Source organism: Alsobacter sp. R-9 (assembly GCF_054612375.1).
The window spans coordinates 1-57,671 of the sequence record NZ_JBTSWJ010000013.1; the positions used below are offsets into that span (position 1 = coordinate 1).

Here is a 57,671-nt window from a genome sequence, read left to right on the forward strand (position 1 = left end):
AGTGCGGCGAAGGCGCCTGACGCGCGGCTCGCGTGCGCGGCGGATGCGGACGTGGGATCCGGCATGCGGACCTCCATGGCGGGGCCGCGCGCCGGTGAGGTCGCCGGCGCGGGCACAAGGGTGGACAGGGATCCCCAGCCTGCGGGCACGCCAGCAGCGCTCCCGACAGCGTCAGGGGGATGAGGCTTCCAAAAAGGCCCCGGGGATCTCCAGCCCCAGACCCACCGTCCAACGCTCTGCGGGGATCCAACCTCCTGACGACCTCCTTGCAGAGGCGGTCTCCGGTCCCTCCCCGGAACGTGCGTGGTGTCCGCGCATCCCGAACCCGGGTCTCCGACCGCGTGGGGAAAGCCACCCCGCGGCCCAGGCCCGGCCAGCGCCCGCCGCTCATCGCGGTTACCACCTGCCAGCAGCCACGGTTGGAAGTGGACCGCCTCCGGGTGTCGACGTCAACCCCCTAAATCGCTGAAAATACGAGGGATATTTCCCACTTCTGCTTCTCCGACATGGCATGGGGCCGCTCCGGCCCCATGACGGTGAGGACGGGCATGGTCGTGGACAAGCAGACACGGCTTCGGGGCACCGTGTCATCCTCCAGACGACGGCGCGGTGCATGTGGGGCGTCGGGCCGCGAATGATTCGCAATCGGCCGGAGACGCCGGACGCCCCCTCCCACACAATCCGTCTCAACGAACGATCTGTCGGCAGCTAACCAACGCCAAGAGGCGTGTTGCCCAGAGGCTCAAGCCCGAAGGAGCGGCCGGCGGATAGAAGAATGGTCTCCAGATCCGACTCCGCGAAGTCGAGCCCGAACAGGCGCCGCGCGAGGGCAGGATCCGCGACGAGCGTCGCCGGATCTCCTGCCCGGCGAGGCCGGCAGGAGACAGGGATGTCCACGCCGAACAGGGCCTGCGTCGCGTCAACGATCTGGCGGATCGACGAACCCTGGCCCGTGCCCAGGTTGACGGCAAGGCTGCTCCCTCCCTGCAGCAGGTAGCGAAGGGCCGCCACGTGGCCGGCAGCGAGGTCGCGGACATGGACATAGTCGCGGATGCAGGTCCCGTCGGGCGTCTCGTAGTCGTGGCCGAAGATCTCGAGAACCGGGATGCGGCCGGCTGCGGCCAGCATCACCCGGGGGATGAGATGGGTCTCCGGATCGTGGCGCTCCTTCAATTCGTTCTGAATGTCGCTCCCGCTCGCGTTAAAGTAGCGCAGGGACACCGACGCCAGCCCGTGCGCTACCCCGAAGTCCCGGAGCATCCACTCGCCGACGAGCTTGCTCCTGCCGTAGGGGTTGATGGGGGCTTGGAGCGTGTCCTCCGTGATAGGGATCGTTGCCGGGCTTCCGTAAGTGGCGCAGCTGCTCGAGAACACGACGCGGAGCACCCCATGGTCCTTCGCCGCCGAGAGCAGCGTCTGCATGCCCGCGACGTTGGCGTCGTAGTACTTGCCGGGGTTCTCGACGGACTCGCCGACATAGGCGGACGCCGCGAAGTGGATGACGGCAGCCGGGCGGTACGCCGCGAAGACGTCCCGCACGCGCCCGGGGTCACGGATGTCGCCCACCTCGAGCGGTCCCCAGCGAACATTGTCCGCATGACCGGTGACGAGGCTGTCATAGGTGATGGGACGGTAGCCGGCGGACGCGAGCGCCGCGCAGGTCGAACTCCCGATGAAACCCGCACCGCCCGTCACGAGGATGTTCAAGAATAGGCTCCGCTCATTCCGTCGACCATCGCACATCCGTCTTCGAACCCGGCCGCATCGCGCGCTAGGGTTCGAACAACGTCACGCGGGGAACAAAGACCCACGGTTTCAAGACAACCGGCGGGTGTCTGCCCTAGGACAACGATATCGGGCCGCTCCGTCGGCGACCACCCTCCCGAACGCTCGCTTCCGCCCGGGGCCGAACCTCACCTCGATCATGGCGGCCTGATCAGCGGCGGCGTCCTGTGGTCGAGGTAGTGGACGCGCACGCGCCCCGAACCGGCCGCGCCGAGGAGATCCTCGAAGTAGGGCTGCCGGGGGATGACGGGATCGGTAGGCGCCTCCGTCCAGCGCCGCACGCGCGGCGGGGGCGTCTCGTGTTCGCTGTAGACGATGTCGCGGACCTCGGCGGGCCGCCGCCGCCCGGGACGAGTCAACGATGACGGCCCCTCCCCGCTCTCACCCGGCGCCGCACCGCATCGGCCCGAGAGGCGCAACATCTGCAGTATACAAAAAGTTGGGACGGCCGGGGACCACGGAGGCTCCCTCCCAAGCCGCCAACCCCCAACCGGCGCGGCGCGTGCCGAACGATTCCGTCGCCGCGGAGGTCGACGTCGCCGGCGACACGACGGCAACCGCCACCATGACGACGTCACCCTCTTCGACGGCGCCCTGCGCTGCGCCCGCGATCGCGCCGCGCTCGACGAGATCGTGCAGGAGTTCACGCCGAGGCTCTCAACCGCGAGCCGGGAGATCCCCGCGGCGGCCGCGCGGATGCTCAAGCGGAATCGCCAGCGGTTCGTTGAACTAGACCAGCCGGATGCGGATGGGTCGCGTCGACGTGTGGGCGATGGCGGCGAGACAGGCACGAATGGAGGCGCGGCGTGACTGACAACTCGCGCCGGAGCTCCCTCTCCACACGAGAACGACTCGACCTCTTCGTAGCCGCCCACGGCCGGTGCCAGAGCTGTGGGTGGCCCCTCACGCCCGGCATCCGCTGGTACGTCGATCACGTCATCCCGCTCACTCTCGGCGGACGGGACACGCCAGACAGCGGGGCAAGACGCGGCGGCGGGACGTGCCGGCGATCGCCAAGGCGGTTCGCGTCAGGGCTCGACACATCGGGCCCCTCACGGGCGCGGCGGCCAATACCGGGAGGCAGGGGATCGAGGTGGAAGAGGACGGTGGATGGGCGGGTGGTGACACGTGAGCAGAAAGTTGATTTAGCGGCAACCGGCCATTACTGACCAACGTGGCCAAACCGCCCGTTCTGCGGAATGACCATCGCTGATAAGGGGCAACGGCGGCGGTGGCTTTTGCGGGCGCCTTGCCAACAGGTTGAGTCTATGATTTAAAATTAAAGGATTCTCGTTGACAGGAGGCGTGTATGCGCCAGCGCTTCTCTACTGTCCTTTTCGTCGCTGCGGCTTCGTTCATAATGTTGACGGGTTCGGCGTCCGCTCAGTTGCTGGCGCCCGGCCCTGGCAACGTCACGAACAACGCGTTTGACGACAACTTAGGCTGCTTCTGGAGTTCTTCGCAGGGTGGCGCGTGCTTGACCGAAACGGATACTGTCTCGAATTCAAGCACTTCGAGCAGCATGTCGCTTCGGACCAATGAAACGACTTTTGCGCAAGTGACACAGCTTGTTGTCGGCGTGACGTACACGTTGACGTACTATGTAAAGTTGGCGGGGGCCGCGAACGCAGGACAGCTTGCAGTTGCGATCTTCGATGGCGTGAAAGACATGTCGTTCTTCCAGCCTCTGTTGAACGCTAACCCACCGACCCCTTATGCGGGGGCGCTGAACGAAGCGCTAGCTAATCGGCCTTCTACCACCGGCAATACCGCGAATGGTAACTGGACGGAGTACAAGACGTCTTTCCAGGCTAGCAGCAATACTGCGACGATCTTCTTTAACGGAAGCAGCTGTACCGGCCAATCGACGACCTGCTTCAGGATCGATGAGATTCGTGTTCCTGCTCCGCTTCCCGGCGCCGGTGTTGTCTCGCTGCTCGCTTTATGTGCCGCTGCAGGCGCATCGTGGCTGAGGAAGAGGTCGGCGGCGTGAAGCTCGTCGCGGCCTGAAGAAAGGCGAGGCGGTAGAGCTGTCACAATCTTCGGCTCCTATCTTCTCGTTTTGGGCATGTAATCAATCGAAAATTACTGCCGTAAAGTTGGTCAGCATTGACTTTGAGCGGTCGTTCATAGAGGCCCAACTGTGACATACTCGGTCGGCACGATGTGTGCACTCTAGGTTGGGCTTGCTGTAATCGTTACTCCACGGCACTGTGTTCTTGGTTTATTGGGTGGCGGCTAGAGCGGAACCCGTCCTGATGGAATCGAGAGGGATTCCCAAATCGGCGTGAAGCTGATGCAGACTGGCTGCCGGACGGAGGCCGGCAGGCATGTCAAAAGCCCTGTCGGTCGATCTTCGGGTTCGGGTTTTGAGGGCAGTGGCGACCGGCGCGACGCATCGCGAGGCTGCGGATCGGTTCGGTGTAAGCGCGGCGAGCGTTAGACGCTGGCGCAAGCTGGAACTCGAACAGGGCGATCCACGCCCCAAGGCGTTGGGCGGCGACCGGCGCTCGAACAGGATCGAAGCCCATCATGAGGCTGTCATGACAACGCTCGGCGTCGAGAAAGTCCTCATCCCAGAACTGCGGCCCGGCGACGTCGTCGTCATGGATAACGTGTCGAGCCAAAAGGGGCCGCGCGTGCGCCAGATGAATCGAGCCGGCCGGCGCACAGCTGCGCTACCTGCCGCCGTATAGCCCCGACTTCAACCCGATCGAAAACGTCTTCGCCAAGCTCAAGACGCTCCTGCGCAAAGCCGCCGAGCGCTCCGTCAGCGGCCTTTGGACCGCCATCGGCCGGATCATCGACCTCTTCCCATCAGCCGAATGCGCCAACTACTTCACGGCCGCAGGCTAAGATGCAATCTGATCGAATACCGCTCTAGCAACCATCATCCGTTTCTTTGCCTTCAACATGATCTGTTTCAGGTGGCGTGGACTGGAGCAAGGGCAGTCCGCAGCCCGGATAATCTGCCCGTTCGTTGCCAGCTTTCACTTTTCTCAATGAGGGACCGTACTAAGGTGCGGAATCTACAATCGCCTTAAAGGCATACGATCAGAACCAGTCGGCGTTGTAATCTCGCCCTCTCGTGTCAGATTCATAGACGTTCTCTCGGATACGCGTCAGCGCAATCACCAAAGCGTTCTCTGAGATGATGAATGTCATCCACAGCAGCAGCGTAATGATGAGGCTCGCGATGGTGAGGATCAGAACGTTAATCCCGCTGAGCGAAAGCAACGCACCGATGGCGAAAAACGCCGTAGAGTTAATTCCCTGCAAGACAATCACGAGTGCGGCCGTCGCGAATACCTCGGTGCGGAACGAGAATAGCGACGCCGCGACGGGAGCTTTGTCGTCCAGTGAAGCGGCGGGTCCTACGTAGCACAACGAGATCGTGACCACCCACGCCGCGAGATTCGAACCCAATTCAATGAGCCGGAGCGGCAGGCCCCCGACAATGCCGTCTGCCAGGAAGGGGACGAGCCGGATCGCGACGATGAGGGCGAGTGCGGTTAGCACGAAGCCGATCATCCTCGCCTCGCGGCGTCCCAGCAGGATCCGGTTGCCCCGCTCTCGCTTCACGAGGCCCCGGTGGATCCGGATGGCGACGAGGGCCATGCCTGCCGCGCACACGAACTGCCACAGTAGCGCGATCAAGAAACGGAGGGGAGTGCTTGTCGTCGAAAGGCTGGCGACGATGCCGCCGAACGGCGTGGCAAACGTGGGTAGCATCAGGAACAGGGCCACGGCCCATTGCTGCCGAATGAACACGGTCGCCTGGCGGACGGAGACCGACACGATGTTAAACGGCCGTATTGGAGAGAACCAGGCGCGCAAGAGAATCCCTGCCGTTGCCAGCAGCACGATCAAGCTCAGGGCAAGCCTCATTCCAACTCCCTCGGCGGTCGAGGCCGGCTGACCCCGTCTAGCGGAGAGGGGCCTGCACGCGTAGGATTTGTTTTAGGTTTCGTTCTTTAATGCGTCTAGCGAAGATGAGCCTCGTCGTTAAATCGCCAGCCGACCAAACGTGGGCGTTGCCTGCGCGAGAACTTGTCTTCTGGATCTTCGCCTTCATCCTGTGGGGTGTCCTGCGCCAGAAGTTCGCGTCGATGCCCGCGGACGACATTGGGCTCGGCATCTTCCAGCATGTGACGGCCCTGGAGCTTCTCGAGGTCTACTTCATCGCTCGCCTCGCGCTCGCGCTGCGCCCCTCTGATATCGTCGGGCCGGGGGTGGCGCTGGCGACCCTGGGGGTCGTCGCGGCGCTCGTCCTGCTCCTGCGCTACCGGCCTACCTATGCCAGCGGCGGCCTTGAGCTCTGGCTGCTGGCGCTGTCCGTCTTCGTCTCGTCGATCCGGGTCGTCGCCTGGGCGATCACGCTCTTCGTGTTTCAGTTCATCGTTCAGTCGGGCCCGTTCCTGTGGCTGCACGAGTTGATTGGGCGGGTGGACGCGGAGGTTTTGCGCGGGCTCCTGGCAGAAGCCGGCCACCAGACGACCGGGGTGGGACCCCTCGTCTATGTCGTGGGCAACGACTTCGCCATCGATGTGATGGGCGCGTGCTCGTCCTCGCACGTCATCGCCACCGTCATCGCGGGCTACTTGATCATCGTGCTCGGTCGGCGCGGGCGACTCGTCCCCGGGGACGTCAGCTGGATCACCGGACTGCTCGTGGTAGGCATCATGATCAACTGGATGCGCCTCCTGCCGACGGCCTTGTCCCGGGAGGGGCATGCCTACTGGCATGACGGGGACGGCGCCGGCCTCGTCTCGCTCGCCTATGGGGCCATGACCATCGGCGCGGCATTCGCCGCCACGCGCGGGGCAAGCCGGGCGACATGATCCGCGGCCTGTTCCACGCCGGTTGTGCCGCCGTGCTCGCCACCTCGATCCTCTTCGTCGCGCGAGGCGACGTCGCGCCCGTTGTCCCTGATCCCCGCGAGCAGTTGCAGCGCTTCATGTCTTCGAAGGGCTATGCCCGGACCTCCGAGCGGGAAATTCTCGGCGGCGAGACGCTCTATACCTTCGCGCGCGAGGGCTGCGCCGATGCGGTGCGGGTGGTTTACCTTCCCGAGATCCACCGGATCTCCGACGTCTCGCGGCAGGTGTTCCGTCAAGAACCCACGGTGTACGTGCATGACGGGGGCATCGTCGAAGACCTCGGGGCGGTAACGCTCATCCCGCGGTGGCTTTGGCGGCGCGCCCTCGTCAACCTCCAAGCCGCTCCGGAAAATCCCTGGATCTCGATCGCGCTGGCCGTCCAGGATCCGGCTCACTGTCTGCAGCAGGTGCCGGTGGACTGGGCCCGACTGCCGGCGTCCTAGTGGGAGGAGCGGGACGGCTCAGTCGCGCCCGCCGCCGCCCCTTGAAGGACCGCGCTCCACCGCTCTAGGGCGACCGACCGGGCGTAATGCGTTTCCGAGGCGGCCCTGCCATTCGCCCCCAGCCGGGAGACCCGCGCGGGATCGTCGGCAAGCGCGCCGATCTCGTTTGCCAGGGCTTCGCCGTCCCCCGGCGCAATACAGACCCCACAATCGTGCCGGGCGACCATGCGCCCCAGTTCACCCTGAGGATCGGCCACGGCAATCACCGGGCGTCCCGCCGCGATGATGCCGTAGACCTTGCTGGGCACGATGAGCCCCTCCAGTTCGGGGCGCAGCGACACCCAGTGCGCGTCAGCAACCCCGAGAGATTGCCGCAGCATCGCCTGGTCCTGATAGGGCCGGAACTGGAACAGATGCGCGAGCCCGCGGGCCGCCACCTCGGCGCGCAGCCGCTCGATGCCGTGGCCTCCACCGATGAAGAGAAAGAGCAGACGGGACTGCGACCGCAGTAACTCGGCGGCGGCCAGCAGGGTGTCGAACTCGTGCGCCCGGCCAAGGTTGCCCGAGTAGGCCACGACAAAGCGATCGTCGAGGTCCCACGCCTGCCGCAGGGGATTGTCCTGCCGCGGAAGGGGGCTGATGACGGTCTCCTCGACCCAGTTCGGCACGACGGAGATTGCGTCCTCGGGGATGCCTTCGTTCAGAAGATGGCCCGCCATCCGTTCTCCAAGCACGACGCAGGTGCGGGCTTTGCGGAAGGTGGCGTTGCGGATCCGCCGCAGGCTTCGCGCACTCCATCCGTCCTTCGGCAGAAAGCCGAGTGCCTCCGCCGTCTCGGGATAAAGATCCTGGCACCAATGGACGACCGTGGCGCCGCGCCAGCGCGCAATCCACGCCGCAGGAATGCCGATGAGCGGCGGATCGGTCTTGGCGACGATGACGTCACCCAGACTGGCGGTACGAAACAGCGCCCAGAGTGCGCTGACGTAAAAGGTCGCGTAGTCCACCGCGCGGAGCGCGAGCCGGGCCCGCCCGAGCCGCGAGGTCCAGACCCGGACGATGCGAACGCCCCGGTCGTCTTCCGAAGCCGCCAGCCGGACCGACGGGTCATCATAGCGGAGGCGGCTCGTCACCACCGACACGCTTAGCCCATCTTTCGCCAGGGAAACGGCCAGATCCGTCAGCAACTGGCTGGTCGCGCTGAAGTCGGGAAAATAGAACCTGTTGATGAAGATGATCTGCACGGGCTTGCACGTATTCCTGACGAGATTAAGCCGACTTCGGGCGAATCACGAGTGCCGACGACTACCAGGACGCACCGAGACCTCCTTGCGCCTGATCCGGCAACGTTCGGAACCATCTCCTTTTGCCCGCGTTAAGGCGCCAACCTGCCTCTTTAACGACAAAATGCACCTTCCGCCTGAAGGTTAAAGTGTGTTAAGGAGGTGGCAATAGAACGACAGGGATATGCGTCATGCCGGTCAGCCTGCGAGGGGTGAAGTTCACCTCGTTGTCCGAAAACTCCGACTTTTTCAACACGCTGAGCATCTTCGGTGACGGGGGCGAGTTCCTGCTGCCGGAGACGCCGACGTCGAGCGTGGACCTGCTCTTCGATTCATTCTCCGCGCTACCCAACTCGTTCCTGCTGTCCGGCAACGGGAGCCCGCTTCCCTCGGCGCGTCTGCAACTGTGGACCGACAACGGCGACGGCCTCTTCAACGCTGCCGGCGACACGCAGAACGGCTCGGATCGGACCGTTGGTTCCCTGACCTGGACACAGGTCGTCGCCGCGTCGAACAACGGCGCCAACGCTATCTTCATCACCATCGACGACGACGGCAACAGTTCCGACGGCGACTTCAACGACATGGTCGTCAAGGGCGAAGTCGCGCCGCCGAAGGAGGAGCCCTGCCATGACGGCAAGGACGAGTCCTGCGGTCATCAACCCGACTGCCCCGTCTCCGAGGTGACGCTCACATCGGTTTACGAGGATTCGGGGTTCTTCAATACGCTCATTGTTTCCGGACAGGGCGAAGAGGGCGGCGACATCCCGGAAACGCCCTACGCCGTGACGCTCAATGTCACGTTCGACGCAGGCGACACGACCGGCGGTCACTTCTCCCTCGACAGCAACGGGACGCCGAGTTCGGACGCCCGGGTGAAGGTCTATGTCGATGACGGCGACCACTTGTTCGAGCCCGGTGCAGGCGACGGGTCCTATCTCTTCGAGAAGCCCCTCGAGAACCTGACGTGGAACGAGCTCGCAACGGCTTCGGACCACGGCACCAAGGATCTGTTTCTCGCCATCGACGATGACGGTGCCGGGATCGACGAGGACTACAACGACATCGTCGTGCTGGCCGACTTCAAGGAACCCGAGTGTCACGACAAGCCGTGCGTTGTCTCGGAGGTGACCTTCACGTCGGTCTACGAGGACTCCGGGTTCTTCAACACCTTCGTGGTCGAGGGCACGGGTGAATCGGGTGGCGACGTGCAGGAAACGCCGTTCGGCGTGCCGCTTGCCGTCACGTTCGACGCCATGGACGGGGCCGACGGGCATTTCTCTCTTGTTAGCAACGGCGTGATCAGCAGCGATGCCCGCGTCAAGGTCTACATCGATGATGGCGACCATTCCTTCGAGGCCGGCGGCGACGACGGTTCCGCTCTCATCGACGTCGACGTCACGACGCTCTCCTGGGCGAAGCTGGCCGAGTTGTCCGAGAATGGTTCGAAGGACCTCTTCCTGGCGTTTGACGACGACGGGGCCGGCATCGACGAGGACTACAACGACATCGTCGTGCTCGCCGACTTCACCAAGCCCAAGTGCGACGACGAGCCGGACTGCGTGATCTCCAGCGGCACGTTCAAGTCCGTCTTCGAGGACTCGGGCTTCTTCAACGTCCTGGAGATCGCCGGCACGGGTGAGTCCGGCGGCAGTGTCGCCGAGACGCCGTTCGACCTCGAACTCAACGTGAACTTCGACCCGACCGATACCGGAACGGGCGATTTCCGCATCATCTCCAACGGCACGGAAAGTTCGAATGCCCGCGTGGCGATCTATGTCGATAACGGGGACGATCTGTTCGACACCGCGACCGACTCGCTCTGGCAGCCGAGCAAGAGCGTCGACGACCTGACGTGGGCGGACATCGTGGCCGCCACGGGCAACGGAGAGAGCTCGATCTTCCTCGCCTTCGACGACGACGGTGCCGGCATCGACAAGGACTTCAACGACATCGTCGTCCAGTTCACCGCAGACCCTTGCGAGACCGATTGCTGCTGCGGCCGTGACGACTGGACCCACGTTCCCATGCCGGAGGCCGATCTGCTGGTGGCCTGAACGTCGGCGAGCCTTAAAGCGGAAAAGCCCGGCGCGAGCCGGGCTTTTTTCATGGCAAAGCGCCTCGCGCCCCGCCGGCACTCAATCGGGAATGGGACTGCTCCCGAACAGGCGGCGCTGAACGTCCTGGTTGGGGCCCCAGAGGGGAATGCTCGCCGCGTATCCTCCTGCGGGCTCTTCCCACAAGGAAGGGCCGACGAACAGGCGGCCATTCCTGATCACCTGGGCGCGAGGCGGCAGGCTGGCATCGAGTTCGGCAGACAACGGAATGCGCTCGCCGAGGCTGGAGACATCGGTGTTTGCCTGCCACGCCACGGCTGCAAGAACCAGTGCGATCGCTGCGAGGCCGCCGTAGACCGGACGGATCTCCGTGAGGTGAACGACGGCCAGCGGAACGAGCACCGCCGCCACGAACAGGAGATGCCGCGTTTCGGCGATGCTCCCGTTCAGCCACAGGACGTTGAAGAGAAGGAAGATGGCGGCCGTCGCGGCGAGGCAATGAAGGGAAGCGGCCCGGTCCTCGAGGCGCGTCACCCGGGCGACCACCGCCATCGCATAAGCCAGCAGAACGAGCGCTACGACTTTACCAGGCCGCCCAGCGAGGAGGCTTCCGCCAATGCTGCCCAAAGCCTGGCTTACCGTCTCCAACGGTCCGAAGCGGCCGCCAACGAAGGGAGGCGTCTGCCCCTGCCCCAATGCCACCCGCGTCAACAGCGACGTTCCACCTGCGGCCAATACGAGACCACAGCTGACAGCCACGCGCATCGTAAGAGGACCACGAGCCAAAGCCAGGATGCACAGCGCCGCAGCCCCGACATGGGCCACGCTCGAGTTGTGGGCCAGCGAGAGGAGCGCCCCCGATAGGGCAAGGCCGCCCGCGGTCCAGCCGGGCCGCTCGCTCCCTACGAGGGACACTAGAGCCGTGAGAAAGTAGGGAAGGATCGCTAGTTGGATCGTGTGCGAGAGAAGATAGATCTGGTTGAGTGCCACGTAGGACGCGAGCCAGACCGCGATGGCCCCGGATATCCAGCCGCGGTCAGCGCGGGCTTCGGGGCGAAGTGACCGATAGAGAAGACACCAGCCGGCGGCCTGGACCGCGATAAGCGCCCCATGGGCAAAGGCCAGTGACAGCGCGCTCCGACCGAGCACTCCGGACCAAATCGCCAGATAGGCGCTGTAGAGCGGCGGCCATGCGGTGATCGGGTTGCCGGAAAAGTACCGGTAGCCCTGACCGTCAAGGATTGAAATCGCACCCTGCCAGTAGGCCCAGACATCCTCGGTAAACGACACGCCGGTGCGGCTGGAGGCAGCATAAAGGCCCGCGGCCAGCACTGCTGCGATCAGGGGAGCGAGATGTCCAGTCGAGCTTCGCACCGGCGCAATGTCGGGCAGGCAGGTTCGAGGACCGGCCGTGCCTACGGCCGCCCTCTTGCCGTCAGGAGACGGTGGAACTGCCCCAGACGGTGTCTGACCCTCAGCGCCGCCGGGATCCCGAAACACTCGGCGACGACCCGCTCCCATGCACGTCCGGGATAATGGCCTTTCCCGAAGGCCTGAGCGTGACGGACTATCGTTAGGCCTTGGGATGGGAAGCCGTTAAGATGGAGGTGGCGGGCCGTCCGCAGGCAACGATCCTGGTAGAGGAGCCACGACTGCTCATCGGCCTGCATTGACGCCAGCAGATCGGAAAGCTTTTTCAGCGAAAGCACGTGACTGTCCGCTAAGCGCTTGTTCAGCACGCGCGAGACGCTTCCTGGCCGGTGATACCAGGCGACCCACGCCGGATCGGCGGTGAACCCCATGCGGGCCCCGGCCGCGAAACCGCGAAATGCCAGGTCGATGTCATCGACACCCCATATCTCGGGATCCCAACCGCCGATGGAGCAAATGAAAGCAGTCGACCAGACGATCGTCGATGTCTGCACGCAATTGTCGGCCATGAAATGCTTGATCATGGTCCGATGATCGGATCCAGGCGCGTATTTGTTCGTCAGGGATAGTTCGAGGCGCCCGGGCTTCTCTTCAGCACAATGCCCCACGAGCATGTCGAATTCGGGCGACCAGCGCCTGTTGACAACCGCGCCATGAGGTCCCACCACGTAATCGTCACTGTCGACAAAGCACACCGCCTCGGTCGCGACCAGTGCAAGGCCTCGGTTCCGGGCCACGGATGGGCCGGCATTGTCCTGGCGCACGTACTGCACCCGGTCGCCGAAACCTGCCACCACCTTTGCAGTCCCATCCGTCGACCCGTCGTCCACGACGATGATCGGCGCGTCGAACCCAGGCTGTTCGACGAGCGAACGCAGGCAACGGCCGATATCGGCCTCCGCGTTGTATGCTGGAACGACATAGCTCAGAAGCGCCATCGAATTCTCACGCCGCGCGCGTAATCATCCAGCGATCGAGCACCAGCGCGTCCATGCGCGTGCGCAGGAAGCAGTCGAGCGCTTCCTCCAGGCGGCACACGACGGGCTCGTTCTCATTGAAGGAGGTGTTCAGCACCATCGGGATGCCCGTCGCCTGCCGGAACGCATCGATGAGCATCCAGTAGCGGGGGTTCGTCTCTCGGTGAACGGTCTGCAGCCGCCCCGACCCGTCCACGTGGGTGATGGCCGGAACGAGGGGGCGCTTCTCCTCGCGTATCTGGAACACCTGCATCATGAAGGGGACGTCCGCGTCCTCCTCGAACCATTCGGCCACGTGCTCTCGCAGGATCGACGGAGCGAAGGGGCGAAAGCTCTCTCGCCGCTTGATCTTGAGGTTGAGGATGTCCTTCATGTCCGCCCGTCGCGGATCGCCGAGGATGGACCGGTTTCCGAGCGCGCGCGGACCCCACTCCATGCGGCCCTGGAACCAGCCGATGACCAGACCCGCCGCAATGGCACGGGCCGTGCGGTCACAGAGCGAGGCGTCGTCCTCGACCTCCTGCACCCGACAGCCTGCCTCGGCGATCTCGACCCGACGCAGATCGAGGAGACCGCCGATCTCATCCCGCGAGAACGATGGCCCAAGGTAGGAGTGATCCATCACGGCGCGTCTCAGGCCCGCGTCTCCCTGGAGCGCGCTTGACGCCGGTGGCGGCGCGTTGCCCGTCTTCAGGGACATCCAAACCGACAACGCTGCACCGATGGCGCCGCCGGCGTCGCCAGCCGCCGACTGTACATAGACCCGCCGGAATGGCGTCATGCGCTTGATCTTGCCGTTGGCGACCGAGTTCATGGCGCAGCCGCCGGCCAGCGTGACCGCATCGAGGCCGTGGCGCCCGTGCAGCGTCCGCAGCAAATGGAAGAACGCCTCCTCGTACATGGCCTGGACGGACCTGGCGATATCCTTGTGGTGCTGCTGCAGCGGCTCGCCTTCGGAGCGGGCTGGGCCCAGCAGAGCCTCCAGTTCCGGGGAGAAGAGCGTGCCAACGGCGGGACTGCCGCCGTCCCACGCATAGTCGATCTTCTCCCGGTGATGGCGGAAGAAGCGCGTGTCGAGTTCGAAGCCGCCATCCTCCTTCAACCTGACGATCCGCCGCATGTCCGCGAGGCGGGTCGGCTGGCCATAAGGGGCAAGACCCATGACCTTGTACTCGTCGCCGTAATGAGTAAAGCCGAGATACTGCGTCAGCGCCTGATAGAAGATGCCCAGCGAGTGGGGAAAGAACACCCTCCCCTCGATGTCGACGGCATCGTCCCGACCGACACCCCAGGCCGCACTCGAGAAGTCACCGAAGCCGTCGACGGAGACGGCGACGGCCTCCTTGAACGGAGATACGAGGAAGGCGGAGGCCAGGTGGGCGAGATGGTGCTCGACCCGGTGCACCTGTGACGTGAACGTGTCGTTCGGAAACGTCGACTTGAACTCGTCGGCCACGCTGCTGCGCCGCTTCTGGTTTCGCAGCCGATCGAGGATCAGCTCGAGATCCGGTCGCTTCAGAAGCGCGAAGCCCGCCTTCCGCGCGAGGTGGGCCCGCGGATCGGAGTTCAGCGCCACGTGAGCGACGTCGGAGAGACCAATCCCCGCGTCTTTCAGGCACCAGGCCACCGCCCGCCCCGGGAAACCCGCCCAATGCTTCACGCGCCGGAAGCGTTCCTCCTCGGCGGCGGCAACGATGAGACCATCCTTGAGAAGACAGGCTGCTGCATCGCCGTGGTAGGCATTCAGACCGAGGATGTACACTCAAACACCTATTCGCGTTGATCAGAGCGCAGCGGTTTTGCTGCATTCTTCTTCATTGATCGGTCGATGACTTCCAAGGCGATCATGATCTCGGCACAGGTTCTTTGCATCACATAGAGCCAGCCAGGAAATCCATCAAGAAAACATCTCTTTACGATCAACGTATACAGAAAGACAAGCAACGGCGCCGGCCATCCCATGCGCCTGACTCGGTCTACTCGACGAAGATCATCCGATCGCGCAGTCAGCAGGTACTCCGCCTCAGCAGCGGCATAATTCTGCTGGGATGCAAACCAGCGCCACAATGGCTTCCGGTCATCGTGATATATTTTACTCTTGAGATCGCCGACAACGCCGTCGATTTGGACTTTGTGTCCGTGACCGTGCTGTACGTATGTGGCCCCCGACGTACGATAGAGTACTGCCCTTGGAGGATAAAGTGTTCCCCTGAGGGCCCTGCCGTTAACGCAGTAGATGAACGACGCACGAAATCCGGCTTTGCCCTGATCATCTACGCCTCGTTCTATCTCTTCAGCGAATCCTTCATCCAGCACATAATCTGCATCCAGCGAAAGTGCCCATTCTGTCTTGACCAGACCCAGGCCGTAATTGCACTGATCTGCAAAGGAGATGAATTGCCGGTGGATCAAATCAACATTCTCAAATTCAGAAGCAATCTTCACTGTCGCATCCGTACTTCCACTGTCTAAAATTATAACGCGGCGCGCCCATCGCAGGCTCGATAAATTACGACGAATGTTATCTTCTTCATTGAAGGTGATGACGAGCGGCGTTATCGCTTCAAGATGCATGGACCGCATCCCTCTCGACCGCCGTTCTAATTGCGCGGGAGTATGCTTGATCCATCTTTCGTGCGACGGAAGACCATGAGAAGTGAGTGATGGCCAACTCCCTGGCCGCCCTCGACATGGCCCTTCGCTGCGAGTGGTCCGACAAGAGCTTGGCGATGGCCGAGGCAAGGGCTTCCGGATCGCCGCGCACCACCAGGCCGGATCCGGATCTTAAGATGTCATCCGACAGGCCGACTTCCGGAGTGACCACCACGGGCGTCCCGCAGGTCAGTGCCTCAAGCACGGCATTGCCGAAGTTCTCCGAATACGATGGGGCGACAAAAAGATCGGCAGCGGCAAGAAGCTTCCACTTCTCTTCGCCGTAAACCGCTCCGCAAAACATCACTCGATGATCTACACCCAACTCGCGGCACCGGCTCTCAAGCACGGCCTGATGACCGTCCTCATCATTGCCAGCAATGATGAGCTTAACGTCTACTAAGAGCGGCAGGGATTCTATGATCCTATCAAGTCCCTTTTTCCAGTTTATTCGTCCTATGCTAACAATCGTCCTCCCCTCACCGCCAGCAGAATTGAACATCTTTGGTTCATCGGGATCAATGCCATTCGGAATCACTTCGATGCGCCGAAAGGAAAGTCCCAAAGACGCCAGCGCCTCCGCCTCCACGACGGAGGTTGCGTGGATCGCGGCCGCGCTCGAAACAGTCAATGCACCGTAGAGCCACAACCAAGCCGTCTTGATCGCGCGACTTTTCCGGGCGATCAGGTCGGGCACCAGCATGCCGCGCGGAGAGAGAATGAAAGGCCGGTTTTGCCTGATGCATTCCCTACAGGCTGCTACAGTTGGCCACAGAAAGACTGAGTGCACGTGGACAACATCATAACCCCCGAGGTTGCTGCGTAAGGCAGACATCATCGCCGGCGAACGGTAGATCCGACGTCCCAGTTCGGTGGCGAAGTACGTCACCCTGACGCCGTCCTTCGGACACACTTCGCCCGTGGGTAACGGCACCACGCCGGGTCCATCGACGTTGGTCGTAAAGACATCGACGTCATGACCCTTTTCCACCTGCGCTTTGGCTAGGCCATGAACGGAGACGATGGGTCCTCCATACCGTACCGCTGGCCAATAGGTGGGAACGACGTGCAGAATACGCATCCGGGATCTTTATCTGATGCGGTTCTTGTTTTCACTGGCCATCCATGGCCACATGAGCGGTACCGCGAAACGGATTGTCAGCCAAACGGCGATGAGCCCTGCAACAAGGCCACCAAAGGTCTTGGTGAAACTGTTGTCCAGCGAGGCATACGGCAAGAGAATTGCTAATGCTATACCGGTGCCGATGAGGGGGGACACGGATGTTCGCGCCACGAGCCACCGGTAGATGAACCCATAGAGGGCGCCCAGTGCCAGGGTCGTCGCCAACATACCGGCGATACCGAAGTCGATGTAGAACTCGCCGAGATAGCCGATGCTGATCGAGGTTCCGGGCTGGTCCCCGGCCCAGCCGCCCGTGAACTCATTGGTGCGATCAGTGTCGTTGATGACCGCCTTGTCAGGGAACAGAATGCGCGGCATCGCTGGGCGAACGAGGGCGTCGAGCAGGATCTCTCCTTCAGTGTGCGGTTTCGTTCGCGGCACCACATTGAGAACAATACCGAAGAACTCGACGTAAGATATTCGCCGGAACATCGAGTCGAAGCCCTCAGCGAGATCCTCCCCGGAGAGGGACATCGAGCGAGTGAAGAGTTCGCGCATCCGGGTCTCATAGTCGACCGTGACGACCTGTTCGGCTCGTCCTCCGGCAAGGAAGGCCCTGTAGTCACCCTTCACAGCGGACCACACCGCTCCAAAAATCACCAGGAGCACGGCCATCGCGCCGAGCGCGATCGAGTTTCTCAGGGACAGGCGCGGTGCGGTCCCCGCTACAGCTGCAATGGATGCGAGGAAGACAAACTTGAAATCCGAAAAGAAGCCGCCGAGCCCCTGTCCCAGTTCGATCAGGAACGCCGCGATAAAGTACCCCTTCGCCACGGGCGGGTCCATGAATGTCCGGTAGGCGAGAGCGAAGAAGAAGGCCCAGCGCAATTGGCTGATGCCGATGACGAGTTGTCCCAGTCCCGGCGCCACGGTCGTCACCACCTTGACAGCCAGCGCGATTACTAGCGCGATGACGTAGACGCGGAACCAGACGTTGACGGGCACGGCGACAGCCAGAGAACGCGCCCTCTGGCCCGCCTGCGAATGACGCGGGGATCCTGCGCCGAGCCGCATTCCGATGGCCATCGCGAGAACCCCTCCCAGACTCAGAAGCGTCGCGAGGGGTACGTTTGACGGCATTCGCGTATAGAATACGAGTGGCATGCCCAGCCAGTTGGACTGCAACACGGCGGTCGCCGCCCCGAGCCACGCGATCCCGAACACTATCAGGAGGACTGGCGCTTCGTCGGGACGCCACAGTAGCCACGCGCCGACCAGAAGAACGGCAATCGCCGTCGCCGCGAGGAGCGGATTGGCCGTGCCGATGCTGAAACCGATGCCCACAACGGCGATGGGAACGAACCCGGGCGGCCAACGCTTTCTGACCGGGGCAGCCTGCGTCGCTCGCGTGCCTGTCCTCTCGAACGGTGTCACGGGACCAGGAGCCTCTTCCTCGCGACGGCATGGCGGACGGCAGCCATGATGCCATCGGCGGCCGCGGCGGGCGAGAACCGTCGGGACATTTCCTCGACTTCAGCGCGCGTAGGACCCAGCGTGAGCGCTCCCTCGATGACCTCCGCCATTTTGGTGACGTTACCGACTGGGAAGACCCTGGCGGCCCCTCCGGGCACTGCGAGGTCCGCCGCGCATCCGCACGCGTCCGAGATCACTGACGGACGGCCACTGGCCATCGCCTCGTTGACGACGAGGCCCCAGGTCTCATGCTCGGAGGGCAGCACGAGGACGTCGGACGCGGCATAGACGGACGGCATGCGGGACTGGTTGCAGAATCCAAGGAGATCGATCGTGACGCCACCAGCTGCTGCCCGATCCCGCAGCGACTGCTCCTCGGCGCCAGCACCGGCGATGACAACGCGACAGTGGATCCCCTTTCGCTCAATGATGGCAGCGGCTTCCACCACGTCACGCGGCCTCTTGGCCGGATCGAGCTTTCCAGCGAACAGGATCACTAACTGGTCGTCCGCGATCCCAAGCCGAGCGCGCTCCTTACGCCGGGCATCGGGCGTCGCTTCCGTGCGGAACCGATCGACATCGACGCAATGAGGCGAGAAGAACATGTCCTCCGGCCTGCAGCCATAATTCAGATAATAGTCCCTGTTCCAGGACCCGGTGTACGCGAAGCCATCAAACGCCTTGAGCAGCAGCGGATAGACAAACGTTTTTGCCATCCGTTTGGCGGTGCCGCGCGGCGTGTGCAGATGGCTGTCCCCGCGGACGAGGACCGGCGTCCCCTGTTGCCGCGCGGCGAAGATCGTCTGCCAGTACGTCTTGAGGTTCCATCCCGTCACGAGAACCGCATCGAACTGCTTGCGCAAAACCTCGGCCACGTCCGGCGTGTCGCTCCCGGTGAAGCGCGAGGTAGATGGCACTCGAGAGACGTTGCGCAGGAACGTGTGCTCCAATCCTGCGAGGAGATCTACGTCCCAGTCGAAGGCTACCCCGAACCCGGCACCCGCCTGCTCCTGGGGCGTCGGCCGGTGGGCGAAGAACACGTGAAGGGGCGTGAGCTTCGACAACTCCCTGAAGAGCGGAGAATAATACTGGATGGGATGCGACGTCACGATCGCAAGCCTCGGCGTGTCGACTGGATCGCGCATCATTTCGCGATGGCTTCATCCAGACAGGCTGCCATGCGCCGGGCGACCGATCGTGCCGAGTAGGCATCGAAGCGGCCCCAGTGGACAGCGTCGGGGTCGTAGGGCGCTTGAACCATGCCCAGCAGGGCATCGGCGACCTCCCCTGCCGTCGGCAGCTTCTCCTCCTCGACAAGGACGACGCGTCCGGCGCCGCTCCCGTTCAGGACCTCGACCGCCGTGCTCGCGGGATGCAGGAAGGCCAGCACGGGACGCCGCGACTGCACGGCCTGATAGACCTTCGATGGGGAGTAGTGGGCCTCGGTGGATCCCACAATCAGCACGCCGGAGGAGTGGGTGAGGTTGGCGAGCACCTCGAAGTAGGACATGCGATCAGGATGTTCCGTGACGAGGTCCGCAACGCCGACACGCTGGGCGACGGGGAGCACGGCATATCCGCGGGGATCCTGAGGTGACGTTCCCGTCCCAATGAAATGGAGGCGGATCCGGTTGGCCTGTTCGGGCGACTGGTCGCGCAGGGCGTTCAGGCCCGCGAGAATCCGCTCCAGGACGGACCTCGCCTTCGGTAGCATGGCTCCCGCGTAGACGGCGTGGAAGAGACCGTCGCCGGGATCGAACTGCGATGGCCTGACCTTCGCGAAGTTCCGCGGGTCGAAATCGCGCGCCGAAAACCCGATCGGCATCGAATCCACGACCGCCTGCTCGGACAAGCGAGGATGTCGTTGCCGCAAGCCATCCAGATAGCCGGGGGCGACGGAGGTGATCAGGCGGGCGTGCCGGACAGCGAAAGGCTCCAGGCACTCGCCCAGCTTCATGGAGGCCCACGCCTTCGAAAGCGGCACCTCCGTCCCCGGCCAGCGATGGACCCAGGGATCCTGGTAGTCGATGCCGAACGGGAGCGGCTTCTCCCGGTGGAGGAGTTCCCCGAGGATTGCGGAAAAGAACGATGGGATGGTGATCAGGAGGAAATCCATCCGACCTTCCGCGCGCAGTCGACGCAGCGCGGCGAGGTGATACGGCAAGGAACGAACGCCGATGTCTCCCACGACACGAACCGGCCGCGTCGGCAGCGCCGGTGTCCTGACGATCTCCAGGTACGGGTCCACGAGGCCGGCAAGACCCGGGTCAAGAGCCTCCTCGTAGTGGCGGGGGTCCGTCGTCACGATGATGGGGCGCCAGCCGAACTCCTCGAGATGTTGGCTAAGAATCCTGGCGCGATGCACGCCCGCCAGATTGCTCGGCGGGAAATGCGGCGAGACGATCACGACGGTGCGACCGCCGTTCGCCGCGAATTCAACCGGTGTTCGGGACAGGTCGCTCAATAGGGACCTACAGGGTCGGAGATCAATGCGGTCGCCTTCCCCATGCCAACCACAGCAGGACCGATGGCCGCCCTCGCAAGATCGACCAATGCGCGGCTTTCGACCTCCCAATTATAGCGCGTCTGGCCGAGTGACCATGCCCGCCTTCGCGCGCTCTCCAGAGCGCCCGAAATTCCCAGCATTTCGTCGAACTTGGTGGCGAGAGAGGCTGGATCTTCCATGCGATAGAGGCAGTCGACAAGACCTGCATCGCGAGCGAACGCCGACTGGGCCGGCGTGTCGGACATCAGCGGTGGTAAACCTGCGACGAGAAAGGAGAAGAGCTTGTTGGACAGCGCCTTCAGGTTGTTCCGCGTATGGCCAGGTTCAGAGCAAAGGCCAATGTCGTAATCTGCCGCGAGGCCTTCCAGAGCGTGCGGTGGGGCTGGAGGCAAGAAATGCAGGTGGTGACCAACCCCCGAACTTTTTGCCAGTTCCAGCAAAGCAGCTGCGAAGCCCTCGGCCGGGCTGCCCCGCAGATAGAGGTGGGGTCTGACGCGGGACAAGGCTACAGCCCGCAATGCCGCCTCCAGCCCACGTGAGGGTCCGACGGTTTGGGACACCCAATAGACCGATGGTGCGGGACGCGCTGATCCATGATCCGTTGGCGAGATCGGACCCTGAGCAAGCGGAACCACATTTAGGATCACCGCTGGCTTCGCGATCCCGTACTCCTCCTTGTACGCGTCCGCGATCATCGGCGATGCGGCGGTGACGTAGGCTGCATGGCGCAAAAGGGCCCCCTCCACGTCCCTCAGCAGCGCCCGCTGCGCCTCGAAGGCGGGATCGTCCGGCCAGTCGCCCAGATGAAAATCCTCTGCGTCGTAAGCGAAGCGCGTTCCATGCAGGGCCGCAGCGGCGGCAACGGCCGGCAACGCGGCCGGATAATGGCCGATATAGAGATCGGCCCGCTGCCTCCTGGCCGCAGCGGCGAGTAGCCCGCTTGCGGGATGCAGCGCGGGAGACCGCAGCTGCGGCAACGGCGCGTGACGGTAGATTCGTGCGGCCAAAAGTTGCGGCAGGCGAAGAGCCCGCCATGCCAGCCTCGACCGAAGGTCGATCCGCTCGGATGTCCATCGAGCGCGCCTCAGCACGGCTTCGTCCCGCGCATCGACGAGGTCGAGCGTCCGGGTGGACACCACGCGGACGTCGAAGTCTTCCTCTGCGAGCGCGTCGGCCTCCTTGACCACGCGGGGATTGGAACCAAGCGCCCCCGGCGTCACGATGCAGATGGACGGCCGACGCACACTCATCGGCCAGGACTTGCGCCGAGGCGGCTGGCGATCGCCGCGCGAACATCACGCCGGTAATCCGACCATTGCCGCCGCGCGGCGGCAGCCAGGGCATGAGGCCGCATTTCGGCAAGCCACTCTCGCTGATCAAGGCAACGCATCAGCGCATCGGCGAGGGCTGCTGCGTCGCCGGGCGGGACGATGAGGCCGCAGGTATCATCGAGGAGATCGGCAGCCCCGGCCTGATCCGTCGTGATGACAGGCAGGCCATGCGCCAACGCTTCCGCCACTACCATGCCAAAGCCGTCGGACAGCGTGGGGAAGACGAGGACCTCAGCCTCGCCATACGCTTCGAACAGCACGCTCCTTGGCACTGAGCCATGGAAGACGATGTTTTCGAGGGCGCCTGCGATCTGGAGCCGGGCGTCTGGCACACGACCATAGACGTGGAGTTCGACGTGTCCAGCCGGGAGGCGGGTCCACGCTTCCAGCAGGTGGTTCGCTCCCTTGCCCGGCGTGAAGTTACCTGCCCAGAGAACACGAAGTCGGGTTGACTTGTCGCGCCTGATGTCGCGAACCGCAGCGAGAGGTGGCGGCGCAGCGAGGGGAACCGCCACGAACTTCGCCGGATCTGCACCCGCCGCAACGTGGGACCGCGTGGTGGTGGCCGAGTTCGTGAGGACGAGGTCCGCCAAGGCGATTTCCTCGCACCGGCGCGCATAGCGTTCTTCGAAGCGAGAAGCGAAATACTTATCCGCAGCGCTTGCGAGTTCCGGGTTCCGTCGCCTCTCCGCGCCGGCAATCGCTTCGAAAGCACGGCTGTCGAGTGAGGGTAGGTGCAGCACGGAGAACCGCCCGGCCCGTCGCGCTGCCTTGAGGGTCTCGAGGCCCGAGTACTCGAACACCTGGATGACGTCGGATTGCTCGACATGGCGACGTGCGACGTTCTGGTCGAAACGGCGGATCATGCGATCCCACGCGCGATCGACGAGGATCGGGCTTGCCCGCAAAACGGACGCAGCCGTGCGGATGATCTCCAACGCAGCGTCGGTGTGCACCTTGTCCACAGGGACGGCCGTGACGGCCCTGCGCCCGAGCTCGCGCCCCAGCCGTTTGGCAAGGGACCCGGGCAGCAGTCCGACGAGGCCAGCCGCCCTGCTGTCAGGCTTCCACGCGAAGGTGGTGACGAAGGCCTCCAGCCATCCTTCCTCGTGCATGGCCAGCGCCACCTGCTGCGCGTGGTCCATGGTGCCCGGGTAGGCGACGACGGATCTCATCAGGCCCGAGCCGAACTCGCGACGGCGTCGCCATTCAGCCGCGCGCCGATCAAGCGTCGGTAGATGGCTTCATAGGCATCCGTCACCGCCTCGGCGCTGTAGAGCCGCTCGACACGCGCCCGGACGTCGGACCGCGAAAGAGTGCCCAGAAGGCTCGCGCTGCGCACGAGGCCGTCGACGTCGTCCTCGACGAAGCCGGTCCGACCATGCTCGACCACCTCGGGCACTGCGCCGCGACGCAGCCCCAGCACGGGGGTTCCGCAAGCCATCGCCTCGATCATGACGATGCCAAAGGGCTCCTCCCAGAGGATCGGCATCAGGAAGGCCGCGGCATGCCCGAGGAGCTCGTCCTTCGCGGCATCGTCGACCGGCCCGACATAGGTCACACGGTCGCCGTCGATATGCGGCATCACGTGCTCCTCGACCCACCGTTCGTGGCCCGCCGGAATGTTTCCCGCGATCACCAGTCGGCGCCCGGTGCGGCGGGCGATCTCGATGGCCAGATGCGGTCCCTTGATCTCTTCGATCCGGCCGAGGAACACGAAGGGTGCATCGCCGGCGACGTTTGGCTGGAACCGGTACAGCAGCAGGAGAAGGCCGTTCGGCACCATGTGCCAGACGCCCCGAAGACACTTTGCGTCCTGCATGTGCCGACTGATGGCGGAGAACTCCAATGTGCCCCGCGAGAGGGTCGCCGCGAGACCCGTCGTGCGTGGGCTGATCTCGCGCTGGTACGTCATTAGCTTCGGGATCGGCAGCGGCAGGATCGGGCCGAGATACGCGATCCGCGAGAAGCTGTGCACCACGTCGAACCGGCCCGCCAGCACGTGCCGCGCGAGGAACGCCGCGTTCCGGACGGTATCAAGCCGGGAGCCGCTGTGCGCCCCCGGCCAAGATTTGAGTTCGCACGGGCATTGAGAGCCACGATGCGCGAACAGCGTGACGTGATGGCCTCTCTGGACGAGCTCGCGCGCCAGCATGTCGATGACGCGCTCGATGCCGCCGTAGTGGGTCGGCGGCACCGGAATTTCCGGATCGGCCGTCAATGCGATACGCAAGCGTCGTGATGTTTCGAAGTTCACTGAACCGTCCGGTAAAGGAAGGCCATTTCCTGAGCCACGTCGTTCATCGTCCTCACAGCCTGTGGTCGGGGGACGAGTTCACCCGTCGCATGACGCTGAGCGAGCTTGAGAAGTGCCTCCCGCCACGCCGGGACATCGCCGGCAGGTGCGAGAGTTCCCTCCCCGGCATCGGCAACGGACTCGGCGATCCCACCGATGTTCGATCCGAGGACATGCAGGCCCGCGCTCAAGGCTTCCTGCACCACGAGTGGGCCCGTCTCGAAGATGCGGGACGGGACCGCCAGCACATCGTACTGGGTCATGACCTGCGGCAATTCGCGATGGGCGACGGGCCCAGCCATCGTGATCCGGCAGTCGTCTTCAGCGAGGCGCCGTAGATCGGCTGCGTAATCCTTGTCCGCGTCCGAAGGCACTCCGTGGACAGTGAGGGACAGGGGGACTGTCGGGGGAAGATGGCGGATGGCCCGAAGGAGGACGTCGACACCTTTCTCGCGTGCGATGCGACCGACGTACAACACCCGCAACGAGGCCAAGGGATCCCGCTCTCGATCAGTGGGAGCCTCCCAATCCGGCGAGATTCCCTGCCGGCTCAGCACGATCATGTCGCGCCGGGCGCCATTGAGGACGAGCGCGTCGTACTGCCAGCGGCAGACCGCGACGACCCGGTCCGCGGCAGCAAGGATCCGACGCAACTCATTCGCCTTCCTTCGCACCAGTTCGCGCGCGGCCAGGGCCGTCATCGCCCGTCCGGGTATGTCGGACGCCCGCCTTGAAAGTCGTGCCGGCGCACGTGCGGCGAGCGCGGCAAGCGGCGCAGGAAGACCGCGTGCCGAGAGCCAGCAGGCGGCGCACCGGGTTTCGAGGATCTCTCCGTCGCATGGATCCCGACCGTCCCGCAGCATCGTGCCCCGCAGGCACGTCGTGCTGGGCAGGTGGAGCGTCATCACCGTCGGAAACCCCATGGAGCGGGCGGCCTCCAGATGAAGCAACCCGCAACCCCTGGTCATGGAATGCTGGTGATACACCGCGCCACGGTGGTCCCGCAGGAGGGCCTGGAACTCCTCGAATCCGGCATGGACGTCATCGCGACGGAACTCGCCGAACGAAGGCGAGCCTACCGCATAGGTCGCGACCGGGGTGCCGTCGTGCCGGTAGGCCGCCGGGGCATCGGGATGTCGTGGAACGAGGATCGAACTCTCCACGCCTGCCGTCCTCAGCGAACGGACGAGCCCGTCGACGTAGACTTCCGTCCCGCCCATGTCGAAGGGAGGGAACCACGCCGTAGACTGGACCACGCGCACGGATCGCAGGATCCCTAGACCCGGCCCAGCGCCGAGAGCGTGGCGCGGGTCAAGCTGATCCCAAACACCCGCGCCATCGGGCCGGCGATGGCGGCGAAGAGGGAGCCGCCCGCGGCCACCCGTCGCGCTTCTGCCACCGCCTCAAAGAACCGCTTGTCACCGGCACCGAGCAGCCCCCGCGCGGCGTTGTCGTAAATGCCGGCGAGTGCCGCCTCGCGCTCGTCATTCAAGGTGCCCCTCGCTCGCCAGAGGGCCTCGATCTGCTGGCCGTTGAGCAGGACGTCCCTCCAGAAGCGCGCCGGATTGCGGCGTGACAGCGAGTTTGGGACAATTCTGTAATGGGCGCCGACGTGATTGGACGGACTGAAGCGAGCGCCAGCAGCCGCCGCGTCGAAGAGGAATCGGGCATCCTGGATGACGGGCAAATCCTGGCGAAACCCTCCGATGGCCTCAACTAGCGAACGTCGGTAGAGAATGGCTGCTGTCGTGGCCCATGCGCCAGTGGCCGTCGCCAGTTCCGCATCGCGCCGCAGCGCTACCCAGTCGATGCTGCGCCGCGAGCCGACTGCGGGCAGACCGGCGTCATCCGTGCCCAGGTCCTCCCAGTCGCAAACCACGACGTCCGCCGACGCTGCGCTGTCCAGCCTCGCGGCGATGGTCCCCGGCATCAAAAGGTCGTCTGCATCGAGGAACAGGATCCATTCCGCCGATGTCTCGTCGATCCCGCGGTTCCGGGCGGCCGATACACCTCGGTTCGGTCCCGTCAAGGTTCGCACCCGCGGCGCGAAACGCTCGGCAATCGCGAAGCTTCCATCGCGCGAGCCGTCGTCCACGACGACGATCTCGGAGACGTGCTCTTGGGAGACGGTGCTCTCCAGGGTGGCCGCGAGCGTCTCCTGAGCGTCAAAGCAGGGGATGACGATGCAAACGGTGGATGGCGGACCGTCCACGGTCAACACTCCCGCCACTTCAACCAAGACGCCGCAGGGGCAGGATCACGTTGCCGAGCCCGAACGACTGTCGGGCCGGTTGCACCACGTCAGGCCAGTGGTGCATGTCGATATCGAACTCCACCACATCGTCGGCCTGCTCCATCTTGTGGGAGAACGGCTTCGTCAAGTCGACGCCCAAAGTATAGCGACCCACCACGAGCGTGCTGACGTCGAGTTCGAGGTTCACGACGGTTGTGCCCGGCTCTAGACGAACCGGCGTCTCGACGCTCATCCCACCGAGGGTGCCGTACGCAACCGGTGCCCCAAACTGGTCCCGGACCCTCAGGTCAATGTTGACATCGACGGATTGACCGGTGGCAAACGCCAGCATGGCGCTGACCACTCGACGCGGCGATGACCCGGGCGGCGTCTGTACGACCACTTCGACAGAGGCTTCGATCAGGCTCGGTCCCGTGCCCGCTCGAACGCCACGTCTGAAGGCCGCTCCTCCAGCAGAGGAGGCGTAGCGCAGCAGCGTTTCGTTGACGGCACCATCCGCGAGCTTCGCTCCCTGTTGCAGCAAAAGCCCCCGGTCACACAAGGCCTGCACGGCAGCGAGGTTGTGGCTCACGAAAAGGACCGTTCTACCGGAGCCCCCCACGTCCCGCATCTTCGACAAGCACTTCTTCTGAAAGTCAGCGTCTCCCACCGCAAGCACTTCGTCGACGACGAGGATCTCAGGCTCGAGATGCGCGGCGACGGCAAAGGCAAGACGGACATACATTCCGCTCGAGTACCGCTTCACCGGGGTGTCGAGAAATCTCTCGACGCCGGCAAAATCAACGATCTCGTCAAACTTGCGCCGGATCTCAGCACGGGTCATCCCGAGGATGGCGCCGTTCAGGTAAATGTTTTCCCGGCCTGTCAGCTCGGGATGGAAGCCTGTGCCCACTTCCAGCAAACTCGCAACGCGACCGCGGATCGTTACGCGCCCCGCCGTCGGCTCGGTGATTCGCGACAGTATCTTGAGGAGTGTCGACTTGCCCGCGCCGTTGCGGCCGATGATTCCTACGACGTCACCGCACCTGATCTCGAAGTCGACATCGCGCAGGGCCCAAAACTCCTCGATCTCGTCGCCGGCGATCGAGGGACGACCGGCGAGCAGGTCGCGGGCCGAGCGGGCGAGCCCCCTCGCCTGCCGCGCGATGACATCGCGCAGTGCCGTGTAGCGCTCCTTCCTCTCCTCATGGCCGATCAGGTACTTCTTGCCGAGGCCTTCGGCGCGGATGACGACGTCGGACATGGTCAGATCAAATCCGCGAAGGTCTTCTCGGTCTTCCGAAAGTACCAGATGCCGAGCGCTAGCAGGCCGCCAATGACGACCAGGCTCGCGGCGAAACCAGGCACGTAGAGCTGGCTTTGGCCGCCCAGAAGACACCAGCGGAAGCCGTCGATGACGCCGACCATCGGGTTGAGGCTATAGAGGAAGCGCCACTGATCGGGGATCGCCGCGCTGGAGAAGCCCACGGGTGACAGATAGAGCCCGAACTGGACGATGAAAGGGATGATAAAGCGAAAGTCGCGGTACTTGACGTTGAGCGCGGTCAGAAGCAGCGCCGGGCCGAGGCTCGCCAGCGCCGCCATCAGTATAAAGGCGGGAAGCAGCAGGACCCGGATGTCGGGGAGGAAGCGGTACCACGCCATCAGAACCGCGAGTATCGCGAGATTGATGACGAAATCGACGAGCGCGACGACGGCCGACGAACCGGGAATGATGATGCGCGGGAAGTAGACCTTACCAACGAGTTGAGCATTGCTCACCAGACTGCTTGACGCATCGCTAAGGATCGTGGCGAACAGGAACCAAGGCAGCATGCCGGCGAAGACGAGGAGGGCGTATGGCGCCGCGCCTTCGGTAGGCAGCTGCGCGACCTTGCCGAAGACCACCGTGAAGACGACCATCGTGAGGAACGGGCGCAGCACCGCCCACAGCACGCCGATGACGGTTTGCTTGTAGCGAACCGCCACGTCGCGCCAAGCCAGGATCGCGAAGAGTTCGCGGTAGTGCCACAGGTCGCGCCAGTAGTGGCGCTCGGCACGCCCCGCCTCGAGGATGAGGACGCGGTTCGCCGAACTGTCGGTCGCGGCGCCCAGATCGCCGTGAGCGTCGCCGCGGCCTATTGTTCGATCGCGATAAGTCAACGGGAGCACGTCTCCAATGATGATGATCCCATACAAATAAATCGTTCATACGAATACAAGAAGAACTCAAACTGATTGAGATTTCCTAATTTCCGCCTTATCGTAGATAAAACCATACTATCTCTATTTATACTAGGGGTTATTAAGATTGCATTCTCATCTTCATTATTGTAATCTATACTTATTTTTCATCTCTCTGCGTGTTTCTTTTGCCTTTTATTAGAAGAATCATCGATCTCATTTCATTACCACATAACGTATTTGCCAATTACTAATGGCGGAGCCCTCACCTTATGATTTTCAATGGCGAGTTCTTGATTCTCTTCCGAAGTACATCCAAACTAAGCGATGTAAATAGCCAATTGTAGAACGGAGCAACATAATCGAACTCACCTAGTCTGGAAGGAACAAGCTCGTAATCGCGAATGTAGAAGGCGTTCCAACCAGTCTCTTGAATAATTCGATAGGGCAACTGGGCCTCAGTTTCTGGACCGATAATTTCAATGATTACGCTTCCAATTCTGCCGGCAGCTGGCGCGAGCCCGCACCAAGCGGCAACGCCCGCACCTTCCACGTCAATTTTCACGCATGCATCGGTTATATTTTTCTCGTCAAGGTAGTGGGAAAGAGCGAGCGCATCGACTGTTATCTGATCTGTTTCGTGTTTATCCGCAAAATACGTAGTCAGAGATCCTGAGCTATCATCTGATATGTTTCGATAGAATACTTGACGCTCGGTCTTGTCACTAGCAGCGGCTTGTATCAGCTGGACGTCCAAACCGTTTCGCCTAATATTATCCGACAATCGTTGGAACAGTATTGGATCCGGTTCAAATGCGTGCACGAGGTTTGAACGGCCGCGACCGAGAACCTCCGCCGCGGCAAACGTGAACAACCCTTCGTTGGCACCGACGTCGACGAAGGCCGAACAACCTTGAGCGAGAACACGTGCGAGTGCCATCGTGCCCCGTTCTGCTAAGTTGTTCTCCGGCCTACCAAACAGGAGGTCCGTTTTTTCCGCTGGGATGAGCGCCCTGATGCTCAAGTCGTAGCCGAGATTCGTCTCGACCAAGCGCCCGGACCAGCGGCGACTGCGGGTCATTCTAGCGAGCGCTCGCTGGAATTCAGGTGTTTTAAACCTTGCCGGCGCAAGCGCGCATCTCTCAATTGCCCACATCGCGCCTGGCAGCGAGCCCAGCGTCTCGAGAGCGTTACGAGCAATGAACTTCAGCATGCTTTGCCTGATGATCTTAACTGAGCAACGCAGAGAAAAGCGAGAGAAGAGAACATTACCTTAGCCGATGCACTTCTATATATAGAATTCAACATTTGGAGTGTCTTCATTACAACCGCCCCTGAAGGATGCTGACGGCTTGTTCTCGAAAACTGTCAGCTCCGAAAAACCACCTAACCTTCGCAGATATGTCGCTCACGCGTTCTTGTCTCTCACCTTCGCCGCTGGGCAGGCGGAGGAGAATGTCGTTCAGCCTCAAGGCGAGTTCATTTCCGTGGCAAGTTTCACCCAATCGGCCCTCAGCGAGCGCGTCCACGGCGCCCGCCTCGGCGAGGCCGAGCGCCGGCGTGCCGCAGGCCATTGCCTCGAGGAACACGATGCCGAAGCCTTCACCGGTAGAGGGCAGCGCGAAGAGGTCCGCCGCGCGGTAGAAGTCTGCGAGGGCGTCGTCGGGAACAGCGCCCAAGAATAGAACCGCACCTGATACTCCAAGCGACGCGGCGAGGCTATCAAGCCTTGGGCGGTCATCCCCCTCCCCTGCGATCGCATAGACAAGGTCCGGATGGTGCTTCAGTAGGTCCGGCAATGACGCGATGATCGCGTCCTGCCCCTTGTAGCGCTCGCGGGCGTCGAGGCGTCCGACGCTCACGACGACGGGGCCATCGCCGAACCCGAAGCGGGCCCTTGCCGCGCCCCGGTCCCCCGGACGGTAGCGCCCATCGACCGTGTTCGGAAGCACTATCACGCGATTCGGTTCGATCGCCGCCCACGTCAGCAGGCGGGACCGGGTGTACCGGCTGACGCTGAGGATCCAGTCCGCCTGCTCGCAGGCGAAGCGGCGCAAGGCGCCCGGCGACGTCCATGCGTCGATGCCGTGCACCTGCAGGACGAACTTCGCGCCGGTGAGCCTCGCCAAGGCCCAGGCGAGCGGCGCCATGTAGAGATGCCCGCAGAACACCGTCGAGGGCCGGACCCGCACCGTGTCCATTGCAGCGCGGATCGCATAACCCAGACGACCTCGCGACGGGAACGTCTGACTGACGCCAGCCGGCAGCAGCTCCTGCTCACCGGCGGAACGCGGTAGAATATGAATGTCGGCCTGCTCCGCCCAGGCAGCGAGAAGATCCCGGTTGTAGCGGGCGATGCCCCCCTTGCCGCCGAAGGCTTCGGTCACCAGCGCGAGGATGCAGGGACGAGAGGCCATGTCAGGCGGCCGTGGGTGTTGCGGCAGCGGCTCCCGCCAGGACGACGCCGGACCAGTCGCGCGAGACGAGACCGCGTGAGCGCGATCCCGTCCGTGCGCGGGCGCTCTCTGCCATCCACCGGCCCGTGGGCACGGTGAAACCGGTCTTGGACCGGTCGACGAGGGCGCGAGGCAAGGGCGTCACCGGCGCCGCAGCCAGGTGCCGCTTGCCCGTCCCGACCGGAAGGTAGGGCATGAAAGGCGCCAGTGTGGCGACCAGTGAGGCATCCACGAGCGGCGTCCGGATCTCGACCGCATGGGCCATGCCGGCCCAGTCAGCGTCGCGGAGCAACTGATCGCGCATGTAGTGACAGGATTCGAGCGCCGTCACGCGCGTCACATCGTGGCCGGGATCGGGCTGGAGGCTTTGCCGCAGGCGGGTCAGGGGCGCTAGCCGTCGCAGACCCTCGCGCACGATGTCGGGCGGCAGCAGGTCGTCGAGCTCGGAGGGCAGGAACAGTCCCCGCCGCAGGAGGTAGGCCCCCTCCCACGAGCCCGCGTAGCGCAAGAGGCCCGCCGCCTTCGGCCGGCGCGTCACCCAGTCGGGAGCCAAGGCCCGCAGCAGGTGCTCCGTGAGGGCGCCGAGGCCCGGAATTAGGGCGGCCCACCCAAAGCGGCGGCGCCACGCGGGGATATCCCGGAAACTCGGATAGCCGCCGAGCAGTTCGTCGCCACCGAGCCCTGACAGGGCCACCTTGAGCCCGGCCTCCCCGGCCGCCTTGGCCACGAACCATGTGTTGACGCCGTCGATCGAGGGCTGATCCATGGCATCGAGGATCGCCGGGAGATCTTGGCGGAACTCCGCCTCTTCGACGCGGCGCACCACGTGTTCGGCTCCGTAGAGAGCCGCGACCTGCCGGGCGAGCGGCGTCTCGTCGTCGTCCGTTCCGGTGTATTCCGCGAAGGCCAGTGTGATGGCGCGAAGCCGGTCATGGCCAAGGTCGCGGGCGAGGCCCAGCAGCGCGCCGGAGTCGATGCCGGCCGAGAGAAAGACGCCAACCTCGACGTCTGCCACGAGATGATGACGGACACTGTCCTTCACGGCGTGCCGTATGCTGGTCGCCGCGTCGCCTTCGGGCGAGGCCCCACTAGGTCCGGCGAGGACGCCTGCGAGTGACCAATAGCGCTGCGGCAGGTTCGGGCCGTTCAGGTCGACAAGCATGGTATGACCAGCCGGCACGGCCCGGATGTCGCGGTGGATCGTGAAGGGTTCAGGGACGTGTCCCCAGAGTCGGAACCCCACGAGACCGGCCGGCTCGGGCTCGCTCGAAACGCCGCCGCCTGCCAGCAACGCCTTGACCTGGCTGGCGAAACGGAAGGTCCAGCCGTCATTGGCGTAGTAGAGCGGCTTGATGCCGTAGGGATCCCGGGCCAGGAACAGGGTGTGCTCGCGCGCGTCCCAGATCGCGAAGGCGAACATGCCGCGCAGCGCCTCGACCATGGCCGGGCCGCGTTCGGCATACAAGTAAAGCAGTACCTCGGTGTCGCTTTGACCTCGGAACTCGATACGCTGCGCGATAAGCTCCTGCCTCAGCTCGCCGAAATTATAGATCTCGCCGTTGAACGTGATGGTGAAGCGACCATCCGGCGTCGACATGGGCTGGGCACCCTGCTCGCCGAGGCCGATGATTGCCAGCCGCCGATGGCCGAAGGCCACGCGGCGATCCTGCGACCACCATTCGCCCCGCCCGTCGGGCCCGCGCGCCGCCATCGCGTCGCGCGTTGCTACCAGTTCGCGCAGGTTCGGCTCTGCGGCGGCCCGCTGGTAGGCGAAAATGCCGTTGATGGCGCACATAGAACTCAGCGCACCGGCATTGGTGGTTCGCGCAATCGCAAATCGTTCCGAAAGGCCGACGACCGAAGACGGGCAGCGACCGCATCGCCAGGCCGAACGAATATCGTATTGTCCGTCCTGCGAGACGGGTCCATCGGCGTAAGGAGATTTGTATACGGGTCGTACTGCATCGGCTGGAACCCGGCTGCCTTCAAAGGTCCTGTCACACCATTCTCGGTCCTTCCGTATGCAGACTCGGATCCATTCGTCTCGACGATAAGGGCGAGCAAAGACGGCGTCCCTAGGACGTCCTTCGCACCCGCCAAAACGGCCGCCTCAAATCCTTCGACGTCAATCTTAATGAGAGTGGGAGCCCTCCCCCGTAATGTTTCGTCGAGGGTCACACATTCGACGGTCGTTGTTCTTGGACCTGCCGCATTCCGCCCTGTGGAGACGCGATTGCCGGTATCGGCGTCCGTGGTGAATTCGATCGGACCAGCACGATCCCCAACGGCCACCCGCTTGAGCACGATGTGATCTTGCAGGCCGTTGAGGCGAATGTTCTGAACGAATCGCGCAGATGCGTTCGCGTCAGGTTCGAACGCAACTACACTCGCCGCGCAGGCGCCTGCTGCCAGAATGGAGTAAGAGCCAGCATTTGCGCCGATATCGACAAACAGATCGTCAATCCGCAGCAGACGGAGGGCAAACGCCATCTCGGCATATTCCGCGAGGCCGTAGAAGACGTTACCCGTGATGCCCGCCTCTCCTGCTCGCCCCAAAAGGCAAGTGCCTGCGACGAAGGGCACGGCGATAGGGCCGGGAGCGAGGCGTGAACAGATTTGCCACCGGAGCCAGCGCGCGAGGGCTGCGCCTTCCTTACCGTCGTTGAGAGGATGCGCGGCGATCGCTCTCAATTGGCGAGGAAGCCGAGCAAGTGCGGTCACGATCGGGGGCAACGTCACAGGTCGACTGCCTTGCTTGTTGCCATGTGGATCCTGCGCACCCTCACCGCGCCCCGGCCCTCGTCAGGATCGTGCGGATCGTTTTCACGACGATGATGGCGTCGAGCCAGAACGAGAAGTGCTTGATGTAGAAGAAGTCGTATTCGAGCTTCACACGCGCCGCGTCGATCTGGGCCACGTTGCCCTGATTGACCTGCGCCCAGCCGCTGATCCCGGGCCGGACGATGTGGCGGTAGGCGTAGAAGGGAATTTCGCGCTCGTACCACTGGGCGAGGCTCACCGCTTCCGGGCGGGGACCGATCCAGCTCATGTGGCCCAGCAGGATGTTGAGGACCTGCGGGAGTTCATCGATCCGATACTGGCGCAGAACGGCGCCGACGCGCGTGATCCTGGGATCGGCCTTCTGGGTGAAGGCGGTGCCGTTCGCCTCGGCATCCGCGGTCATCGTCCGAAGCTTGACGATCTCGAACACCCGACCGCCGTAGCCGACTCGGCTCTGGCGGAAGAGGATCGGTCCCCTCGTCTCCAGGCGGACTGCGATCCCGGCAACGGCGATCACGGGAATGATGAGCGGCAGCAGCACGAGGGAGCCGACGATATCGAGGAACCGCTTGATCTGGGGATAGACGAGCGCAGGAAGGCTGCCGACGACCGTGTTCTCCCAGAGGTGATCGACCGCCACCCGCCCTGACAGCATTTCGCGGAACTGCTTGACGTGGAAGACGGGAATGCCGCGTAGCGCGGCGAGCGCCAACAGCCGTTCCCACTGCGGTTCCAGATCGTGGCGCAGATCGGCGATGATGCCGCTATAGGCCGAGATGTCGTCCGGCACGGCTGGCAGAGTCCGGCAGACGGCCCGCCGCACGAGGGCGAGGCTCTCGATGTCGGGATCCTCGACACTCGGCAGGACCGCGAAGACCGGGCGCGACCGGCGTCGGCGTAGCACGAGGAATGTCTCGACGACAGCGATGCTGATCGCCGCCGAGAGGTAGAACTGCGGCGCGGAGAAGTTGAGCTTGATCAGCTTCAGGAAGGCTCCAGCACCAAGATACACGGCCGCGAACGCGATCAGGATGTACGTGACCGAGCGCAGCAGTGGGAAGGTCAGGATGCGCCGCACGATGATGAGGGCAAGGCACAAGGCCACGACGGCCGCCGTCCCGGTCTCGCGGACGACCTCGAAGTCCTGCTGCGACATGCCGATCCCGTAGCTGCACAGGACCGCGGGCAGGACCAGCGCGGCCACGAGGCCAGCACACAGCATCGACCCGGCGACAACATCCACCTGGGCGCTGGATCGACTGGTCGGATCGAGGCCTACCGTCACGTGGCTGACGCCCATCGGACTCGTGGCAGGTGCCCCGGACTGGCGCGCGGATGTCGGCTCGGCCGGTCGGGCCGAGGGCGACAGCGGCGCCGCCTGCTGCGGGATCCAGCCCGGTCCCTCCATCGCCGAAAGTCCCTCCGCGCCGCGCACGGGGACGGGACGGATCCGTTCCTCGCTCACGCCGCCTCGCGATGCTGCCTGATGCCGAGCATCAGCTTGAGTAGTACTTTCCGTAGTAGCGCTGGCCATAATAATAGCTGGCACCCGAAGTGCCATAGCGCTGCGCCTTGTTCTCGTTGACCATGTTGAGCACGACGCCCGCCACCTGCCGCGGCTCGGGGAACTGCTGGATGCATGTCTCGACCATCTCGCGGGCCGTGGTGCCCCAGTGGACGACGTAGAGGGTCTTGTCGCAGAGGAGCGAGACGACCTTTGGGTCGACCACGGGTCCCATCGGCGGGGTGTCCACGACGATGTAGTCGAACGTCTTGCGCAGCGCGCCGACGAGCGCCTTCATCTTCTCGGAGCCGAGGAGATCGGGCGGGTTCTGCGTCTTTCCACCGGCCGGGATCACGATGACCTTGGTGGCCTCGTCATAGTTCAGCACATCGCGCAAGTCCGCCTCGCCGGTCAGGATCTCGACGAGGCCGGGGTCGTTCTCACGGCCGAAGAACTTGGAAGTCGACGGATGCCGCAGGTCGGCGTCGATGATGAGCACCTTCTGACCGGCCTGCGCTGCGGACACGGCGAGCGAGATCGCGATCGTCGTCTTGCCCTCACCTGGCCGGGTCGACGTCACCTGGACGACCTTGGGCGGGTTGTCGACGTTCGTCATCTGGATGCCGGTGCGCAGCGTCCTGATGGATTCGCTGAAGCGCGCGAGTGGCTTTCTCGCCTGGTAGGCCGGCAACGTCAGGAGTTCGCCGTCAACCGTCCGTTCTGCCTCGCCCATCCGGGCGATCGACCCGAGCACGGGCACGTGCAGACGGTCCTCGACCTGGCGCGGCGTCACGAAGCCGGCGTTGAGTTTCTCAAGCGCGAACGCGCCGCCGAGGCCGAGCACGAGGCCGATGCCGAGCGCCATGATCAGCACGCGGTTCTGATTGGGGAAGCTGGGGCCGCCCGGCGGCTTCGCCGCCAGCAGGACCCGAGCGTCCCGGACCTCGAAGCTCGCCGTGTTGTCGGTGACCTTGGCCTTCTGCAGGAACTCCTCGAAGAGCGTCTTGTTGACCGCGGCCGTGCGCTCGAGTTCGCGCAGCTTCACGGAGATCCGGTCATCGGCCCCTGTCTGGCCAGTTGCTTCCTTCAGCGCGCGCTCGGTCGAGGCCTCGCGGGCCTGAGCGATGGCGTACTCGGTCTTGATCGTGTCGATTTGGCGCTGGGCCTCGGCGGCCATGGCTCGCTCGACATCGCGCTTCTCGGCCTGGAGGTTCACCACCGACGGGTGCCGGGCCGAGTAGCGGGCGAGAAGGTCCGCCTCGCGCTGCGAGATGTCGGTGAGCTTTGCCTGCAGGTTCCCCATGGCCGGCGACTGGAAAATGTTGGGCAAGTTCTGTTTGGAACCCGACCCGAGGCTCTTTTCGAGAAACTCAACACGCGTGCGCTTGACCTCGGTGTCCTGCCGCGCTTTCAGGAGTTCGCCGTTGAGTTCCGATAGTTGCTGCTCGGTGAGAGTGACACTACCGCCCGCGCGGACGAGGCCGTTCTCGATCCGGAACTGGGCGACTGCCTCTTCCGATTGCCTGAGTTGCTCGCGCAGTTCCACGAGCCGATCGCTGAGCCAGCCCGACGCCCGCTTCGCGCCTTCGAGCCGGGCATCGAGCTTGTTGACGACGTAGGCATCGGCCACCGCGTTGGCGAGGAACGCCGCGCGGTCGGGATCGGGATCGGTGGCCGAGATCGACAGGATGTATCCGAGGCCCGTGCGCTGTACGCCAATAGCACCCCGCAACCCCTCGACCGCAGCCATGATCGCCTGCTCCTCGGCCGAAGCCGGGGCCGGAGTGTTCCGCGTCGGCGCCCGGCTCTGCGTGAACAGCGACCAAAAGCCCTGCGGTTCCTCCGGCGCCGGCTTGCCGGTCGGAACCGAGTAGAGCCGGTTCTTCTCAACGATGCGTCGCAGCAGCGCGTCCGACTTGATGAGCGAGATCTGGTTCTCGATCATCGCGGGATCGAGGAAGAAGACATTTGGCGTCGCGTTGTTCTGGACCGGTGCGCGCTCGGTCATCGGATCGAGCATCACCTGAGCGGTTGCCGTGTAGAGCGGAACGGCCCGGGCCAGCCAGACGAGGCCGAACAGCAGGGACAGACCAGCGATCGAGGCGATGAAGACCCAGTGCCGCCACGCGAAGGCGAGATAGTCGCGCAACGAGGCCGACCGGTCGGCGACGGGCTCCTCCGGCAGGGCATTGGCAGCGATCTGGAACTGCTTGTTCACGACGCAACACCCTGGCGGCTGACGAGAGACGAGGCTTCCGGCCAATTTCGAGCCTGCGCGAAGCCTACCCCGAGAATGATTGCGAAAATGAGAGCGACGGGTTCGATCTGGAGGCTGAAATCGACGAGGGCGTGCGTGCCGGCGAGGACGGCCACCGACGCGGCGATGGCGGGGATCGTCGCATGCCGCTTACGATGGCGAGCGCCGTGCCAGCACGCGACGACGACGAGGCCGATCGAGCCGACAAGGGCCGATCCGCCCAGGAGACCGAGGCCGAGGAACACCTCAAGGTAGGTGTTGTGGGCCAAATCCCAGATCATCCAGACGTCCATGCTGCCGTCGTGGAACATGGGAAAAACTGACGCGAAGGTTCCGTAGCCGTAACCCAGCCAAGGCGAAGCGGCGATGGCGTCGAGCGTCGTGCGATAGGCGAAGACACGACCAAGATCGCCGAGCCCGCTCTCGCTCAGCCGTCCGCCGATGACGTCGCCGAATCCGACCACAACAGCGCCGCCGACCAGCGCAAGAATCCCAAGGAGGCCCACAGCCGTCCAAAGATTGCGTCCCCGGTGGCCGCGACGCCTCGCCCCCGCGAGAAGTACAAGAGCGGTGAGGCCCGCTCCCGTGGCCAACACCCCGCCCCGGGAACCGGAGCTCAGCAGGGCCGCGCCCAGCAACAGGCACGCGCCGCCGAGCACCGCCCCTGCCCCGCCGCTCCGCTCGATGATGGCTGCGATCACGAGATGCGGTGCCGACCCGGCCTCGTCGATCCTGCGTCGGACGAGGCGCAGCAGAAGACCCGCGGCCACGACCAGCCCCATGCCGGCGAAGGTCGCGAAGGTGTTGCGGTTCGGGAAGGTCGAGGCGACCGTCCGGGCGACCGGTTCGCCCGGCGCCGGGGCGGCGCCGGCCACGGCGACCAGACCGTAGATCGCATAGGCCGCGGTAATGGCCACCACTGCGCCGAGAAGGAAGTAGGCCCGATCTGTCCGCGCCGCCAGGTGAGCCGCGACCCAAAAGAGTGCCAGCGCCGTAACAAGGCGCAGCGCTGCGAGTTGAGTCAACTCGGGATCGACCGTGATCCGGCCGGCGATGGGCGTGTGGAGGGCTTCCGCAGCCATCCCCCAGACCGGATGCGCCAGACCACCGGGCACGCCCGGAATGAGCTGGATACCGATCCACCCCAGCACCAGAGCCATCAGCAGCGCGGGCCACCGGAACGCAACCAGCGGCACGCCCGGCGTCGCTCCCGACCGGAGGGCCAGCGCCTCCCTTGCCAGCAGAAGCACGCCAGCGATGAGGGCATTGGTGCCCCAGGAAAGTGCGGTCTGGCCGAGCATGGCGGCGGGAAGCCACGCCATGACGAGCGCCACGACCATCGTGAGCACGCCTTCCGGGCCTCTCAAGGCGCTTGGCGATATGGCCCACGCCCGTGCGGTCGCGCCTTCCACATGGGCTCTGGAGCGCGGTCGCGAACGGGCCGCGGCGGCGTGCATCAGGACACCCCCATCCGGGACAGCGCCTTCTCGGCGGACGGCCCTCGGGCCCGCACCGCCTGCACCACCTGGGACCGCACGGTCCCATCCATGCCTTTCAGCACGTCCTGGAACAGCGTGTACTGGTATGCGTCGAAGTCGTAGGTCAACGCGGCCACGAGATCGTGCACCACGCGGTCCCGGTCGGCGACCTGCAGCGCCTTCCAGTTCTCGATGCCGAACATCGCCCGCTGCAGCATCACGAGGCCCTCGTTCGGGGCCAGCGTGTAGGAGAGACGCCAGAGCGGCAGCGCTGCCTCGACCGAGCCACCTTCGACCGTCGCCAGATCGGCCGCCGACTGCCAACCCGAGGCGTGGGCCGGCTTCGCGGCCAGCAGCCCCGAGAGGATCGTGACGGCGCGGGCCGTGTCCGGCTTCTCGGCGGACAGCTCGACGTCTAGGGCGAGACTCGCGGAGCGGACCGGTAGCAGCTTCGAGCCCGACCACGTACCAGCCTGTGCCGCCCAACTCCTGACCTGCTGTGCTGAAGCCTGTCCGGCCGCACCGTCCATCGCGTCCCGCAGGCTGCGGGATGAAGTCTCGAAGCTGGCGACCTCGAACCCGACCGTGATCAGTCCCACCGCCACGGTGGCGGCAAAGGCGGCGGCGATCCACCGTGCCGGTCCCCTGCGTTCCACCGCCGTCTTCGAGAGGTCGTTCATCCCACCCTTGGTCACAAACGAAGAAGGGGCCTCACGGGCCCCTCACCGGCCGACGAAGCGGCCCTTCCGGTCGTCCAGCAAACGTCAGCGTTCGGTCTGCGTGTTACCGTTGCCGTTCGTGCCCGACTGCGTCGTCTTGGACTCGCGCTCCCGGTCATTGCCCTTCGGGCTGCCGGGGTTCGTGCAGTCGGCGCCGTTGCCCCAACCGTTGTCGCAACGTACCTTGCTCACGCACCGCGGCTTATAGCCGGACCTGCTGCGATCATCGCCGCTCCAGCCGCGGTAGTCGTCATCGCACTTGTCATACGATGACTGGGACGTCCGGCCGAGGAACGACAACCGGCGATCTTCTGCCTGCGCAGAAGCCATCAGCCCGACAGCCGTCACTGCCAGAGCTCCGATCATCAGTCCGGCGTTCCGAAAAGACATCGGCCGTCCCCTGTTTAGTGGTGAATCACTCTTTAACACGTTAAGCGAGCCTGGCTCAAAATGCCAGTGAAAATTCACAGCCGGCCGTTGACGCCCAGCGTTACCACGTTCTGGCTGTAGCTTAGCCCGGGTGTGTCGTAGAGCACGCGGGAGAAGGCATAAGTGGCGCTGATGCCCCAGTTAGCGGTCAGCGAATAATCAACGTTGGCCCGCGCCATGTAGACGTCGCTGTTAGGCGAGGTCGCGAGCGTGGCCGAGGCTGACTGGTTCTGCCAGGCGAACGTGGTCCCCAGCGACATCGCCTGCGTCGCCGCATAAGTGCCGCCGAGCGTCACGACCGTGGTCTTCGTCCCGGACCCGTTCGAGGACAGAAGCTGCTGGGGCGTCGATGCACCGGAGACGAGGCCGATCAGGTTGTTGGACAGTCGTGTCGCCTGCCCGTTGGCGGTAGCCGTGGGGTTTGCAGTGGCGGGCACCACGCTGACGAGGGCATCTCCCGCCGGCGAGGCGCCGGGAATGGAATTGAGGACCGAGAACGGTGTCCCCTGAGTCGGACCGTTGATGCCAAAGCTCTGCGTGACCCCGAGCGTCACGGTGATGTCCGGCGTCGGCAGCCACGACACGCTTCCGCCGACCGTCGGTGCGCCCTGCGTTTCGCCGCCCGCATTGGGGTACCGCTGCCACATGTACCCAGCGTAGACCTCGCCCGTGAACAGGCTGAGCCGCGGGAACGACAGGCCACCCACGATCTGATAGCCGTCCGTGTCGTAAAAGCTGTTGTCGTAGCGCTGCCAGTTGACGGACGGTTCGACGAACACCGAGACGAGCGGCGCCACCTGGTAGCCGGCCCGCACCCGGGCCCTTGCCGACCAGCCATTGAGATTGCCGGTCTGCGGGTTGTTCTCGTCGTAGAACTGCGTGACGAAGCTGCCGCCGCCCTCGAGGAAGAAGCGGTTGAAGGTTTTCTTCAGCGAAGCCTGCGTCTGGAACTGCGTGTAGTTCGTGTTCGACAGGTCGAAGACGTTGTTGGCGTTCAGCGTCTGCGCCTGGAGGCTGTTCTGGATGCGGGCGATCTCGAGACCGCCGTTGAACAGCAGGTCCTGGCCGAACTCCCGCGCATGCGTGGCACCGATGGCCCCGGTGTAGGCGTTGGCCTTGGTCTCGGACGGATAGATGTCGGCCCGACCGTTGATGTAGACCTGCGTCTGGGAGAGACCGTCCACACGCGAGGCGTAGGCAGAGCCGCCAAACGTCGTGCCGAGCCGGCCGATCTTGTCGGTCGCGGACGAGAACACGTTGTCGTTGTAGATCGCGCCGAAGTTGACGGTCGGCGTCACCAGCCAGTCGCCCCACTGGATGGGGCCGTAGTCGCGATTTCCCCGTCCCTGTGCCAGTGAGGCTTCGTCTGCACACGCCAGGATCACCGCACCGGCGGCCAGCGCCGGCACGAAGTGAACAAGTGTGCGCAGGCGATTGGCCATGCTCAGAAATACCGCTCCGGAACGCGGATCACGTCACCAGGGAAGACCGGGACGGTCGGCGACAGTTCGACCTCCTCGAACGTGCCCACGCCGCCTCGCTGGATGTAGACCTTCGACTTGCTGGCGCGGAACGTCGGTCCGCCGGCGACGGCCAGGGCCGAGATGATGTTCAAGCGGTTCTTGTAGGGAAACTCGCCGGGACGCTCGACCTGGCCGATGACGTAGAACGGGCGGAAACTGCTGACGTCGACGGTGACCTTGGGGCTCTTCAGGTACTCGCCGCGCAACTTGCGCGCGAGCGTCACCTCCGCCTGCTGCTTCGTCTGTCCCGCGAGGTTGACCGTCCCGGCGAGCGGCAGCGAGATGTTGCCATTCAGGTCGAGGTCGAAGTCGCCTGACAGCTTGTCCTCGCCGAAGACCGTGACCCGCAGGCGATCGCCCGGGGACAGCTTGATCTCGGGATACTGCTCGGGCGCGGCCGCCTGGCCTGAGTTCGCGGCAGCGACATAGGGATCGGTCGTCTCGCACGCAGCGAGGGAGACGCCGAGGCCCACCACCAGACCGACCTCGACGAGGCGGCGCCAGAGCTTACGCAGCACCATGGACTATGCCCTGCCCTCACACCCGTTCATGCGCATGCCAACACAATCGGAGCATCCAAAATGATGCAACCCTTGAGCAGATTTATGCTCAATCGTTTTAACCTTGTGCGGCAATCGGGTCACGATTGATTCAGGCATGCTACCGCCATTCGGGTGAATCCACCCGTCCGCGGTTCGTCGAGGCCGCGCGCCAACCGGCGCGATGCCATGTTCAGGCCGGCATCAACGCGTTGCGGGGCAGCGTCACCGGGGTCCGCGTGCCCATGATGTCGAGGAGGACCCGGACGCGGCCGTTGTCGTCGAGGCGGGAGAGGATCCCGACAAGGTCGGTGAAAGGCCCCCGGAGTACCCTCACCTCGCTGCCGACCTCGAGGCCGGAATCGAGATTAATGGAGCCGGTGTTGCCGAGGGAGGCCTGCAGGGACTCGACGACACCATGCGGCACCGGAGCGGGCAATCCGCCCGCCATGTAGAGGCTGCTGACGCCGAACGTGCCCCGGATGCTGAGCCAGCGCTCCACCCCGAGGTCCAGCGAAACAAAGAGATAGCGAGGAAACAGCGCGCTGCGGACCGTCGAGATGCGGCGCGCATGACGCACGCTCCGGTCGATCTGCGGCAGGAACGGACTGAAACCCTGCCGCTCAAGGTTCAGGCGCGCGCGCTCCTCCTGACGGGGAGCGGTGAACACGAGGTACCATCGCCTGGCATCGGCCTGCCGATCTCGCTGACCACCGTGCCGTCGCTCATTGGGAGACGCCCCGCCCTCGACCAACGTCATCCCCACGTCCACGCACCGAACCACAATGAGCACCGTCAAGTCGACGCCAAGCGACAGCGAAGCCGAAATAGCTCAACTTCTGGTTTCACTCCTAGCAATGGACGAGACGTTTTGTCAACGATTTGTTCACGAATTCATTTCCGCTTCGCGCAGATTGGTTAGCGCTCAGACTATTAAGCACGATTACAACAGCCTTAAGAGTCCGCACAAGACAAAGAGATTTTCTCTACTCAATATCGATTGATCTCTACAGTGCGCCCGCATTCAGTTGTGCGTCTACAACGATCGCGTCGCCATCGCCGTCAGAACATGGCCTTGAAGTAGGCGATGGTGCGCTGGAGCCCCTCCTCCAGCGGAATCTCCGGCTGCCACCCCATTACCGCGCGCGCCTGGGCGATGTCGGGCTGGCGCTGCTGCGGATCGTCCTTCGGCAGGGGCTCGAACACGATCCTCGAACGGGACCCGGTGAGGCGGATCACGGTCTCCGCCAGTTGCAGGATCGTGAACTCGCCCGGATTGCCGATGTTGACGGGCCCGGGGAAGTCGTCGGGCGTGTCCATCATGCGCAGCATGGCCTCGATAAGGTCATCGACATAGCAGAAGGACCGCGTCTGCTGTCCCTGCCCGTAGACGGTGATGGGCTCGCCGCGCAGGGCCTGCATGATGAAGTTGGAGACCACCCGTCCGTCGTCGGGACGCATCCGCGGGCCGTAGGTGTTGAAGATCCGCACCACCTTGATGGGCAGGTTGTGCTGTCGCCGGTAGTCGAAGAACAGCGTCTCGGCGCAACGCTTGCCCTCGTCGTAGCAGGCCCGCGGGCCGATCGGGTTCACGTGGCCCCAGTAGCTCTCAGGCTGCGGGTGGACGGTCGGGTCCCCGTACACCTCGCTCGTCGAGGCCTGCAGGATCCGGCACTTCACACGCTTGGCGAGGCCCAGCATGTTGATCGCGCCGATGACGCTGACCTTGGTCGTCTGCACGGGGTCGAACTGGTAGTGGATCGGAGAGGCCGGGCACGCAAGATTCCAGATCTCGTCCACCTCGACGTAGAGCGGGAACGTCACGTCGTGGCGCAGCGTCTCGAAATAGGGATTTCCCACGAGGTGCGCAATGTTCTGCCTGCTGCCGGTGAAATAATTGTCGACGCAGACGACGCTCTTGCCCTGCCCCAACAACCGCTCGCAAAGATGCGACCCGAGAAACCCCGCGCCCCCCGTGACGAGGGCGGTCTTGCGACCACTCTTCATGCCCACTCCGTCAGAAACCCACCACGCCCGATGCGCGCCGCATTAAGGGATGCATGAGCCGAAATAACAAACGATAATTGCCGGACGATCGGCGGAGTTCCCCGCCAGCCTGGCGAGGGCGTGCTGGACACGAAATGAAGGCCATACTGAAGAAACTCTTGGCGTTCACGCCGTACCGCGTCGTACGCCGGACCCATCTCAATCGCTTCAACGCGCAAAGCGAGACGCTTCAGTCCATGAAGGACCGCGGATATCGGCCCCCAACCATCATCGATGGCGGAGCGAACGTCGGCGAGTTTACCCGCTTGGCCCGACGGCACTTTCCCAACGCCCGCTTCGAGTTGATCGAACCGCAGCCTGGATGTCGGCCGGCTCTGGCCGCACTCGCTGCAACTGACCGCGTGCGCATTCACGCCGTCGCACTCGGGGCCGGATCGGGGCTGGTATCGATGCGAACGGATGACGCAGGGACATCGACAGGTGCCCAAGTCGTTCGACCTGACGATGCGCGCACCGATGGCACCACCGTCCAGGTCCAAATGCAGACACTCGATACCCTGTTTCGGGGTGGAGCAGACATCGAACCGGGATCGTTCCTGAAACTGGACTTGCAGGGGCATGAAATCGAGGCGCTCAAGGGCGCTCGCGCCGTCTTGTCCCGCATCGAAGTTATCCTGTCCGAAGTTTCGTTCTACAGTGTCGGTGACGAGCCGCACGTCGGGGAACTCGTGGGTTGGCTCGCCGATCACGGTTTCGAGCTTCACGACATTGTCGCGCTCGCGGCACGCCAGCGTGACAACCGCCTCCACCAAGGCGACATCCTCTTCGTCAGGAGAGATTCGCATCTCGCTGCCGACCGGCGCTGGACATAGCCGCGCCTCATCCTGTGGACAGAGTGCGAATGGAAGTGTTGTCCAGAACAAGCGCCGTCAGCACACCCGTCGCATAAGCACCCGTGTCGATCCCGATCCGGTTGGAGCGAAACACCGGCGTTTCGTGTGGTGTGTGCCCGTGCACGACGATCTTTCCAAAGTCGGCGGTGCTCGACAGGAAGGGATCGCGGATCGTCATCAGGTCGAACGGGTCCTGGCGATCGAGCGGCACGCCGGGGCGTACTCCAGCATGGCAAAAGAAGTAGTCGCCGATCGTGAAAGACCGGAGCGCGCGATCTTTCAGGAAGCTGCGATGATGCTCGGGCAGTCGCGCCTCGAACGCCTGCTGCAGGGCTCCAATCGCTTCCGGCGACGGCTGGGCCGACATCGCCGCCGAGACGTCGACCCCATAGGACGCAAGTGTTGCGAGGCCGCCCACGGCCCGCCAGACCGGCAGGATCGCTGGATCGGCCAGAAAATCGAACGCCATGACCTCGTGGTTGCCCAGCAAGGAGATTATGGGAGTGGGCCAGGCGCCGACGGCGAGGCGCTCGAGCACCTGCGCGGAATCGGGCCCTCGATCGATGTAGTCGCCGAGGAAGATCGATACGATCCCTCGCATGCCGCCGTCGGCTCCGTGAAATCCGCCTGACCGATCCGCCGCCTGTCCCGTCGACGGGAGGGGAAACTCGGCAAGGTCGCGCTCCACGAGCCCGGCCATGCGTTCTAGGAGATCTGCGCGACCATGGACGTCGCCGATGGCATAGATGCGAATGCCCGGCGGCAAGCCCGCACGCGGACGCTCTTGAGGCTCTCCAGAACCCTGCCACCGTTCCTTCAACCGGTTGATGAAACCCAGTGGCATCCGTCCGCCCGTGCCGCCTCCACGCCCAGAAGCCGCTCCTGCGCCTACGCGAGGCCAGCAACCAAGTAAAGGACGATCAAGGCGGCGGAGCGGCCTTCTGACGAGCCTTTGGCCCCGGGTAGGTGCGGACACCCTCCTGCTTCTGCCAGTTCGGATCGAAAGGCTCCGGCTTCTCCGCGGCAAACCCGTTCCAGTCCGCGCCGCCCTCCAACCCTTCCGGCTGGCCTGCGGCATCCGCGGCACCCCACGCCGCCTCGAAACGACGCTGCGCCTCCTGCTGTTTGCGGTCCGATCGCTCCGTCCGCCGCTGCAGGATGCTGCGCTCCGAAAAGCGGACGAGGCCCTGCATGCCGCGCGGCGGAACCGGGACCACCGTCCTGTTGCTGCCGCGGTCAGTGATGCGAACCTTGCTCATCGCTGGCTGAAATGACGGCTTTCCCCTGTTGATGCTGGCGATCTGGCACCTGCCAAAGCGCTTCTCGCAGTCAGCACGCTTGCTAAAGCGCGGCGTTCCCTCGTCCCACTCCGCTTGGGCGTTGAGAAACGCATTGTCGCATTCTGCCTGCGGGAGACGCCCTGACTGTTCGCAAGCGGAGCGAGAGCCGACCTCAATGGACTGGGCCCGAACGAAGGAGGGCCACAACAACATGTGCAGCAAGACTGGCCCGACTGACAGCATCCACAATCGACGTGGCCTAAGCATTCTTAGCACCAAAGCCCGCGCCTTGATCCGCCTGACAAGGGTGACGAGCCCCACGCTTGCTGCGAACGGCGTTTTTCCTTAGGCCTCTCAATCGATTTTCCTTATTTCAATGGCCACATCGAACAGGAAGCAAGCCGGGTTGAACAGTATTGACGTGCAATGCTGAAGTGACACTCCGGGAGCGAATCCATAAAAATCTGCGCGGAGCATGCCAGACTTACGTGTGGCTTCGAAAAACTCATAGCCTTCCGAATTGTCCATAATGACGGCGCCATCGCGCTTCAGGTAGCGCGTCGCAATTCGCGCCAGTTCCTCCCTCAGATGACCGTCAATGACGACAAGATCAAATGTTTCGTGTCCGGTTTGGCTGATGGCCTCAATAACCGCGCTAATGTCGCGCCTTTCCTCGTCGACCGGAACATGGAGGACCGTTACCTTGCCTGTCGATCTCGCTTGCAGTTGGCCTGCCCAGGCTTCATCCCCCTCTATCGTGACAACACGCTCGGCCCGTTCTTGCCACCACAGGGTGGACTGGCCACCCCCAAATTCAAGGACGGAACGGCCGCTGAAGTTTCGCGCATCCAGGAAATCGATCGCAGGATAAGTGTACCATGGTAATGGTGCACCTCTCCGGTCCACCGCGAGCTCGGCGAGCGACGACCGGGCGTGACCTCGAAGCACACTAAATCGAACAGGCGTCACAAACGCCGTGGCCCAGCGTCTCATGAACCGCGCAACACGTGGATGAGTATGGCGCTTGATGATGTTGAACGCGTTGTGAAGCATCAGATCTCATCATTCTGGCCAACGGGTCGACAGTCGGAGCAGACCCCATCGGCCATCCCTCAATCTTCCCGGAACGCCCGCCGGATCGAGCGGGTCAGCGGCTCGACCATATACCCCAAAGCGGTCCGGTCCCGTGTCCTCACAAACACCTCCACCGGCATGCCGGGGCTCAGTTCCACGGGATGCGTCAGGCGGTCGAGCTTGCTCTTGTCGACCTTGACCTTCAGTTCGTAGAAGCGCTGGCCTGACTGCTGGTCGACGTTGCTGTCGGCCGAGACGTGGGTCACCACCGCCTCTAGCATCGGCGTGTCGCGAGTGAGGTAGGGCACCAGGTGGACCAGCGCCGGCAGGCCGGTCCGGACGACGTCGATGTCCGTCGCCGGCAGGCGAGCGTCGACGATCAGGACGTCTTCCTTAGGCACGAGATCGACGACGGGTTCACCGGGGCGGATGACGCCGCCGACGGTCCTGAACCGCATGTTCAGCACCGTGCCGGCGGCCGGCGCCACGATCTCCGTGCGGCGCAGGATGTCCTGCGAGGCGACAAGGGACTCCTCGACCTGGGCGATGTCGTTATTTGCCTTCGTCAGCATCTCCGCGTTCTGGTCACGGAACTGCGTGCGGTTGGAGTTGATCTGCAGCCGGATCTCGCCCATGCGCTCGTTGAACGAGCCGATGGTGGCAATGTTCGAACCCATCCGCGCCTTTACCTCGGCGATGGTGCGCTGGACCGCGAGGTACTCCGGCTTGCGCGCCAACTTCTGGCGGATGAGAGTCGCCTTGTCCTCCGCTTCCTCCTCCAGCAGCTTCAGCTGCAGGTCCAAGCCTTCGTTCTCGAGCGCCTTGCCCCTCGCCTGCTCCTCAAGCTGGCGCAGCTGCTGCTGGAGGATGTTCTCGCGCTCCTCGAGGCCGCGCCGGCGAAGCTCGAAGAGCTGCACCTGGTTCTCGACGAAGGCCTTCAGGTCGGCACTGTCCGGCTCTGCCAGCTCCGCCGGCAGCGTCATCCGGGCGGCGTCCTGCGCGTGAGCCTCCAGCCGGGTGCGCGTCGCCAGCAACCGCAGCCACTGCTCACGCTTGCTGCCATAGCTCGCCTGGGCCTGCGTCACCTCGAGCTTGTAGAGGGTCTGGCCCGCGGCCACCTGGTCGCCCTCGCGGACGAGGATCTCCTTGATGATGCCGCCTTCGAGATGCTGGATCGTCTTGCGGCTCGAGTCGGGGCTCACAACCCCGGTCGCGATCGCGGCCCCCGAGAGCGGGGCGACCGCCGCCCAGACGCCAAAGACGCCGAAGGCGATCCCGATCAGCGACAGGCCGGCGATGGCGGTCGGCTTGATCATCGCCAGCAGCCTCGCGCGCGCCTCGGGGCTGTCGGCCGGCGCCGCACGCGCCGTCGGATCGTCGGCCGGCTCCGCCCGAACGGTCTCCAGCAGCCGGCGCAGCGGGGCGAGCCGATCCGCCACGGGCTTGGTGACCCCAGACGAGCCTGCGCCATCAACGCGATCCGGGGGCGCTGCCGATGCATGATCGTCCGCAGCCGGCGCCACGTCGTCCTGTTCGGCGACCGGTGGAAGGCGCGGCCGCTCGTGGCGAGGTGCCCGGGCCGCCTCCTGCGGCGGAAGCGACGGCTCTTCGTCGTCGGTCCGCGCCTTGAGAGTCCCCTCGCGCTCGATCACCGCGAGGCGCGCGAGGGCCTCCAGCACGCGTTCCGCCTGGGGCGAAGTCGGGTCGAGCTGGGCCTTGGCTTCCTTCAGGCGACGCAGCAGGTCCGCGGCCCGCTCGGGGTCGATAGCCGGGATCAGGTTGGCCGGACGCTCGTTCATGACAACGCCTCTGCCGTGGCCGCGGGCGGCGCGGTGTCGTTCGACGCAGGCCCGGGCCGCAGCGCCGCCGGACGCTCAGCCTGGGGCTGGCGGGGTCCCGTCGCGCCGCGCAACTCGCGCGTGATGGCCTCGCGCTCGCCGAAGCGCTCGAGCGCCCCCTCGCGGAACACGCCGATGTAGTCGGCGGCCTTCAGGGCGGCGGCGCGGTGGCTGACGATGACAACGGTGACCCCGCGCTGGCGCAGCGCCTCCAATGTACGCAGCAGGGCCTGCTCGCCGTCGCTGTCGAGGTTCGAATTCGGCTCGTCGAGCACGACGAGCCGCGGATCGCCAAACACGGCCCTGGCGAGGCCGATGCGCTGGCGCTGCCCGCCGGAGAGGTAGGACCCTCCCTCCCCGATCTCGGTCTCGTACCCCTTGGGCAGACGCAGGATCATGTCGTGGCACCCCGCCAATCGCGCGGCCGCCACCACGTCCTCGTCACGTGCCTCGTTGAAGCGGGCGATGTTGTCCTTCACCGTGCCGGCGAACAGTTCGACCGACTGGGCCATATACCCGACGTAGCGTGCGGCCTGCGCGCGATTGATGGACGACACCGCGGCGCCGTCGAGCCGCACCTGCCCCTGGGAGGGCAGCCAGCTGCCGACCAGCAGGCGGCAGAGCGTGCTCTTGCCGGAGGCGGAGGGGCCGATCAGGGCCAGGGTCTGCCCGGCGGGCACCTTGAACGACACCTGCCGCAGCACGGGACGCTCCTGCCCGGGCAGCACGAAGATGACGTTCTCGACCTCCAGGTCTCCCTGCGGGGCCGGCAGCTTCATCGTTTCCGCTGGCGGTGGCACTGCTTCGAGCAAAAGGACCAGGCGTCGATGGGCTGCGCGGGCCTGGCTGAAGTTGCGCCACGCGCCGAGCGCCTGCTCGGCCGGCGCCAGCGCCCGCCCCAGGATGATCGACGCCGCAATCATGCCGCCCGAGGTGACCTGGTTGTTGATGGCAAGCCACGCGCCCACGCCCAGCAGGAAGATCTGGATGCCGAGCCGGACGAACTTGGTGAGGCCGGTGATGCCAGCCGCGTAGTCCGCCGCTCTCTGAGTCGCCTGCACGACCGGTTGCTGCAGGGCCTTGTACCGATCGAGCAGGTTCCACAGCATCCCCATCCCGAACACGGTGTCGCCGTGGCGGATCATCGAGGCCGCGAAGGCCGTGGAGCGCTGCCCCTCGTCGGCCGCCGTCGCCTGCAGGGCCCGCGACCCGCGGTCCATGACGAAGGCGAGCCCGACGAGCGTCAGCGCAGCCAGCAGCGCGATGAGGCCGAGCAACGGATGGATCAGCGCGATGACGCCGAGAAACAGGGGCATCCACGGCGCATCGAAGAACGGCAGCGCTGCGCTGGATCCGGCGAAGTTGCGGACCGTGGCGAGGTCCTGCACGACACCTGTCGTCGGAATGCCGGTCCGCCGCGTGCTCTCCACCGCTGCTGAAAGAACATCCTCCCGCAGCGTCTCGTCCCACCACCGCCCGATGCGCGCGAGCACGAGCCCACGAAGCGCCTCGAGGACGCCGATGACCAGCAGGATGGCCATCACGACGACCGTGAGCCAGACGAGCGTCTCACCATGATGCGTCTGCAGAACACGATCGAAGATGTTCTGCATGTAGAGGGGAGAGACGAGGACGGAGAGGTTGATGAAGAAACTGAGTACGAAGACGACCGCGAGGGCGGGGGCAGCCGTCTTGTGAATCAAGGACGCAGGATGGCGGGGTCGACTACGCGACGGAATGGTGCGCGAGTCGAACGCCATCACAGATCCCCATCCATTTCATCACGCACCCGTCCGCACGACGGCCTCTGGTTTTCGCCCAGCGACGTCGTTAATGCAACCTTACCGCGCAAGGTCATGCGGTTGTGGTTAGCAGGTGGAGCTCCTTCGGATCTGTTGTTACGTTGAGTCCATTCTGAAGGACTGCCGGCATGGACCAGACTGACCGTTGATGCTTCGCGTTTATCCAACGACGATCGCGGGGGACAAAAAACCCATTCTCGCCAGAGCTTTGGCCGTCCTGAGCCAAAGCAGTGCCCTCGTGCTGAGTGATGTTGAAAAGGCCGACGTCATCCTTGTCGTCGATGATGCGTACCTCTCTTTTGCAGACGCGTTGCAGCTCCGCCGTCAGTTCAAGCCGCCCATCGTCGCGCACATTGAATCCGACTGGCCCTTGCCCGTCTTTCCGGGGACCTATCCGTCCATGCGACCCGTGTCCCTCATGGCCGGCGCCACGGGGTGGTCCTATCTGTCCGCGTGCGACGCAGAAGCATGGCCCGATACGGAACACAGCAAATCACGATACCTCTTCTCCTTCCTGGGTCGCGTGGCCACCCATCCGATCCGGAGAGATATTGCCGCGCTGCATACAGACGAAACTCCGTGCGTCGACGTCGCCGATGCGCCAAGTTTCTTCCCGAACTTCGATCGTCGCGACACCTACAGGCAGTCGCTCCTGAACAGTGACTTCGTCCTGTGCCCAAGAGGCTTCGGCCGGTCGAGCATCCGCATCTTCGAAGCCATGGCGTGCGGCCGTGCGCCGGTCGTCATCGGTCATGATTGGGCGCCTCCGCCCGTCGGCAACTGGCAGGACTTCTCGGTGAGGATTCACGAGGCCGATATTGCCAGAATCCCAAATATCCTGGGCGCCCGAAGAAGCGAGGCCCGGCAACTGGGCGCGACCGCCAAGAGAGTCTTCGACAGCTATTTCAGGAGCAAGGTGTTCTTTGATCGTCTTCCCCTCGCCTTGGCCAGCGAGTTCAGCGGTGGGGGGCCGCTGACACGGCGCCTCATCAGCTGCGACTGGCGTCGGCACGTCTATACATCCATGCGGAATATGCTCAGATGAGCGTGGGATAGCTGCACGCCTAATCGAGTATGACAACATCGCCGCGAGTTGCTGCAATCAATCGCCAACAGCGCATCGAGATCGTCGACTACCTGCGCGGCGCCGCGGCCCTATCGGTCGCTTGGTTTCACATGACCAATACGTATCCGCCCGGGCCGGTTCAAATGAGCGGGGCCTATGGCTTTCTCGGCGTCGAGATCTTCTTTGTGATCTCGGGCTTCATCGTCCCGACGTCGATCAGGACCGGATACGGCTCGTACCAACTGAGGGATGCGCCGTCCTTTCTCGGCCGTCGATTGTGCCGCCTGGAACCTCCGTACTTCGTGAGCATAGGCCTCGTAGTTCTGCTCGGCTTCGCTTCAGCAGCCGCACCGGGCTTCGCAGGAACTCCTGTTTCCATCCAGCCCGGCCAGATCCTGTCCCATTTGCTTTACCTTGCCCCGGTTTTCGACCAGCCGTGGTTGCAGCCGGTCTACTGGACACTAGCGTATGAATTCTGTTTCTACCTTTTCGTGGCGATTGCCTTCCCGGTGATCGGTCGCCGGAATCAGACCCTCGCTTTCTGCGCGGTCGCGATCACGCTCGCCGCGGCCACGTCTGCAGGGCTCTCGACTTACGTGCTCTACTTCTTGCTCGGCGGCCTTGTGTTCCGGCTTTCCATCGACGAAGGCCGGGAGAATGTCCTTCTTTGGCTCAGCCTCGTCGGCGTTACCGTTGTTTTGTCGGTGAATGCCAGTCTCATTCAGGCTTCGGTTGGCGCGGCCGCAGCGCTCATGATCCATTTTCTTCGGGGTTGTCGCCTTCCGTCACCGGCGAGGGAGATGGGTCTCAAGGCCGGACTGATCTCGTATTCGCTCTATCTGACGCATGTCCCGGTCGGGGGGCGCGTCGTGAACCTTGGACGGCGTTTCGGGGACGGACCGTTATTCCATCTCCTGCTATCGGCCGTGGCAATCGCGGTCTGCTTGATCTTCGCTGCACTGTTCTGGAGACTCGTCGAGCGTCCTGCAATCCGATGGTCGCATCGGTTGTTCCCGACGACGCGCGATAAGCGGAACTAAGCCCACCCCCTTCACCGCTCGCGCATGCCGAACCTCAGTCGGTTCATCAACGGTCCCAACAGATACGCCAACGCGGTCCTCTCCCCCGTCGCAATGATGACGTCGCCCTGCATGCCTGCCTGGATGGCGTCGCGGAAGGGTTGGGGGATCTGGCTGCGATCCACCGTGATCTCGGCGGCGAAGTAGGGGGCGTTCTGGGCCGTTTCGTCGAGGAGGCGGTCGCGGCTCAGCGCGCGGACGCGGCCGAGGATGAGGGGGGGCTTGCGGGTGGCGAAGGCGGGGAAGCGGATTTCGGCCTCCTGGCCGACGTGGACGGTGTCGACGTCGAGCGGGTTCACCTTGGCGCGGACGACGAGGTCGTCGGCCGCGGGCACGATCTCCATCAGCGTCTCGCCGGGCTTGATGACGCCGCCCACAGTGAAGACGCGCAGGCCCTGGACGACGCCGGCCTGCGGGGCGGTGATGACGACGCGGCGCAGCGTGTCCTGCGCCACCGCGAGCTTCTCGCGCACTTCGGCGGCGGCCTTGCGGGCGGCGGGCAGGTCGCGGCTCACCTGCTCGCGCATCTGTTGGCGCAGCTGGCTGATCTGGATGCGGGCCTCGCCGATGCTCTGCTCGTAGCGGGCGATGTCGGCGCTGGCGCGGTTCACGACACCCTTGAGGCGCGCCTCCTCGCGCTCCAGCGACAGCACGCGGGGCAGCTGGACGAGGTTCTTGGCGAGGAGCTGCTTCAGGCCCTCGAGCTCGCGGCGGATCGTGGCGACCTGCTCCTCCCCCGCCGTGCGCTCGCCGCGCGTGCCCTCGATCACCTCGCCGAGCTGGCGGATGCGCGCCTCGAAGATGGACTGCTGCCCCGTCATGTTGCCCCGGCGCTCGCGGAAGGCCGTCGTCTGGTCGGCCATGGCGCGGGCCACGACCGGGTCGTCCTTCACCGAGAGGACGGCCTGCGGCCACCGGATCGCCTCCGCCTCGTCGCGCTCGGCGACGAGCCTCGCTTCCTCCGCAAGTGCCGCTGCCAGCTGGACCCGCAGGGTGGCGACCTGCGCGGCGGCCTGCGTGTCGTCGAGGCGCAGCAGCGTGGCGCCCTCCTCCACCGTGTCGCCATCGCGGACATCGAGCGCCGCGACGATACCGCCTTCCAGGTGCTGGACGACCTTGCGGTTCGAAGCGACCTCGACGACGCCCGGCGCGATGGCGCCCTGGTCGAGGCGGGCGGTGACGAGCCAGAGCCCGCCAGCGCCGAACAGGAGCGCCACGACCAGCCAGGCCCGCAGGACGAGGCTTCGCCAGTCGGCAGGCGCAGGCGGCGCGAGCCAGGGCAGCGCAGGCGTCCGCGGGGCAAGCGCCGGCGGCGAGAGGTGGGGCCTCCGGGTCGGGACGGCGCGTCGGGCTGTGGTGGAGGGCGGCGCTGGCGCCGCGACAGGCGGACGCCGTCCTGGATGAGCGGCGACCGGCGGCTGCACCCCTTGGCTGGGCACGGGGCGCGGGTCCTGGACCCGGCGCTCCCCATCGCGGGCTGAAGCCGGGGCCCTGGCGGGCGCAGACGAAGGGCGTGGAGCCGTAAGCGGGGCGTTCGAGGGCGTACCGCCGCCAACGCGCGCCCCTGCGGACGGATCATCCGGGTGTGGAGGGACGGATGCCGGGCCTGCTGCTGTGGTTTCGGCCGCTCGCCGGTCTCGTCGGGTTTCGCGCAACAGGTCTGCAGGCTGCTGTGGCCTGTCAGGGCGCTGCTCTGGGGCGCGGGGGTCCGCGGGTTGCGCGCTCATCGGCTGGACCCCTCTCCCGGTTGAATGGGTTCGTTCTGCGATCGGCAAGCGGAAGCCCGGGGGCATGCCCCGGGCTTCCTGTCTCGGTACGGACGCTTCGTCAGGCCATGACCTCGGTCGCTCCGGCGACGGCGATGTGGAGGTGCTCCTCCACGACCGCCTGCGAGGCGAAGTCCGCCGCGATGTCCGCCTTCACCAGGGTCTCCCCGCCGGCCTCGACGAGGGTGTTGACGTAGGTGTCGAGCCAGGCGCTGTCCGGCACGCCCTCGCCGTGGCTGTGGTCGAAGGCGTTGTCGAACAGGTCGTCGACGTAGCTGCGGATGTCGTCGGTGCCCGACACCGCCTCGCCGGTGCTGTCGTCGAGGAGCTGGGCGAAGTCGCTCGCCGTGTTGTCCTCGTCGCCCATGAAGGCGAAGGCGTCCCGCAGTTCGTCAGCGCTCGGGTCGTGGTCGGTCAGCACCTGGAACAGGGCTGCGACCGTGGCCTCGCCTTCCGAACCCGCGGTGATCAGCAGGTCGCGCCCGACGTCGGCGTACTCGACGTTGGTGAAGCTGGTGCCCTCGCCGTTGCTCCAGCTCGTCCCGTCGAACGTGAAGTCTCCGCCGGCCCGGCCGAAGATGTAGGCTTCGTCAAATCCGTCGCCGCCATCCACGATGTTCGAGGTGTTCCGACCGGCATTGAGCTGGAAGACGTCGTCACCCTCGCCGCCGTCGAGCATGTTGTCGCCGGTGCCGCCATAAAGGCTGTCGTCGCCGGAGCCGCCGATGACGCCGTCATCGCCCTGCCCGCCGAAGAGCTTGTCGTCGCCGTCACCGCCGTCGATCCAGTCGTTGCCGGCGCCGCCGCGGATGAGGTCGTAGCCGTTGCCGCCATAGATCGCGTCGTCGCCCCGGCCGCTGGTGACGGTGTCGTCGCCGTCGCCGGCGTCGATCACCAGGTCGCCGTCATTGCCCGACGCCTTGATCGCGAGCGTGTCGTCCTCGCTCGTCAACCCGATGAACTGGTCGACATTCCCGTTGAGGGCCACGTTGACGCCGATGCCGCCGCCGGCCGCGGCCTCCTCACCGAACACCACGATCGGCGCTGCGTCGGGAACGGAGGCGGTGTCGGTGACATACGCCCCCTCGAAGGACGAGGCGTCGAAGGTCTCGCCGCCCGTGTCCAGCACCTGCAGGCTGACGTTGCCGGCATTGCCCTCGGTGTCGGGCAGCGACGGAACCGCGGATTCGAGGGATGTCGAGAAGTCCGTGCCGTAGCGGCCCAGGATGTCGTCGAAGTCGGCCAGCGGACCGGTATTGTCGAACTGATAGGTCAAGGGCATTGCATCACCTTTTCATGACTGTCGAGACCGAACCTCCTCCGGCCTCTCCATGTCGCCGTTGCTGCCGCGGCGACTGGCCATGAACGACTTGCCGAGAGGGGCGTTCCGGAAAAACGCACGGCGTCACCGATGTTTATTTTGTCGCCGAGGCCATCGAGGTGTTGCGCACCGCAATTTCGTCACAACGACTGACCCAGTGCTTGGGCGTTCGCGCGCCTCTTCTTGCTCTTCTTCAGTGCGGCGAGACGGGCGGTGCCTTTGCGGTCCGTGTGCCCGGCGCCACCGTGTCCGATGCCGCCGCCCCTGCTCCCGACGACCGCCCGGCAGGTGCAGCGGCGGGTTCGTGACGAATTCCGGCGGGTGCCTCCCCCGGGCGCAGCCGCCGCACGTTCGGTGCCCCGAAGTGCGCGAAGACCTCGTCCCGCGGTCCCATCGCCTGCACGCGCCCCTCGGCCATGACGATGATGCGATGGACGTGCGAGAGGATGTTCGCCTTGTGGGTGACGAGCAGCACCGTGGTCCCCTGCGCCGCCAGCGCCCTGAGGGTCTCGACGAGCCCCTCCTCGCCCTTGGCGTCGAGGCTGGCGTTGGGTTCGTCCAGCACGACGACCGCCGGGCGGCCGAAGACCGCGCGGGCCAACGCGATGCGCTGGCGCTGACCGCCGGACAGGCGCGCCCCACCCTCCCCGATCTGGGTGTTGTAGCCGTCCTCGAGCCCCTGGATGAGGGCGTGGACGCCGGCGACGCGGGCCGCCTCCAGGATCTCGCTGCTGTCGACGTCCCGGAACCGTGCGATGTTCTCGGCGATCGTGCCGGGGAACAGCTCGACGTCCTGCGGCAGGTATCCGATGTGCCGGCCGAGTTCGTCCGGATGCCACTGCCGCAGTTCGTGGCCGTCGAGCCGGACATCTCCTTCCGTGGGCGGCCAGACGCCGGTCACCACGCGCGCGAGGCAGGACTTGCCGGCGGCGCTCGGACCCACCACGCCGGCGATCTCGCCGGGGGCAAGGGTCAGCGAGACTCGGTCCAGAAGCATCCGGTCCGTTCGTCCGGCCCGCACCGTCACGCCCTCGAGCGTCACATGGCCGCTTGGCGCGGGCAGCGGCAGCCGCTCTTCGTCCGGCTTCGCCTCCGCCAGAAGGCGGTCAAGGCGTTGGAAGGCGTAGCGCGTGACGACGAAGGTCTTCCAGTTGGTGGCGAGCGTCGCCATGGGCTGCATGGCGCGTCCGGCCAGCAGCATGGCG

At 64.6% G+C, this 57,671-nt stretch carries 47 protein-coding genes and 1 pseudogene (1 of these 48 running past the window's edge); 8 read left to right on the forward strand and 40 right to left on the reverse strand.

Annotation, left to right across the window (positions count from 1 at the left end):
- Positions 1-708 precede the first annotated feature (708 nt).
- A complete protein-coding gene (gene galE, locus ACX9GQ_RS19210; protein ID WP_459631199.1) occupies positions 709-1,707 on the reverse strand; it encodes a UDP-glucose 4-epimerase GalE in 999 nt (332 codons plus the stop codon).
- Positions 1,708-1,922: 215 nt separating this feature from the next.
- A complete protein-coding gene (locus ACX9GQ_RS19215; protein ID WP_459631200.1) occupies positions 1,923-2,144 on the reverse strand; it encodes a hypothetical protein in 222 nt (73 codons plus the stop codon).
- A gap of 950 nt (positions 2,145-3,094) precedes the next feature.
- On the opposite strand from ACX9GQ_RS19215, the gene ACX9GQ_RS19220 reads away from it, so the two are divergent.
- Both ACX9GQ_RS19220 and ACX9GQ_RS19225 read left to right on the forward strand, forming a co-directional pair.
- The gene (locus ACX9GQ_RS19220; protein WP_459631201.1) at positions 3,095-3,778 is read left to right on the forward strand and encodes a hypothetical protein; all 684 of its coding nucleotides are present in this window, start codon (positions 3,095-3,097) and stop codon (positions 3,776-3,778) included.
- 337 nt (positions 3,779-4,115) lie between these two features.
- A pseudogene (locus ACX9GQ_RS19225) lies at positions 4,116-4,641 on the forward strand (transposase).
- A 198-nt stretch (positions 4,642-4,839) separates the two neighbouring features.
- On the opposite strand, the gene ACX9GQ_RS19230 reads toward ACX9GQ_RS19225, so the two are convergent.
- Positions 4,840-5,673, reverse strand: coding sequence for a hypothetical protein (locus tag ACX9GQ_RS19230; protein WP_459631202.1), 834 nt, complete (start codon positions 5,671-5,673; stop codon positions 4,840-4,842).
- A 146-nt stretch (positions 5,674-5,819) separates the two neighbouring features.
- Here ACX9GQ_RS19230 and ACX9GQ_RS19235 point away from each other — a divergent pair, with 146 nt between their 5' ends.
- On the forward strand, positions 5,820-6,626 hold the full coding sequence (locus ACX9GQ_RS19235) for a hypothetical protein (protein WP_459631203.1): 807 nt from the start codon (positions 5,820-5,822) through the stop codon (positions 6,624-6,626).
- On the forward strand, positions 6,623-7,108 hold the full coding sequence (locus tag ACX9GQ_RS19240; protein WP_459631204.1) for a hypothetical protein: 486 nt from the start codon (positions 6,623-6,625) through the stop codon (positions 7,106-7,108). Before ACX9GQ_RS19235 ends, ACX9GQ_RS19240 begins: the two co-directional genes overlap by 4 nt.
- Here the strand turns inward: ACX9GQ_RS19240 and ACX9GQ_RS19245 are convergent.
- Positions 7,105-8,352: a glycosyltransferase family 4 protein gene (locus tag ACX9GQ_RS19245; protein WP_459631205.1), complete on the reverse strand. Its 1,248-nt coding sequence runs from the start codon at positions 8,350-8,352 to the stop codon at positions 7,105-7,107. The genes ACX9GQ_RS19240 and ACX9GQ_RS19245 overlap by 4 nt on opposite strands.
- Before the next feature lie 230 nt (positions 8,353-8,582).
- Here ACX9GQ_RS19245 and ACX9GQ_RS19250 point away from each other — a divergent pair, with 230 nt between their 5' ends.
- Entirely contained in the window at positions 8,583-10,448 is a 1,866-nt protein-coding gene (locus ACX9GQ_RS19250) for a hypothetical protein (RefSeq protein ID WP_459631206.1), read from the forward strand.
- Positions 10,449-10,529: 81 nt separating this feature from the next.
- Here ACX9GQ_RS19250 and ACX9GQ_RS19255 read toward each other — a convergent pair whose 3' ends face one another.
- The 28 genes from ACX9GQ_RS19255 to ACX9GQ_RS19390 form a co-directional block, all read right to left on the reverse strand.
- Complete coding sequence (locus ACX9GQ_RS19255) at positions 10,530-11,780, reverse strand: hypothetical protein (protein WP_459631207.1); 1,251 nt, start codon at positions 11,778-11,780, stop codon at positions 10,530-10,532.
- Between the two features lie 83 nt (positions 11,781-11,863).
- The gene (locus ACX9GQ_RS19260) at positions 11,864-12,817 is read right to left on the reverse strand and encodes a glycosyltransferase family 2 protein (RefSeq protein WP_459631208.1); all 954 of its coding nucleotides are present in this window, start codon (positions 12,815-12,817) and stop codon (positions 11,864-11,866) included.
- Positions 12,818-12,824: 7 nt separating this feature from the next.
- On the reverse strand, positions 12,825-14,618 hold the full coding sequence (locus ACX9GQ_RS19265) for a carbamoyltransferase family protein (protein ID WP_459631209.1): 1,794 nt from the start codon (positions 14,616-14,618) through the stop codon (positions 12,825-12,827).
- A gap of 8 nt (positions 14,619-14,626) precedes the next feature.
- The gene (locus tag ACX9GQ_RS19270) at positions 14,627-15,430 is read right to left on the reverse strand and encodes a glycosyltransferase family 2 protein (RefSeq protein WP_459631210.1); all 804 of its coding nucleotides are present in this window, start codon (positions 15,428-15,430) and stop codon (positions 14,627-14,629) included.
- On the reverse strand, positions 15,420-16,589 hold the full coding sequence (locus ACX9GQ_RS19275) for a glycosyltransferase (RefSeq protein WP_459631211.1): 1,170 nt from the start codon (positions 16,587-16,589) through the stop codon (positions 15,420-15,422). The genes ACX9GQ_RS19270 and ACX9GQ_RS19275 overlap by 11 nt, the downstream gene beginning before the upstream one ends.
- A 9-nt stretch (positions 16,590-16,598) precedes the next feature.
- Positions 16,599-18,065, reverse strand: a complete 1,467-nt coding sequence (locus tag ACX9GQ_RS19280; RefSeq protein ID WP_459631212.1) for a hypothetical protein — start codon at positions 18,063-18,065, stop codon at positions 16,599-16,601.
- Entirely contained in the window at positions 18,062-19,252 is a 1,191-nt protein-coding gene (locus tag ACX9GQ_RS19285; protein ID WP_459631213.1) for a glycosyltransferase family 4 protein, read from the reverse strand. The genes ACX9GQ_RS19280 and ACX9GQ_RS19285 overlap by 4 nt, the downstream gene beginning before the upstream one ends.
- Positions 19,249-20,679, reverse strand: coding sequence for a glycosyltransferase family protein (locus tag ACX9GQ_RS19290; RefSeq protein ID WP_459631214.1), 1,431 nt, complete (start codon positions 20,677-20,679; stop codon positions 19,249-19,251). The genes ACX9GQ_RS19285 and ACX9GQ_RS19290 overlap by 4 nt, the downstream gene beginning before the upstream one ends.
- Complete coding sequence (locus ACX9GQ_RS19295; protein WP_459631215.1) at positions 20,565-21,860, reverse strand: glycosyltransferase; 1,296 nt, start codon at positions 21,858-21,860, stop codon at positions 20,565-20,567. Before ACX9GQ_RS19295 ends, ACX9GQ_RS19290 begins: the two co-directional genes overlap by 115 nt.
- Positions 21,857-23,116, reverse strand: coding sequence for a glycosyltransferase (locus tag ACX9GQ_RS19300; RefSeq protein WP_459631216.1), 1,260 nt, complete (start codon positions 23,114-23,116; stop codon positions 21,857-21,859). Before ACX9GQ_RS19300 ends, ACX9GQ_RS19295 begins: the two co-directional genes overlap by 4 nt.
- Positions 23,116-24,198: a glycosyltransferase gene (locus ACX9GQ_RS19305; protein WP_459631217.1), complete on the reverse strand. Its 1,083-nt coding sequence runs from the start codon at positions 24,196-24,198 to the stop codon at positions 23,116-23,118. The genes ACX9GQ_RS19300 and ACX9GQ_RS19305 overlap by 1 nt, the downstream gene beginning before the upstream one ends.
- Entirely contained in the window at positions 24,195-25,457 is a 1,263-nt protein-coding gene (locus tag ACX9GQ_RS19310; protein ID WP_459631340.1) for a glycosyltransferase, read from the reverse strand. The genes ACX9GQ_RS19305 and ACX9GQ_RS19310 overlap by 4 nt, the downstream gene beginning before the upstream one ends.
- A gap of 56 nt (positions 25,458-25,513) precedes the next feature.
- A complete protein-coding gene (locus tag ACX9GQ_RS19315; protein WP_459631218.1) occupies positions 25,514-26,449 on the reverse strand; it encodes a glycosyltransferase family 2 protein in 936 nt (311 codons plus the stop codon).
- A 19-nt stretch (positions 26,450-26,468) separates the two neighbouring features.
- Entirely contained in the window at positions 26,469-27,734 is a 1,266-nt protein-coding gene (locus ACX9GQ_RS19320) for an ABC transporter ATP-binding protein (protein ID WP_459631219.1), read from the reverse strand.
- A 2-nt stretch (positions 27,735-27,736) separates the two neighbouring features.
- Positions 27,737-28,669: an ABC transporter permease gene (locus ACX9GQ_RS19325; protein ID WP_459631220.1), complete on the reverse strand. Its 933-nt coding sequence runs from the start codon at positions 28,667-28,669 to the stop codon at positions 27,737-27,739.
- A gap of 250 nt (positions 28,670-28,919) precedes the next feature.
- Positions 28,920-29,867, reverse strand: a complete 948-nt coding sequence (locus tag ACX9GQ_RS19330; RefSeq protein ID WP_459631221.1) for an FkbM family methyltransferase — start codon at positions 29,865-29,867, stop codon at positions 28,920-28,922.
- A 109-nt stretch (positions 29,868-29,976) separates the two neighbouring features.
- Entirely contained in the window at positions 29,977-31,071 is a 1,095-nt protein-coding gene (locus ACX9GQ_RS19335) for a glycosyltransferase family 4 protein (protein ID WP_459631222.1), read from the reverse strand.
- 1 nt (position 31,072) lies between these two features.
- Positions 31,073-32,905 (reverse strand): asparagine synthase (glutamine-hydrolyzing), encoded by a 1,833-nt coding sequence (asnB, locus tag ACX9GQ_RS19340; RefSeq protein WP_459631223.1) that lies wholly within the window; start codon positions 32,903-32,905, stop codon positions 31,073-31,075.
- Positions 32,906-32,910: 5 nt separating this feature from the next.
- A complete protein-coding gene (locus ACX9GQ_RS19345) occupies positions 32,911-33,831 on the reverse strand; it encodes an FkbM family methyltransferase (RefSeq protein WP_459631224.1) in 921 nt (306 codons plus the stop codon).
- A gap of 61 nt (positions 33,832-33,892) precedes the next feature.
- Positions 33,893-35,356, reverse strand: coding sequence for an exopolysaccharide biosynthesis polyprenyl glycosylphosphotransferase (locus ACX9GQ_RS19350; RefSeq protein ID WP_459631225.1), 1,464 nt, complete (start codon positions 35,354-35,356; stop codon positions 33,893-33,895).
- A gap of 31 nt (positions 35,357-35,387) precedes the next feature.
- Positions 35,388-37,613 carry a GumC family protein gene (locus ACX9GQ_RS19355; RefSeq protein WP_459631226.1) on the reverse strand — a complete coding sequence of 742 codons (2,226 nt, stop codon included), beginning with the start codon at positions 37,611-37,613 and terminating at the stop codon, positions 35,388-35,390.
- Positions 37,610-38,992 carry an O-antigen ligase family protein gene (locus ACX9GQ_RS19360; RefSeq protein WP_459631227.1) on the reverse strand — a complete coding sequence of 461 codons (1,383 nt, stop codon included), beginning with the start codon at positions 38,990-38,992 and terminating at the stop codon, positions 37,610-37,612. Before ACX9GQ_RS19360 ends, ACX9GQ_RS19355 begins: the two co-directional genes overlap by 4 nt.
- A 116-nt stretch (positions 38,993-39,108) precedes the next feature.
- Complete coding sequence (locus ACX9GQ_RS19365) at positions 39,109-39,810, reverse strand: hypothetical protein (RefSeq protein WP_459631228.1); 702 nt, start codon at positions 39,808-39,810, stop codon at positions 39,109-39,111.
- Positions 39,811-39,894: 84 nt separating this feature from the next.
- Entirely contained in the window at positions 39,895-40,215 is a 321-nt protein-coding gene (locus ACX9GQ_RS19370) for a hypothetical protein (protein ID WP_459631229.1), read from the reverse strand.
- Between the two features lie 98 nt (positions 40,216-40,313).
- Positions 40,314-41,720, reverse strand: a complete 1,407-nt coding sequence (locus ACX9GQ_RS19375; protein ID WP_459631230.1) for an outer membrane beta-barrel protein — start codon at positions 41,718-41,720, stop codon at positions 40,314-40,316.
- Between the two features lie 2 nt (positions 41,721-41,722).
- Entirely contained in the window at positions 41,723-42,322 is a 600-nt protein-coding gene (locus ACX9GQ_RS19380) for a polysaccharide biosynthesis/export family protein (RefSeq protein ID WP_459631231.1), read from the reverse strand.
- Between the two features lie 211 nt (positions 42,323-42,533).
- Positions 42,534-43,010, reverse strand: coding sequence for a transcription termination/antitermination protein NusG (gene nusG / locus ACX9GQ_RS19385; RefSeq protein ID WP_459631232.1), 477 nt, complete (start codon positions 43,008-43,010; stop codon positions 42,534-42,536).
- A 392-nt stretch (positions 43,011-43,402) separates the two neighbouring features.
- Positions 43,403-44,347, reverse strand: a complete 945-nt coding sequence (locus ACX9GQ_RS19390) for a UDP-glucuronic acid decarboxylase family protein (protein WP_459631233.1) — start codon at positions 44,345-44,347, stop codon at positions 43,403-43,405.
- Positions 44,348-44,481: 134 nt separating this feature from the next.
- Between ACX9GQ_RS19390 and ACX9GQ_RS19395 the strand changes: the two genes are divergently transcribed.
- Entirely contained in the window at positions 44,482-45,219 is a 738-nt protein-coding gene (locus tag ACX9GQ_RS19395; RefSeq protein ID WP_459631234.1) for an FkbM family methyltransferase, read from the forward strand.
- A 7-nt stretch (positions 45,220-45,226) separates the two neighbouring features.
- Here ACX9GQ_RS19395 and ACX9GQ_RS19400 read toward each other — a convergent pair whose 3' ends face one another.
- The 5 genes from ACX9GQ_RS19400 to ACX9GQ_RS19420 all read right to left on the reverse strand — a co-directional run bounded on the left by ACX9GQ_RS19400 (position 45,227) and on the right by ACX9GQ_RS19420 (position 51,135).
- On the reverse strand, positions 45,227-46,084 hold the full coding sequence (locus tag ACX9GQ_RS19400; RefSeq protein WP_459631235.1) for a metallophosphoesterase: 858 nt from the start codon (positions 46,082-46,084) through the stop codon (positions 45,227-45,229).
- A 76-nt stretch (positions 46,085-46,160) separates the two neighbouring features.
- On the reverse strand, positions 46,161-46,733 hold the full coding sequence (locus ACX9GQ_RS19405; protein ID WP_459631341.1) for a DUF1190 domain-containing protein: 573 nt from the start codon (positions 46,731-46,733) through the stop codon (positions 46,161-46,163).
- 141 nt (positions 46,734-46,874) lie between these two features.
- Entirely contained in the window at positions 46,875-47,573 is a 699-nt protein-coding gene (locus ACX9GQ_RS19410) for an O-methyltransferase (RefSeq protein ID WP_459631236.1), read from the reverse strand.
- A 59-nt stretch (positions 47,574-47,632) separates the two neighbouring features.
- The gene (locus ACX9GQ_RS19415; protein WP_459631237.1) at positions 47,633-49,393 is read right to left on the reverse strand and encodes an HlyD family type I secretion periplasmic adaptor subunit; all 1,761 of its coding nucleotides are present in this window, start codon (positions 49,391-49,393) and stop codon (positions 47,633-47,635) included.
- On the reverse strand, positions 49,390-51,135 hold the full coding sequence (locus tag ACX9GQ_RS19420) for a type I secretion system permease/ATPase (protein WP_459631238.1): 1,746 nt from the start codon (positions 51,133-51,135) through the stop codon (positions 49,390-49,392). Before ACX9GQ_RS19420 ends, ACX9GQ_RS19415 begins: the two co-directional genes overlap by 4 nt.
- Positions 51,136-51,382: 247 nt before the next feature.
- Between ACX9GQ_RS19420 and ACX9GQ_RS19425 the strand changes: the two genes are divergently transcribed.
- Both ACX9GQ_RS19425 and ACX9GQ_RS19430 read left to right on the forward strand, forming a co-directional pair.
- Positions 51,383-52,279, forward strand: a complete 897-nt coding sequence (locus tag ACX9GQ_RS19425; protein ID WP_459631239.1) for an exostosin domain-containing protein — start codon at positions 51,383-51,385, stop codon at positions 52,277-52,279.
- 29 nt (positions 52,280-52,308) lie between these two features.
- On the forward strand, positions 52,309-53,340 hold the full coding sequence (locus tag ACX9GQ_RS19430) for an acyltransferase family protein (RefSeq protein WP_459631240.1): 1,032 nt from the start codon (positions 52,309-52,311) through the stop codon (positions 53,338-53,340).
- A gap of 11 nt (positions 53,341-53,351) precedes the next feature.
- Here ACX9GQ_RS19430 and ACX9GQ_RS19435 read toward each other — a convergent pair whose 3' ends face one another.
- From ACX9GQ_RS19435 to ACX9GQ_RS19445, 3 genes are all read right to left on the reverse strand, one after another.
- The gene (locus tag ACX9GQ_RS19435; RefSeq protein WP_459631241.1) at positions 53,352-55,172 is read right to left on the reverse strand and encodes an HlyD family type I secretion periplasmic adaptor subunit; all 1,821 of its coding nucleotides are present in this window, start codon (positions 55,170-55,172) and stop codon (positions 53,352-53,354) included.
- A gap of 34 nt (positions 55,173-55,206) precedes the next feature.
- On the reverse strand, positions 55,207-56,427 hold the full coding sequence (locus ACX9GQ_RS19440; protein WP_459631242.1) for a calcium-binding protein: 1,221 nt from the start codon (positions 56,425-56,427) through the stop codon (positions 55,207-55,209).
- 232 nt (positions 56,428-56,659) lie between these two features.
- Positions 56,660-57,671 carry the 3' portion of a type I secretion system permease/ATPase gene (locus ACX9GQ_RS19445; protein WP_459631243.1) on the reverse strand. Its footprint extends 788 nt past the window's final position, so 1,012 of the gene's 1,800 nt are visible here — the last part of the coding sequence; its start codon lies beyond the right edge, outside the window — the gene reads right to left on this strand; the stop codon is at positions 56,660-56,662.

Excerpts from the sequence above, each read along its gene's own strand:
- ACX9GQ_RS19320 (WP_459631219.1), bottom strand. The coding sequence starts at position 27,734 with ATGTCCGACGTCGTCATCCGCGCCGAAGGCCTCGGCAAGAAGTACCTG.
- ACX9GQ_RS19295 (WP_459631215.1), bottom strand. The coding sequence starts at position 21,860 with ATGAGTGTGCGTCGGCCGTCCATCTGCATCGTGACGCCGGGGGCGCTT.
- asnB (WP_459631223.1), bottom strand. The coding sequence starts at position 32,905 with ATGTGCGCCATCAACGGCATTTTCGCCTACCAGCGGGCCGCCGCAGAG.
- ACX9GQ_RS19220 (WP_459631201.1), top strand. The coding sequence starts at position 3,095 with ATGCGCCAGCGCTTCTCTACTGTCCTTTTCGTCGCTGCGGCTTCGTTC.
- ACX9GQ_RS19285 (WP_459631213.1), bottom strand. The coding sequence starts at position 19,252 with ATGATGCGCGATCCAGTCGACACGCCGAGGCTTGCGATCGTGACGTCG.
- ACX9GQ_RS19250 (WP_459631206.1), top strand. The coding sequence starts at position 8,583 with ATGCCGGTCAGCCTGCGAGGGGTGAAGTTCACCTCGTTGTCCGAAAAC.
- ACX9GQ_RS19430 (WP_459631240.1), top strand. The coding sequence starts at position 52,309 with ATGACAACATCGCCGCGAGTTGCTGCAATCAATCGCCAACAGCGCATC.
- ACX9GQ_RS19410 (WP_459631236.1), bottom strand. The coding sequence starts at position 47,573 with ATGCTTCACAACGCGTTCAACATCATCAAGCGCCATACTCATCCACGT.
- ACX9GQ_RS19425 (WP_459631239.1), top strand. The coding sequence starts at position 51,383 with ATGCTTCGCGTTTATCCAACGACGATCGCGGGGGACAAAAAACCCATT.
- ACX9GQ_RS19370 (WP_459631229.1), bottom strand. The coding sequence starts at position 40,215 with ATGATCGGAGCTCTGGCAGTGACGGCTGTCGGGCTGATGGCTTCTGCG.
- ACX9GQ_RS19270 (WP_459631210.1), bottom strand. The coding sequence starts at position 15,430 with ATGCATCTTGAAGCGATAACGCCGCTCGTCATCACCTTCAATGAAGAA.
- ACX9GQ_RS19365 (WP_459631228.1), bottom strand. The coding sequence starts at position 39,810 with ATGAACGACCTCTCGAAGACGGCGGTGGAACGCAGGGGACCGGCACGG.
- ACX9GQ_RS19330 (WP_459631221.1), bottom strand. The coding sequence starts at position 29,867 with ATGCTGAAGTTCATTGCTCGTAACGCTCTCGAGACGCTGGGCTCGCTG.
- ACX9GQ_RS19380 (WP_459631231.1), bottom strand. The coding sequence starts at position 42,322 with ATGGTGCTGCGTAAGCTCTGGCGCCGCCTCGTCGAGGTCGGTCTGGTG.
- ACX9GQ_RS19230 (WP_459631202.1), bottom strand. The coding sequence starts at position 5,673 with ATGAGGCTTGCCCTGAGCTTGATCGTGCTGCTGGCAACGGCAGGGATT.
- ACX9GQ_RS19310 (WP_459631340.1), bottom strand. The coding sequence starts at position 25,457 with ATGGGCGGGACGGAAGTCTACGTCGACGGGCTCGTCCGTTCGCTGAGG.
- ACX9GQ_RS19275 (WP_459631211.1), bottom strand. The coding sequence starts at position 16,589 with ATGCGTATTCTGCACGTCGTTCCCACCTATTGGCCAGCGGTACGGTAT.
- ACX9GQ_RS19240 (WP_459631204.1), top strand. The coding sequence starts at position 6,623 with ATGATCCGCGGCCTGTTCCACGCCGGTTGTGCCGCCGTGCTCGCCACC.
- ACX9GQ_RS19260 (WP_459631208.1), bottom strand. The coding sequence starts at position 12,817 with ATGGCGCTTCTGAGCTATGTCGTTCCAGCATACAACGCGGAGGCCGAT.
- ACX9GQ_RS19375 (WP_459631230.1), bottom strand. The coding sequence starts at position 41,720 with ATGGCCAATCGCCTGCGCACACTTGTTCACTTCGTGCCGGCGCTGGCC.
- ACX9GQ_RS19395 (WP_459631234.1), top strand. The coding sequence starts at position 44,482 with ATGAAGGCCATACTGAAGAAACTCTTGGCGTTCACGCCGTACCGCGTC.
- ACX9GQ_RS19415 (WP_459631237.1), bottom strand. The coding sequence starts at position 49,393 with ATGAACGAGCGTCCGGCCAACCTGATCCCGGCTATCGACCCCGAGCGG.
- ACX9GQ_RS19440 (WP_459631242.1), bottom strand. The coding sequence starts at position 56,427 with ATGCCCTTGACCTATCAGTTCGACAATACCGGTCCGCTGGCCGACTTC.
- ACX9GQ_RS19335 (WP_459631222.1), bottom strand. The coding sequence starts at position 31,071 with ATGGCCTCTCGTCCCTGCATCCTCGCGCTGGTGACCGAAGCCTTCGGC.
- ACX9GQ_RS19435 (WP_459631241.1), bottom strand. The coding sequence starts at position 55,172 with ATGCCCCCGGGCTTCCGCTTGCCGATCGCAGAACGAACCCATTCAACC.
- ACX9GQ_RS19300 (WP_459631216.1), bottom strand. The coding sequence starts at position 23,116 with ATGAGATCCGTCGTCGCCTACCCGGGCACCATGGACCACGCGCAGCAG.
- ACX9GQ_RS19400 (WP_459631235.1), bottom strand. The coding sequence starts at position 46,084 with ATGCCACTGGGTTTCATCAACCGGTTGAAGGAACGGTGGCAGGGTTCT.
- ACX9GQ_RS19360 (WP_459631227.1), bottom strand. The coding sequence starts at position 38,992 with ATGGTCGTGGCGCTCGTCATGGCGTGGCTTCCCGCCGCCATGCTCGGC.
- ACX9GQ_RS19390 (WP_459631233.1), bottom strand. The coding sequence starts at position 44,347 with ATGAAGAGTGGTCGCAAGACCGCCCTCGTCACGGGGGGCGCGGGGTTT.
- ACX9GQ_RS19405 (WP_459631341.1), bottom strand. The coding sequence starts at position 46,733 with ATGTTGTTGTGGCCCTCCTTCGTTCGGGCCCAGTCCATTGAGGTCGGC.